We start from the raw sequence: 53,612 nt of genomic DNA, 5'->3' as shown, positions 1-53,612 counted from the left end.
TTGCGCAAGCTAAGCCTAAATAGAAGCATACGCGATCAACAACCATCAATGCAAACGGATCGTCTTCTTGAGCCATTTCAAAGATATCTTTACTTGTTACTTCTTCACCGTTATCTAACATTGCTTTCAGTTTTGAATCTCCTGCGTATTCTTCTGCCAAGTAACGTCCTAGACGTACCACACCAGTAGCGCTAGATACAGTTTCTAAACATCCGCGTTTACCGCAAGTACATTCGAACCCTTCAGGATCCACAGTGATATGGCCGATCTCTCCGCCTGCTCCGCTCACGCCATGGATCAAATTCCCGCCAGCAACGATACCACCGCCAACACCTGTTCCTAGAGTAACGAATACAACGTCTGGATCGTTTTCTCCAGCACCTTTCCATCGTTCACCTAAAGCAGCCACATTCGCATCATTATCGATAGCGAATTTAATTCCTGTCCCTGCTTCAATCAGTTTTTTCACAAATTGTACTTCTGTCCAGTTCAAGTTATATGCACCAATAACTGTTCCAGCGTCACTGTCCACGCTTCCTGGAGTACCCATACCGATTCCAATAAAGTCTTCGGCTTTCATATTATATAAATTCAATCGATGGTTGATTGATTCGATGATTTCAGGAACGATATGTTTGCCATCATCCAAAATATTGGTATCGATGCTCCATTTTTGTTGAATCTCTCCTTCTGGTGTTAAAATTGCAAATTTTGCTGTTGTTCCACCTAAATCAATCCCAATAATTTTCTTGTCCATTACAAATTTCCTTTCTTTCGGCTTTCTTCAATTCGGTGCTCTCTTTTTAATATGCGCCACGCTGTCATGTATGTATCATGATCGATCAAACGGCTATCATACAGATTCCGCAATTCAATAGTCATCAATTCAATATCATAGATGCGTGCACCCACATAGATAAAGATGCCAAATTTTTTGAACAGCTGCTGTACATCATATAAGCTCTCCATCTTTAAGCACTTCCTTCATATTATACAAGTAAACCATATTTTTTTAAACCCAGTAAAATACATATTACAAAAAGAAATACAAAAACTAGTGTAGAAAGAATCTTCTGGTGTATCGAATAGCTTATCTGCTGTTTCGGTAGCCCTAAAATGTTCCCTAATACTAAACCGCCCACCAGTCCGCCGAGATGTCCCCAAACATCTACAGAGGTGTCAAGAAGACCAAAAACAAATGTCATCGCAATAAATAAAAGAAAATGTCTGACTAGTTGTTGGATCGCCGTATTATATTTAAAATGAAATCCTAAAATAAACAACGCACCAAACAATCCGAATATCGAAGTGCTTGCACCACCAGACAAAACATTCGCTTCGTTGAAAGCAAAACTTGCTGTATTTCCCATTATCCCACTGAACATATAGATCAGGAAAAACCGCCAGTGACCGTATATTGCCTCGATTTGTTGCCCCATAAAATACAATATCAGTGAGTTCATGACGAAATGCATCACTCCAAAATGGATGAAGATTGGTGTCACTAAGCGCCACCATTCATTGAAGTGAACAAGATAAGGACCATACATTCCAGTATAATAAGGAATTTCAAGACGCGGAAACAACTCCATTATAATGAAGACTATTGTCTGTATCCCTAAAAAAACATAGGTCCATAACGGTCGCCTCAACCATGCACGCATTTTTATTTGCTGTTGATAATTCATGAAAACCTCCCATTTCATTTTAGTCAATAAATAATTGTTGGATCTTCTGATCAAAACTCTCCGGTTGCCATTGTTCATTCAATTGTTCTCGAAAAACGAGGCTGCATGTTTTTCGATGGAAATTTTTTAAATACCGGTCGTAATAACCACCGCCAAAACCAATACGATAACCGGCTCTATTGTAGATAATCCCTGGTACAATGAGGAGGTCGATCATTTCCGGCAAATAAAGCTTCTCTGATTGTGGCTCAAGAACGCCAAAACTCGAACGTTCAAAAATGGTGTGTTCATCCATTTCATAAAACGCCATCTGTCGTTTTGGTAAAGTTTTAGGAACAACTATTTTCTTTTGTTCTTTTTTCGCCCGTTGGATAATCGGCTGTGTATCCAGCTCAATTTCATTTGACAAAGTCGTCCCTATCACTTGTGCCGACTTCCAGTACTCGCTTGCGAATAGCTGTTCATAGATTCGCTGTTCTTTGCCCTTTTTCTTGCCGCTTTTGGCCAGATTTTTCAGCTTTTCAATTCCTTGCCGGCGTAATTTTTCTTTCATTTGCTCCAAAAAATCACCTTTCCTTCTCTCATAAAATGGTATAGGAAAAAAAGAAAAATAGCAATCGAACTTTCAAATAAATGTATAAATAAAAGAAAAAGAAGACCTAACGATGATTGGCCTTCTTGCCTTTTAATGAACTTCAACTGCTCAGCACGTGTTTTTGTCTGATAAACAATACATACAGAAAATATGGCGCACCAAAAAAGGCGATCAAAATCCCTGTCGGTATTTCCCCACTTGGTAGAATCACTCGTGCAACAATATCTGCGCTAAGTACAAAAACGGAACCGAACAAACTGCTCAAAATAAAGGTCCAATGATTTTCTTTACGTACGACTAGCTTCGCAGCATGAGGAGCCAGTAGTCCTACAAAGGATAAACTCCCTGTCACCGCTACGCTACCGCTTGCTAAAGCAACAGCTAACAACAAAAGGATTTTTTGACTTTTATTCACATTTAGCCCTAATCCTTGCGCGCGTTCTTGGCCAAATGATAGCAAGCCAATCCGTTGCGCATAAAATCCTCCTAGCGGAATCAAGATAATCGCCCATGGAAGAAGCGCCCAAACATAGGACCAGCTCGCACCCCAAATCGATCCCGCCAACCATGCATTGACAAATCCATAATTTTCCTTTGACAATTGGATGGTGCACAACAACGTTAATGCAGAAAGACCAGCATTAACGGCAATACCAGACAATAAGATACGATTCATCCCTAAAAATCCATTTCGATCATAGGCCGCAAGATACACACAGCAAGCAGCGAGAATACCACCTATAAAGGCTACAACTAGCAACAGAAACGGCAGAGAATATTGTGAAAAGAAACCTAAATAAAGCATCACTAGAAATCCAGCTCCCGCATTAATCCCCAATATGCTAGAATCTGCCAATTCATTTCTCGTCACTCCTTGCAAGATATAGCCAGAAACGCCAAGACAAGCTCCTGCTAATAAACTGATCAGTAATCGGGGAACTCGAAACTCTCCAACAATCAGCGCCAAAGCCAAAGAAGAGGAGCCTTTCCCTATGAACGTGTCAAAAAGCTGATCAAGATAAATAAAAGGCGTGCCAATCATCAAACTACCTACAGACAAGACGATAAGTAGAAAAAGCAAGAAATACAACGTCCAATATATTCTTTTCACCGTCGTTCCCTCCTTACTTGTATCAGTAAAAACGGAACGCCAATCAATGCAATGACTAATCCAAAAGGTGTTTCAAAAGGTGGATTGATCATCCTTCCTACAAGATCCGCCAACATGACCAGTCCGCCTCCAACTAAAAAAGAGACAGGTAGGACATAACGATAGTCTGTCCCAACCATTCCGCGAACAATCGGCGGAACCAACAGCCCAATAAATGAAACAGGTCCGACTAACGAAACGGCAATGGCTGCTAACACTGCAACTAGACAGAAAACAATCAACCGTGTTCGTTTAGGACGACCTCCAAGAGCTATTGCATGAGTTTCACTCAAACTAATCAAGGATATCGCTTTTCCTAATGAAAAAGAAACCAAGACAGCAAGCACATATACAGGGAACAACACTGTTAACTGTTTCCATGTGATATTGGCAGCTCCACCTACAAACCAAAAGGCAAGATCCTGCTGTAGATTAAAAAATTGGGTAAGTGCTTGACTGATTGCAGTAAAAAAAGAACTAATAGCTACGCCAGCTAAAATCAGCTGTAAAGGATTCATGCCCATTTTCGAAAACTGCAAAAAGCCAAACACGAGCAAAGTCACAGCAAAAGAACCTGCCAATGACACCAGAAACACAGAAAACCCAGAAGCTTTGGGCCAAAAAGCAAAACTAAGAGCCATTGCCAACGAAGCACCAGCGTTGATTCCTAGTAAACCTGAATCTGCTAACGGATTTCTTGTCACACCTTGCATCAATGCACCGCTCAATGCAAAACAACTCCCTACGAGAAATGCCCCTGCGACCCGAGGCAAGCGAATGTTTCTTATGATCTGATGACTTTGTTTTGATCCATCAAAATCAACCAAAGCCTGCCAAAAGGCTGTTTTTCCCACACTCGCTGCGCCATTTGAAAGAGCAATAAAAAAAATGATCAAAAGAACAAAACAGATCAAAAGCAAGAGTTTGTTTTTTTTCCTAGCCTTCATAATTGATCCTCCTGCTCTTTTGGCAACAGATCATACGTCAGAAAAACTGGTTTATTCGTTTTTGGTAGTGTGACAATCGTTGCATCAATCTCAAATATTTTTTTCATACACTCTTTTGTGATCACTTCTTCAGGTGTACCTTCCGTAATCAATTCACCGTCTTTCATGCCTAGTAAATAATCAGAAAAACGTGAAGCAAGATTAATATCATGGATCGACATCAAGATCGTTGTTTGTTTTATTTGATTGATTTGAGACAATAACTGTAGGATCTCTAATTGGTGTGACGGATCTAAAAACGTCGTCGGCTCGTCCAAGATCAAGATATCTGTTTCCTGAGCAAGTGCCATAGCGATCCAGACACGCTGGGTTTGTCCACCAGACAACGTTGCGATATCTCGCGTGCGATATCCAGACAAACCTGTTGCATCCAAAGCCCACTCGATTGCTTCATGATCTTGTGCATCCATACCACTAAACAGTTTTTGATAGGGATAACGTCCGTAAGATACTACTTCTTCTACTGTCATACCTATAGGATGTTCACTAGTTTGTGCTAATAAAGCAATTTTTTTTGCAAGTTCTTTTGAACTGTATGTAGATATATCAGAGTCATTGACAATGATCTTTCCTGATTTCACAGGTAGTATACGGGTAAAGCTTTTCAATAAAGTAGATTTTCCACTTCCGTTTGGCCCGATCAAGCTCGTGATTTTCCCTTCAGGAATCGTAACAGACATGTTTTCAATAATTTTTTTATTTTCGTAGCCGACTGCAATATCAGCTGCCCTTAGTCTCGTCATTTCACCCACCCTTTCGCTGAAAATCATTCTCAATTATGACGCTGTTTCACTATTTCGTCAAGCGCTACTTTCATATCTATAGCTAAATGAAGCGGTTGACAGCATTCGAAATATCAGGAATAATAACCAATGAGAAAGATTCTCAATTATGTCAGGAGGAAAGAAATGAACTTAAAAACAAAAGTATTCACCTTATCTAGCATGTTGCTGCTGGCTGGAGTATTGAGCGCTTGCTCCCCCTCTTCAGATAAAGAAACAGCTACAACTACCAATTCGACGACTTCATCCACCAGCACGCATACAGTCACAGATACGCTTGGACATAAAGTCGACATTCCAAACGCACCTAAACGAATCATCGGCAGTTACTTAGAAGACTATCTGATTTCCCTAGGAGAAAAACCTATCGCCCAATGGACAGTGGGCAGTGGTTCTATCCAAGATTATCTGCAAGATGATTTGAAAGATGTTCCAACTATTTCTTATGATCTTCCTTACGAGAAAGTATTAAGCTTCGAACCTGACTTGCTGTTGATTTCTTCTTCCGCTACTGTCGAAGGTGGAAAATACGAGCAATATAGTAAAATCGCGCCAACTTATGTCGTAAAAAATGGAACAGACGTCACATGGGAAGAACAACTAAAAGATGTCGGCAAGGCTTTGGCAAAAGAAAAAGAAGCGGAAAAAGTCATTTCCGATTATCAAAAATCCGTCGAGAGCACTCGCGAAGAATTAGCAGATAAAATTGAGAACAAGACAGCTGCAGTGTTATGGGTGACCAATAACTCCGCCTTCATGGTCAGCAAAAATCGGTCAAGCGGTAGAATCGTATATGACGATCTAAAATTTGGTGTGCCTGATTTAGTAGAAGAAGTGTCCAAAGAAGCCACTTCTGACTGGTCTGCTGTTTCTTCGGAAAAACTAGCTGAATTAGATGCTGATTACATCATTCTTGTAAACAGTGATAAAGATGCTGCTATGTTCAATGAACCAAGCTGGAAAAATCTCAAAGCAGTGAAGGACAATCACGTACTGCAATTCGGCCCTGAATCTAGCTGGCTATATAATGGACCTATTGCCAGTCAGGAAATGGTCAATGATATCAAAGAAAAGCTAAACTGATTTTAACTAAAAAAGCATCTTCACGTTCATTCGCGAGATGCTTTTTTATTATTAAAAACTAAATACCCGGATATTATTCTTCTTTTGAAACAACCTTATTTCTTACTCTTTCCCATTTTTGAAAACGATGGGCATATAAATTTTCCTGATCCGTTATTCCCTCGTATTCCTCTATAAGAGCGAAGTCTGAAAAATCGATATCCCCAATATACGTATCTCCTTCAAACGTGCTATCAATCAATGTCCGCCAGATTCGACCGGTGTAAGGAAGAAGTTCTTGAAAAATCCGACTGCCACCCGAAACATAGATATCTTCTGAGATTGTTTGACTATACGCCAAAAGTTCATCGATTGAATGCATCACTTCTGCATTTTCTTTCGTGCGAAAGTTCGGTTGCGTTGTCAACACGATGATATGGCGATAAGGAAGTGAGAGATCGCCCATTCCTTCATAGGTCTTTCTTCCCATCACTAAGATTCGATCCATTGTATGTTCACGAAAAAAACGCATGTCATTTGGCAATCGCCACGGTAGCAATCCATTTTTGCCGATCAGACCATTCCTATCTTGTGCCCACATTGAAATAAACATATCATCCGCTCCTTATGATTTTAGATGGTTTGAGATAAAAAAAGTCTCAATTCTTTGACCAGCAAGGAATTGAGAACTTTAAAAACATTATTTTGTTTCACGGTGCAAAGTAACTTTGCGTTCGCGTGGGCAATATTTTTGTTTTTCCAAACGATCAGGATTGTTACGTTTGTTTTTGCTTGTTAGGTAGTTACGTTCTTTACAAGAAGTACACTCTAAAGTGATGTTTACGCGCATGTTTTTCCCTCCCATTTTTACAAGAATCCTCTAAGATGACTCTCAGACTTGATTATCTTACCATGATTTTTTCTAGATTGCTAGTGTTTTTCACGATTTTGTTAAGTAAAACTACTTGACGATAAATACAACGGTTTTACTTCTCAAACAAAATCTTTTCCTTTTTGTATAAATACCCTTACACTTGTTTATATAGATTATGTTTTTTAATAAAGGGGGATACTAATATGCCATGGAACATGAAGGACTTTCCTGCATCAATGAAAAACTTAGATAAACTGACAAGAAAAAAAGCAATCGACATCGCAAATGCACTGTTGGATGAAGGGTACCCTGATAGCCGTGCGATCCCAATTGCCATTGATCAAGCAAAAAAATGGGATGAAGATGCTAGTGAATCAGAAAAACGAACCTTCGAAAAAGAAAAAAATCCAAGCAAGACGGATGAACACGATACGAATCCTCGTGCCGGAAAACTGCTTGATTCAGATGTGATCGTAGAATATGAGGAAAAACAATGGATCGTGAAATCTAAAGGGGCAAAAAAGGCAAGCAACCATTTTGATACAAAAAAAGAAGCAATCGAAAAAGGAAAGCAAGTAGCTAAAAACAAACAATCAACTTTGATCATTTATAAAAAAGATGGGACAAAAGAAAAAGAAATCAGTTACTAAGCGCTTAAAAAGAAGCATAGAAACAAGGAGATCATCTCACATGCTTCTATGCTTCTTCTCATATTGTTGTTTCTTTTTTTATCAAACAGTCACATAGTCGATTGCTTCTGCTTGCGGAATCGTTTCATCGACAAAGTAAACTTTATACCATGTCAAGAAACTGAAGATCGTCCAGATTTTACGTTGTTCTTCTTTACGTCCTTCGTGATGGTCATCTAGCAACTTCATAATTTTTTCTTGATCAAAAAATTCTTTTGCAAAATCTGCTTCGAATAGTGCTTTGACTTGTTCGTAGCCGTGTTCTTCTTTCAACCAAGCTTTGATTGGCACAGGGAATCCTAATTTCACACGATTCGACCACTCTTCTGGAAGATGTTTGTTCGCAGCTTGTCTGAAAATATCTTTTGTGTTGTTTTGATTCAACAAGAACTTACTTGGTATTTGTTGAGCCAATTTCATGACTTCGATATCCAGTAAAGGTACTCGAACTTCTAGAGAACTAGCCATAGAAAGTTTATCTGCCTTCAACAAAATATCTTTTGGCATCCATTGATGAAGATCGACGTATTGCATCTTATTGACTTCATCTTTGATTCCTTCTGTTTTCTCGTAATGAACAGTCATGATCTCATTCACAGATGGCGCTGTTTGATATTTTGGCGTCAACACTTCTGATGCTTCTGATTCTTCGAACACTCGAGCATGCCCGATAAAATATTCTTTTGCTGGCGCAAGTGATTCATATAAATGGATACGTCCATGGAAATTTTTCATTTTTCCGATTTTACGTCCTAAATTATAGCGTGTCCCTTTTGGCAATTTTTTCAGTCCTTGCGCAATCACACGGATAAATTTTGAATTCGTGTGGAATCCATACGTTTGGTATCCCGCAAATAGTTCATCTGCCCCTTCTCCTGATTGAACCACCCGTACACTTTGTGAAGCGAGATTTGCTAAAAAGTACAACGGCACACAAGAAGGATTTGAGTCTGGTTCATCTAAGTGATACTGGATCAATGGGAATGCTTTAAAAGACATGTCTCCGTCGATTACAGCTGCCGTATTGTCTAAGTCCAACAATTCTGTTAGTTTTCTGGCTTCAATCGCTTCATTATAGGTTTTATCATCAAACCCAATTGAGAAAGAATGATCTGGTTTCAATACAGAGGTTACATAACTGGAATCGACCCCGCTGGATAAGAAAGAACCAACTTCTACATCGCTGATTGTGTGTGCTTCAATAGAAGCTTGAACAGTTTCGTCGATTTTTTCGATCCATTCTTGTCGGGAATGCGTTTCTTTTGTTTCAAAATCTGCATCCCAATATTGTTGAATGTCCAGTTTTCCGTCTTTATACGTATAATAATGACCTTCAGGCAAACGATAGACACCTTTGAAGAAGGTTTCACCGTTCAATGGAGAATATTGGAAAGTCATATAAGGTTTCAATGCTTCTTTATTCAATTCTTTATTAAAATCAGGATGAGGCAAAAAACTTTTGATTTCTGAACCAAACATAAATGTTCCGTTCATTTCTGCATAATAGTATGGTTTGATCCCAAAATGGTCTCTCGCACCGAATAACTCATTTTTTTCATTATCCCAAATAGCAAAAGCAAACATTCCGCGGATTTTTTGCAATAATTCTGTTCCCCATTCTTCGTAACCATGCAAAAGGACTTCTGTATCTGCATGTGTTTGAAAAACGTGACCAGCTGTAATCAATTCTTCTCTCAAAGGCTGATAATTATAGATTTCGCCATTAAAAATAATGATCTTTGTTCGATCTTCATTGTAAATAGGCTGAGTACCGCCCTCTAAGTCAATAATACTTAATCTTCTAAATCCTAAAGCAACGTGTTTATCGATATATTCCCCTGAACTATTAGGTCCACGGTGAACGATTCGATCCATCATTGTATTAATAATTGTTTTTTTGTTGTCCTTGTCGTTAACAAAACCTACAATACCGCACATTTAACTTTCACATCCTAATATAAAATTACTGTTTATTTCATCCATATGCATCTTAACATAGAATAAATAGCGGACGAATATTTTCTCTCTTACAGTTTCGTCACGTGAAAACAAAAGATGAAAGTTTCTGTTTTTACAGAAAATAAAGTCCCGATATCTAATTTACCATGTTTTCTTTTTTGAGGCTATCTTATTCTCTTCGTGTTAAAAAAATATTAGTGGATGCTGTTCAAAAAATAGCCTCCAAACAAAAAGACACGACCGAAATCGTGTCTAAACATGGATATATAAGGAAGGTACGGGATTTGAACCCGTGCACCACATTACTGCGGCTCGCCGGATTTCGAGAATAGGGTTTAAAGCTGATTTTAAGTGTTTTTCGCTTATTATCAGCTTTTTATTATCTAAAAAAACAACTTTTAGAGACATCCATATACTGCCAGGGGGAGTCAAAAGGGGAGTCATTTTTTATAGTTTATTCGCATTTAATCGACGCTGTAATTCTTTCACTGCATTAGATACAGGACTGATTACACCGTCTTGTGTGGTGCCTAAATGTCTTTGTAATGCTTTGATTGTTCCTTGACCACACAATCCGTCTTGAGCAATACCTAAGAAACCTTGTAAAGCTTTGATGACATTCGACCCAGTCAACGTATTGTCAAATTGAGCAGAGTAAATATTTTGGTTAAATGTTTGTTTGAACTGATGACTGATCACACCGTCTTTACCAGCAGTATCAAAGTATTCTTGCAGACGTCTAGCAGTTGCATTTCCAAATTGACCATCAAGGGCTAATTGGATCATCTGTGGTTTATTATCTGTATTAGTAGTTCCTCCATCGATAATACGGTAGAAATTATGTTGCAGTTTTGTACTCATGTATGCATCATTAGTGTCTACTGCGATCCCGTTATGCGTATAAGAGCAATGGATAAATGAGCCGTTACTTAGAAAAATACCTGTATGACCAGCTGATCCATTTGACCCTCCAGGAGTACCTGAAATAAAGATATCTCCTCGTTTTACTTCTGATCGACTTATTTTTTTCAGTTTAGTTCCAACCATACCGAACAGCGTTTCAGTATTTCCCATTGATCCAGAAGGTAGAAAGCCTCCAGCAATCATTGAGAAGAAAACTGCAGAGCTGCAATCGTAAGAATTAGGTCCAAGCCGATGGGTCATTGAATACGTCACTTTACCTAGTCGATCCTGCATCCATTTAATCATTGACTCTTTACTCATTTTTATTGTCCTCCTTCTTTTTTGTTTTTCCCTTGTTTTTCAGTTGAATCTTTTAGCTTGCTGAATCGATCTTTCACAAAATCTGGAATCGGGATCCCTAGCTGACCTAAATTCTCAATCACCGAGATTCCATAAACAGCAATGTACGAAAGCACAAAAGCTGTTGCGACTCCTTCAAAGTTCATGATTTTAAGATAGGGGTAAGCAATCAGTACAAGCGCCACGACCAGCAAATGTTTTACTACCCCCATTAGTCCTTTAGTACTATTTGTTTCTTTTCCAGCAAGTCCCTTACAAACTCCTGTAATGATATCCGCAATGACAATCCAAACAAAAATTTGAATATAAACGTTGCTTACTAGATTTTTAAACTCTGATAACAAAACTAAATTATCAATGATCACCATGTTTCCACCCTTCACTTTCTATTTTTGGCCATACAAAAAGCGCACTCGTTCGAGTACGCTATAGTGACTAACTCACTTGTGGATGTTTACAATTGCTCGTTTTGAAACCTTATTACCATTAAATTTTGTTACAAGATAAATTCTTGTAATTTTTGAATTTTCTTCTGTTTCTAATAACCAACTTGGTTTGAATGCTAACACTTTTATCCCCTCCTTTCTTCTTCGATAGTAATATAGCACAACACGTCTAAAATACGATGCGTATAAAGAAAAAGTTTATTTATATTAACTATGTTGTTATCACAACACTTTAGTTTTATTAATAATTTTTTGTGCTTCTTCGTCCGTAATACATAATGGAACGAATTGTCGAACTTGGTCAGCAGTAAAACAATTCCAGTCATACATCATCTTGATATCATCATAAGAATACATATTATTTTCCTCCGTCAAGTTGTTCTTTGATAGTAGCAATGTCTTTTGTGTTTTGAAGGGATGTCAGCATGGTTTTCGAATTAATTTGTGCTAGTGATTCTGCTTTTGTAGTAAGCTCTTCATTTGCTTTTTTCAATGCAGCATTATCTACCTGTAAACCTATAGATAAATTTTCTAGTAGTTCCAATTTTTTAGAATAATCTTGTGTAACTGCTTCTTCCCACTTATTTTCAGTGAAGTTAAAAAATTGCGACTGTTGTCTTCTTCCGAGACCTTCATCCGTTTCATCTTCCTTCTTTTCAAACAAAATAGGTGGAACTTCGACAAATGGTAAAGATGTTGGAAAGTTATCTTCTACTTGATGTTCTTCATATCCCATTGGATACAATACTTTATAAATTGTTTTCATTTTACTCTTCCTCCAATTAGTAATCTGTTAAGCCGGCCAAGGATCTTGAGTGATCCACATACCTGAAATATATGAACTACCTGAACCTGATTTGGCTTGTATGATGCTACTTTGATCAATGAATGCACGTGCATCCGCTGGCTGACTTGCATTTCTAACTAGTGAAAGCGCGGTTTGCGCTGGATAGCCTTGATCACGTTTGAAACCGTCCGGGATTTTTAAAATCCAACGAGTTTCTGATCCTTCGGGCCATGTGCCACATTTAAAATTAAAAGTAAGAAATACGATGTTTCCGATTCTGATTATTTTTCCATTCACATCAGTTACGTTTGTTGTATCACTTCGATCAGCTAGTGTGATAGCTCGCTCGGTCATACCTGCTTGCACAGGCAATCCATTGAATTGCAATCCGTCTTTAAAATTTTTCGTTCCTAAGACCGTTTCATTACCTGTGGCTTTTACTAAAACACCCTCCACACCATCAATTCCTTTGGCATGAGTTTTCAAATACTTAGCAACTCCGTCTTCTTTTAATTGCACAATATCAGCCATTAAACCGTCCCCACTTTCTCAAATGTAATATTGGCTAATCCATCGAGTTTCACTTTATCTTCTTTGGACATCAAACCATTTGCTGTCGTCGTAGCCACAGCTGTCGTTGTTGCATTGGCTCCAGGATCGCCTTTGTCCCCTTTATCACCTTTTGGCAATACAAAATTAAACTTTGCTGCACTTGCAGTACCAGCATTTGTGACACTAGCTGTTGTACCACTCGTTACTGTCCCTACAGTAATTGTGGCAGCCTGTCCAGGGTCTCCTTTATCTCCCTTGATAGTTTCGGGTTTACCCTCAACAGCATCCCAATGGGTTTGAGGGTAAACCTGAACATCATTCTGTTTTACTTTTACAATATCTGTCATTTGTCTATACCTCCCCTACTTTTTCAAACGATACATTTGGTATTTTGGAATCTGTATAAGCTTGTGCATTTTGATAAGCTTCACTCATTTTTTGATCAACATATTCTTGAGAGACGCCGCCACCTTCTCCACCACCTGTTGCAGAGATTACTCCTGTGTTTGAAATACTGATATTAGCTCCGGCAGTATAGTTGAATTGCTTATCGGCCGATAAAACATCATCAGTCATCGTTAAACCTTCACCGACACGAATACCACCTTTTACAAATTCGGAGGCAGTGGGTAAAACGTAAAAACCAGTCACTTCTGCATTTATTTTTCCATCTTCATCAATAGTGATGTTTTCTCCTGCAGTATAGTTTTTCAGTGAATCGAGTTTTTCTTTTAACTCCAGCGAAAAATTGACATCAGATTGTCTGACTGCAGAGACTTTTCCTGTCTCATCAATCGTCAATAATTCACCAATTTTTATGCCACCCAAACGGTCGATAGTGGCAACTGGCAACACGTAGTCACCTTCTCCACTGTTTAAAATTTTTTGATACATTTCTGCCGTGATAATGCCGTCATCTTCTTCACTTGCATAGGGTAATTCTGTGAGAACATTCTCTAATCCCAAATCTTCTTTAGTAATGACGACGGCTCCAATTTTGCCATTAACAGATAAAACTGTTGCTTCTCCTGCTATTATTTCTTCTAATCCAAGAACTGCGGAAGCATGTGTGATTGGAAAGAATTGTCGTTGTACGCCCGTTTTTTCATCCGTTTCCATCATTCGTTTGGTTTTAGCCATTAGATCACCCCTACTTTCTCAAGAGTGAAAAAATTTTGCTTTGGATCATCAATGGTTGCGATGGTCAATGCTCCTTCTTCAATTGGAAATTCTACTGTTTCAATTGTTTCGACTTCGTGATTATCTGAAAAGAGATCATCCTGTAAAATATCAGTTACTTCAACTTCACCGTATTCAATCGTGAAAAGAGTTGCTCGCAATTTCTGATATAAATAGTCCACATCTGCCAGCAAACGCTCTGAAATAGACGCATGACGAACTCCTTGAATATCAACACGTGCATCCATTAATTCGGCTAACATTACTCCACCTGGATCGATAGACTTCAAAATATCTTTGATTGATTCAAACCATTTTAAATAATCGGTTTCTTGTCCTTCTCTCCATGCCTCAAATGTATTTTGTTGGTCTTGTCGCCATTGTTCAAATTCCTTTTTACGTGCATTCATCCAATCTGTGAAGTCACCTTTGTTTTCATTGATAAAAGCTGACATATCCGCAATTAAATCTTCGACTGTCTGCCAATACGATCCCATTTCACCCTCTGTTTTTGAGACGGCTTTAATCACAAAATAGGAGAAGTCTTGCGTCGTAGCAATTAACTCATCCTCTTTATAAATGATGAAATCTGCTGTTTGGCGATGTAGGCATTGCATCGAATACTGATCAAATGTGTACTGAATTTTTCCTTTTTTTGCATCGATAACTTTAGTACCTAACTGAACTGGGTATTTGTCTCCGACAACTGATTCAAAATAGACTTTACAACCAGTTAGATCATAGGGCATTCCATTTTCAGTGATGGTTGCTTCCATAACTTCTGAATTCTTATTACCTTGCCGTACCTGAATCATACCGACATAGTTATAAGGTTCAGTTGTGCTGAGTACTACGTTCCACTTTGCCATTAATTACCACTCCTTTCTCAAAATCAGGTGGGATACAAATAGAAGCTATCTGACCAGATCCGAAGAATTCACGATCATATTCCGCCACAATTCCACCTGATTCTGCATTTTGTTCATAGGTTTGAATACGCCCATTTTCTAGACCTTTGATTACACCTGTGTGGCCGTAATATTCATGGCTTTCAAATGTATCACTGATTTTTGCGTTTCTTTCCCAATTGATAATTGAGCCAACAACTAGTTGGTCATACTCGGGATGAACAATAACCGTCCATAAATACAATGCCCATGAGTAGGCTCGTCCAATTTCCGCAGCGGAAAACACATTGCCGTGACGTACTTTGATCTCGTATTGTGTACCTGCCCCCATGTCAGGACCAATCATCACACCGGCATATTCCGCAGATAATGCATAACATTGATGGTTTCCGATAGGTTGATTCAACAAACTTTTCAAATGATTTAATCCTTTTTCTTCGATCACAAAATCACCTCTATTTCTTCGCTCTGGCGAGACAAACATCGCCGCCATTTAATAAATACCCGAAGGACCAATCGACGCGACCGATACCAACACCATTGGAATTCATGCCACCCATTTCAACAATAGAAGTGCTATATCCCTTCCAATCCTCTGCTAAAATAGCGGTATGTCCATCATTACCAGCACCAGCACCTAAATTAACAATGATGATATCTCCGGCTTTCGCTTCATTTGGAGATATTTCAGTCAGATACTGACGTGCCCCTCTTGCATCTGCGGCCATTGAACCTGTGTACCACAGAGTCCCACGTGTTGCGGTTTTATATCCTGCTTTTGTCAAAGCCAACCACACAAAAGAAGAACAGTCAGCATACCCATTACGATCAGGATTCTCGACGCTACCAAAATTCCAACGTAACGGTTGCGAGTAATGGAAATAACCCATCAAGCTTTTGGCTGTACTGAGAATACTGCCAGCAGATGGGACTTGAAGATCTTTGAATCTGTTATACCAATTAACTGCCCATCCTTGTCTTTCTGGATGAGTTGTGGCTGGTCTTTCATAGTTTCGTTCAAATGTATAAGCAGCAGCTGCTGGATCAGTCATTGCTTTAAATCCAGAAACACTTGCCGGTTGAACAATTCCTAACCATTGACCGTTATACATTGTCCAATCTAATAACTTTCCTTGAGCTGACATTGTTCGATAATCTTCTGTAATTCCTGCAGCTCTCATCAGGTTTTGAACATAAGTCCTGCCATCCCATGTTGCTGGAGGAACCAAAGGATATGCCGAACCATCCCATTGAACGATTCCATAAGCTGGTCCGCCGACTTGTGCAATATCTGGATTCATTGCAGCGCCGGCTTCTCCTTGAACATTTCCAAGGATCCCAGCAATGGATGCTTTGGAATACCCTCTAGAAAGAAGCATGACCCATAATTCCCAAGCAAATTTGTCTGCTTGACTGGTAACCTCTGGTGGGTATATGCCATTCCAACTACCGCCATCATTATTTCCACTTCCACCTTGTCCAGGGAATACTTCTTGTCCGTTAATTGTGAGTTTCCCCCGAATATTGACATTTTTCATAAATTCCGCATCACCAAAGGCATTTAGCTTTTCCTGTAGATTTAAACTTCCAAATAATATAGAAGTTCCATTACCAAGTATTACCCAACCTTTTCCTTCTTTTGGTGAAATGAGAATATATTTCCCATCGCCATTTGTTCGAATCACTAACGAATTATCTTCTAACGGTGTAGGAGTGGATGCGCCAGGAAAAGGATTGCCTGCAGAATCAGTAGTACCAATTGTGCCGATAGATTCCTTGGTGTTCCAGAACTCCATTCCTTTCTTGGTTAGTTCCATGATTTTTTTATTATCATTCCAAATTTGTAACGTACCTTTGACAATTTTTAGCACATCGCCCAGATCATTAATTGAGCTTTCAAGAACTTCGGCATTAATAATCCCAACTTTAATGAAGTTAGCTACGATTTCACCCTTCGACGTCATTGCGATGCCAAACGGGCCATTTACTCCGTTGTCTGAATAACCTAAGCCATTTAAATTCCAACGCCACACACGCTTCGCATTCGCTACATTGGGAGTATCCATAATAAGAATCTCTGATGGAGCTTTTTCTGGACGAAAAACGACATGCCCACCAGAATTACCAGTGATCCATGCCGTCGCATTCAACACATTTTGAACTAACGTTTCTGTTCGATTGTCGATTTTCTTTTTCAATTCTTGTGCTTGAGTATTTACTGCCGAAGTGTACAGTGATAAATCATTACCTAAAACAATATCCTTATATTTCCCAAGCGTTGGGAAATAAGTGTATTCGACCATGCGCTCTTTTATCTCGATGTCTAGCTCTTTCGCCCTAACATGAGCGACATCACCAAAGTGTAAAGACGCTAGCTCTTGATACATCTCACCGTATTCGAGTGTGTGTTCCAACGCCACCATGCTGACTGTATGAGTAGCTTTTGGCTCGTGAATACGGTCATTGTCAAATAAGGTTTTGCCCCATTTGATCAATTCATCAACTGTTTTACAATCACCATTTTCACGTTTGGCAATACGTCGATTCTCATTGGTCACTCCATCAATTTCTAAATAACCATATTCGATAGGTTCTTTGTCTTCATCATAATCGTTATCAGGAACCCCGCCAACCAAATACAAACTATTGACAATTGATTCTTCATCAATTTCTTCTTCGATTGCTTCTAAATTGATGCCAAAATCGATCCGAAAACCATTATCTGATCCAATCTGTTTTACCAGTTTCAAATCATAGTTATCCATATCAAGTTCCGCGCTAGTCACGCCAGTCAAATTTTGATTACCGTTATTTGAGCCGATAATCGCTTCAACTGGTGCGACTTGTCTTGCTGTAAATTGGTGCGTTGTACCTACATTCGACAGATAGTTGAATTTTTGATCAAATGCCAAACTGTTTTTAAGATTGGTCATGATTTGAGAACCGTTGCCGTTATCCGTGAATGACTTAACGATAAAGTTTTTATTGGCCATAAAACCAATATGTCTGGCTGTCACAGAAACGGATGTCAAATTCTTTTTGATATTGTAAATTTCGAAGTATTGCCAGGAACCATCTGGTACCTTCGCTTTTATAAAATTTCCTTTTTTTAAATAAGAGCGATATTGTCCGCTTCTTGAATAGTTACCATAAAAACGATATTGACCATTTAATACACGATTGATTTCTGGCAAATCTTCCCAGTCAACCAACGACGCTCCGTTAACACTCAAATCATCTGGCATTTTTTTGTAAGCATAAATAAATTCTTGTGTCACAGATACACACTCCTATTCCAAAACCGCACTTCTTTAAATTTTCCGGATATTTTTACCTGATTCCATTCAGGCTGCAATACTGGCCAATCACCACGCGTAAATAAATTCAAACCTTCTTGTATTGCTTTCCCAAGCTGAGTATCAACCACGATTGTTGCAGCTAATGTATTAAGTATTGTTAGGCTTTTATTACCGACGGTGATCGTAATATCTCCTCCGTTTGATTCTATTTCCAAATAGGGATGTGCAATTTCGTCACCATGATCGAAAATATCCATCACACTAGAATGAAAAATTTTAGGCGCTTCACCGATTTTTCTTTTGAGTGGCTGACAACGAAAAGTAACATCGAATGTATAAAAGAAGCCCCACTCGTTTTCGAAAGGAACTTCTTTATCCATGCTGCAGATAGCGTCTAGATACTTGTCTGGATCATTATGCGTGATTAATTGACTTTTACCAGTAAGCCATCGTTTGACTTCCCTCAGTTTGGAATGTGGGATAGTGATCCTTTCTATTTCCAAATCAAAAGGTTCATAATCATCAAACGTCTCCGTCAATTCTCCGCTTCGGCCCTGAATTGTGTAAGTTTCGTATCGCTTGTTCGGCATAATATCTGGAAGCTCTCCCTCAATAATGCAATCCATATCAATTACTGCATTCCGATTTTTCCAAATAAAATTGGGTTCATCTGGTTTCATAAATTGTCGAATCAAATAGGAACACCCCCCAAATCATAAATAGCCTGTTGGTTTGCTTTAGCAAATTTACGATTCATACGATCTAACTCAGATGGATTGTTTGCATCGACTTTGCCAATGTGTATATGCTGCTCAATATTACCACCAGACACTTTTCCGCCAATACCTCTGCGTTTTTCTTCGTCAGATAACGGAGTAACTGTAGTTTTACCATTTTTTGCAGTCAGTAACTCTGGACCAGCTTCACCAACGATTGCTTGACCATTGATTAGATGACCGCCTTGTGCTAAATAAGGCAGTTTTGAAATAGAAAATGATTTTCCACCTACACCAGGAACCCATTTTGGTATCTTTATATTATTCAATCCACCAATAAATCCATTGATCAATCCAATCATGGCATTAATAGGAGCTTTCCCTACAGCAACAATACCATCGAAAATACCTCCAAAAATATCAACTAGACCTTGCCATGCTTTTGACCAATTCCCTGTAAATACTCCAGTGATAAAATCTAGAAAACCACTGAAAATTCGTTTTCCAGCATTATAAAAATTATTGAAATTTGCTATAACACCATCGAAAAATCCACCAAAATAACCACCTAAAAAATTGAATATTTCAACAGCTACATCCGAAACACCTTTGAAGAAAGAATTCACTCCATCATGAAACCATTTAACGTTATTATATGCCCAAATTAGTCCAGTAACTAATGCGCCAATAGCTATAACTGCTAATGCAAACCAGCCTCCCGACATTCCAAATAAACCAGCAAGTCCTTGCCAAACTCCTATAAAACTTTTAACTCCCCCAACGATTTTTGTAACAGATCCCATAAGTGAACCAAGAACGATTAGTACTGGTCCAACTGCTGCCGCTATACCAGCAATTGTTATGATCCAATTCTTTGTATCTTGATCTAGAGACCCCCACCATTTAGAGAATTCCTGTAATAAGGAAGTTGCTTTTTCAAAAAAAGGCAAAAGGCTTACTTGGACTGCTTCACCTACGTCAGCCATTGCTAATTTTGCATTGTTCATAGCTTGATCGGCTTGATCAATTGGGTCGAGAGTAGCATCGAATGTGTCTCCTACAGCTCCCCCACTTTCTCCAGCAGTTTTTGCTAAATCTTCCAGGTTCAAAGTACCTCTACGAATTGCATCGGCCATTCTAGGACCGCCTTTAGTCCCGAATACTTCTGCTGCTGCATTGATGGCTTCTGTTTCAGAACCTGCATTTTTTACCTTGTCTTGTAGTTCTTCTAGTCCTTGACTTAAAGATTTTCCGTCTTTCGCATAAGCCACTGTTGCTTTAGATAAACTACTTAAAGCTGCGCTTGAATCAACACCAGATTGCTCAAATTGTCCAAGTAAAGTGACCCCTTCACCAAAGCTCAACCCTAATTGTTTAATTTGTGGTGCGCCATCAATTGCTTTTTGCATCAAGTCGTCTACAGATTGACCAGTATTCTGCGATGTTTTCGTTGTTACATCAAGGACAGAATTCAAATCATCATATTCTAGTCCATAAGCATCAATAGCTTGTCGAGCAGATATTGCTGATTGCGAAACATCTGTATCATTGATTTCAGCGTACTGTAGGAGATAATTGGTTGAATCTTCCAGTTTTTTATCCATGAATCCAAATTGTGTATTTACCTCACCAATAGCTTCCCCAACCGTTTGTAAAGGTAAATGAGTATTTGAACCAACGTTTTTGAAAGACTGTGAAAGTCTATCAGCTTGATCACCTGTTGCTCCGGTTTTTGTAATGATGGTATCAAGTGCCTCGTCAACTTCACCAAATGCTGCAAGTCCTGCTGCTCCTGCCGCTACAATAGGCGCGGTTACTCCAACAGACATTTTTTCACCAACGCCTTTTACTTTCTCACCTGTTTCTTCGATTTTCTGGAGTTTTTTTGCTGTATCAACAGAAACGTCACCTTGTTCTTTAAGTGCATCGTTCGTCTGTTCTAATGCTGTACGAAGTTTATTTTCTCCGGTTTCAGAATTGAGTAATTGTTTATAAAGTTTTTCTGATTCAGCAGAATATTCACCGGTTTCTTTGACAGATTTTTCATATTCCTCTCTCAGCATTTGAGATCGTTGTTCAGCCAATCCTAATTGTTTTTCTAATTTTTGTTTAGCCGCTCGCAATTTTTCTGTTTGAGTTGCATCCTTGTCCATCGCAGACACTTGGTTTTTGTACTCGGCAGCGGCTAAGTTCATTTCTTTGTTGATTTCTTTGATTGTTTTCGAATAACTGACTTCGCCATTCGTTTTAAAATTAAGAACGACATCAGATTCTTTACCAGCCATTTATCTTAGCGCTCCTTTCTACCACCAAGGCGATTTATCCATAGTTACAGATTGAGGTGGTTCAAAATCGGTGTTTTGTTGTAACCACTGTAAATAAGATTTGAGCCACAAGTTAGGTGTAGACTTCAAAAAGAAACTCTCACTCCAATTCAATAGAGTGAGAGCAACGTAAATATAAAAACTCCAAGGAGTTCCTATCTCTTCCGATTCTTTTTGTTTACCTTTCTTTTTGCTTGCGTTTTTTGAAAGTCTTGTGGCTTCTTGGATTTTTTTAGGTCTTCCACCTGAAATGTCTGGCTAGCAAAAATTTCCATGCAAGTACTATAAGCAGACAACACCTCTCCACTCATTCCCAAAAATTTGAAAATAGTTTCTGGATCTTCCTCTAAACCACCAGTACGCAGCATGGCATAAATCAAGGCACGCATGATTTTTAGATCACTAGGCGATAAGTTAGCAGAAGAAATTTGTCCTTCTTTTTTAGATAGCATGGCATTCATATCAGATTCAAATTGCGAATAATCTCCACCATACACATCTGCTATAAATTCCATCGTTTGCATAGTAAATGAAATAGGGAATTCTGCGCCTTGAATAATGACAACAGCAGAATTCTTTAAATCATCAACATGAATCCCATAATCGGCAAGTCTGGCCATTATTTGCCACCTCCAACTTTAGCCAATGTTTTCCACTGTTCTTCATCGTATACAGGTTGAGCAATGAATTTATTAAATAATTCGAGAGAAGCTCCGTCTCTATTCGAATCAAAACTTGCATACATCACATTATTGTATTTCAGTCCTGTAGAAACAAAGTTTGCAGTTACATCATCGATTTTTGTTTCATCTTCAGCAGTAGCGTATTCTTCATCAATTACATTAGATAGTTGCGTGTTTGGATACCATACAGCTTTTTTACCTCCGCCTTCAATATTTCCAATGAATCCAAATGCAAGGTAAGGAAATTCTCGTGCGGTATTTTTACTAAATGTTACTCCGCTTTTTGCAATCATCCCTTTGATTTCATCCATTACCGCAATTGGAATACCTACATGATCCAACGCAATTTCATGTTTTGTTTCTCGGGACACGCGTCGGAACATTTTGCTTGATGCCCATTTTTCCAATGCTGTACCATTGCCTTTGACTCCAATTTTTGTAGCGATAGGCAACCGGACAACTTCACTATAAGTCGGAGCAGTTCCAACAGAATCTGGCGTTGCCATCATCGCGATTAAAATGTCGTCCAATCCTTCAAAATAAAAAGTATCTTGCTTTCCCAATTAAAATCATCCTTCCCATAAATCAAGTATTTTCTTCGTCATGATCTCTTCGATTTTTTCTTTATTTTGTTCATACGTACCGCTTGCAAAGTGTTGTGCTTTTTGTTTTGTCGTACCATTTTCGGTAAAGCGCCAGTAAAAAGCAGTCTCTTCAAACTGGACTTTCACTCGGTCTTCTTCAACAACAACTTTTATTTGTTCGCTCATATGCTTCTTTTTAAGCAGGGACTTAGGAATATTAGGAAGCAACTGCTCTAGGTAAAACTTTGCAGCTTCTTCTAAAGATTCCAATGATAATTTTTTCGGATCAACTTTTGAAAGGTTTCCTAAATAATCCGATATTTCAGAAAAACCATTCTTATTACTTGGCATTTTCCACACACCTCACATATGTGTAATAGTTGGTCACGGTATCGTCATTCTCATCACCTTGTATACCTGTAAAGTCTGAATATGGAATGCCAGCATTTTGCAGCGCTTGTTCAATAACAACTAAATCCTGTTCTGTTCCAAGTGTAAAAAAAGAGACTTGGTAATAAGGTAATTTTTTATAGACTTTACCGGATGCCATTTTTTTGCTGTTACTCACATTTGAGTACACAATGTATGGATACATCGTCCCTAATCTGGCTTTGTCTCTGAACACTGGTAACTTTGTTGATTTCAGCGCTGTTTTCAATTCATCAAAGCTAATCGACATAAGCTAAACTCAACTCCATTTCTCTTGCATCGGGATTCGTATAAATGCGAGTAATGTTATACGTTACAGAATCAATTTTGAGCGCACTTAATTTCTCTGTGATGGATTTATCCCATCTGACTTTAATTCGTCTGACAACGTCTGTCTTGGCTTGCTGTGATAAATATTTTTCTTGAGAAGTCACACCGAGTTCTTCATAGAATATTAGACGCTTAAATTCGTAAATTGTAGTTGGACGATCGTTTCCGTCTGTTCCTGTTTTGATGTCCAGTAACTCGGCTTTCCATCTGAGATTATTAGTCTGTCTCTTCGGCATTTTGAATCGCTCCTTGCACGATAAATGGCGTCATGGCATTCATAGCTTTGTCTAACTCATCTTCAGATACTCGGTATTCGTAGGCGATGCCAGCAACCATCAAAATAAGATATTCTTGTTGACCGCCAGTTGCTGTTTTGACATAATCTTTTGCCATATTTAAATAAAAAGAGAGCAAAGAATCATCCATGCCCTCTTCAAAATGAATATGTGATTTGAATTTTTCCTCTAAAGACAATTCTTTAGTTTGCTCTTCCATCTTAACCACCAACTGGTTTTGTAATTTCGTAGCGATATACTGCCGGTTCAAATGGAGAATAAACCAATTGACCATCTAGCAAGTTGTAAATTTGGAATCCAATTTGATTTTTACCAGAGAATTTTTCAACAAGTTTTTGAATTTCCAAGGCACCAATAACTTCTTGAATTTTAAATGCAGAAAAATCGCCAAAATATAAAACTGGTGTGTCTGGTTTACCCTTTTTATCTGCTGCATCTGTCCAATCCACAGGATAGCCAACTAATTGGTAACCTATTCCACCTTCTGCTTGTGTAAATGGACGCAACAAAGGAAATCCATCATCTGTTTTCATTTTTTCAATAGCAGTCAAAGCAGCTCGATTAATAATAAAGCGTCCCTTTTTCATCACTTCTGTCACTGGTGTATTTTTAAATTCGATTAATGCATCATATAATTTTTGCCCAGCACCTGCAGCAGTTAGATCTAAAGGTTTTTCAAATGCTACAGCCTTTTTGGCTAATGCACCAGGATTTTCATTTCCAGCGTCATCACCATTGAACATATAATTGATTTCTTTACGCACATAAGCTTTTTTCAATTCTTCCACAACAATATCTTCAACTGGAACACCAGACATTTTTAGTAATTTTTTAGTTACTGTTGCCAAAGCATCGAATTCGGCAGGATCAAGCAAAATTTCATCAAACTGAATAGCTGTTTCAGCAATATCAGTTGAACGCTCTTTCTTGTTTACATTCGCATCTGCTTTCTTCACAAGAATTGGATATTTGACATCTCCTGATGTTCGCACCACTGTTCCGTATTTACGAAGTAAATTTTCTTCTTGAGCATAAGTAATAACTTCAGATGCAATTACTTCTGGGACAGTAACTGAGCCGTTGCCAGCTTCAATCCCTAAAGCTCGAGCTTCTGCTTCAGAAATATTTCCAACTACAAAATTAGCAAATGCTTTTCGTAGTTGTTGATCTTTTTGTTTATTGGTCATTTTTGCACGTGCCTCCAATCCGTTCTTAATTGATCCAAGTAATCCATCTCGTTGCTGTTGAGTAATCATTCCAGAACGATTTTCTGAACTATCTTCACTGTCTGAATCTTCTTCTTGATCGTTGTCTTCACCAGAACGATTTTCATCGCTTCCAGTCGAGCCGTCTGATCCACCTGTTCCTTCGTCAGCATCTGAACCTTCATCTGATCCATCGGCTTCACTTAGTTCACTTTTGATTCCGTTCAATTCATCAACAACGGCATCAATTTCTTTTGTAATAGCTTCTAAATCAGCTTCGCGTAATTCTCCTGATTCAACTTTTTCACGTAATTCAGTCAATCGTTGTTCACGACGTGCCTTCATTTTTTTCAATAATTCTGTATCCATGTATTTTTCCTCCTACGCTTCTAGCGCTTGATTAATTTTTTTGATTAATTTTTTTCTTTCTTCGACGTTTTTTTCTAATTCATCACGACTTCTTAATGCTGCCTCTGTATCTTCATAAGCCGGCAAAGGAACAATAGAAACCTCATATAATTCCACTTCGCTAATTGTTCGAAGCATTGGTTCAGAATTGTAGTCCCACGTTTCTTCTGTCGGCACAAAACCAAAGCTACATTGATTGATGTCTCCGCGTTCCATAGATTTAACTAAGTCCCTTGCTACCGTTGTGTCTGGTAAATCAACTTCGAATTTCAATCCACGTTCATCTTCTTCAAGTCGAAGGGTCCCGCTTTTAGTACGTCCTAGCACATTGGACCAATCGTGGTTAAATAAGCAACGTACATCGGAGTTACTAATCGTTCTAGCAAAAGCGCCTGGTGCAATGACTTCACTCAAATCGTCCCATAATAGTGTTGGGCTATTGAATACAGCAGCATATCCACTAATGGTCCTCGTATGAGTTTCTTCATCAGAACGCGTTGAAAGGTTGGTGATGTCAATCGTGCGAATTTCCTTCTTCTTCATTTCCATCACCTCCTTTCAAGTTTTGATCATTCGTTGGTAAGGAATCATCTGTTGCATTTTTCTGGCCAATCCTAGACAAGTCATTTGAAATATAGATAGCTTGTGTTTCTGGAGTGTTCTGTTTAGGAAAACCAAGCATTTCTGCCACATTATCTGGACTTGTAATCCCTGTACGTACGATGTTGTAGCCAATATTTGTTTTTGTTGAGTAAGGAACAAAATCCAAGATGTTGATTTTCCATTCCACCCGATAGCCAGAATTTGGCATAAAAAAAAGAGCGGTGTAATGTTCGCTCTTGTTCTTCAATATTGGTTTGATTGCTTTGTTATGCAGATACATCATTGCTTTTTCGATGTCTGTTTTCATCAAAGACTGGTAGGTATCTACGTTGATTCCTAAAAATTTCCCTAAGTCTTTTTTATACACGCCCAAATAATTTAAAATAGCTTGATCATCAACTGGACTCTTTAACGTTTCAATTGTGTATCCTTTGCCAAGTGGAATCATTTTAACCGAATGATTGCTATCATCCTGCGTCCCTTCTAACTGATCAAGTATTGCTTTGACAATTTTCGTTTGAGCGCTATTATTTGGATTGATGTGGGCGTCCAGTTTAAGCATGAACGCGAGTAAACCACCTTTAGTATATTTGTCCGTCAAAACTTTTTCGGCGCTCAGAACGCCTTCCAGAGTGTTTCTTGCAAGATCAATTATTCCAGCACCTTTCAATGAATCAGTTCCGATGTTTTTAATGTGTCGAATCATTTGGCCAGGTATTTTTTGACCGTTCATTTCAAATTCTTCTTGAAGTCGTTCATTGATTTTAGTGGTTACACCGTATGCCAAATGAAGCTGGTCCCGATCTGTTAATGGGAATGTCTCGCCATTGATCAGTAGGGTATTTGTTTCCAATTTGGTAAATTCGAATCCGGTCAAATAATCATTGGGATTCTTCAAAATTTTTAGCAAGTGGTGGTCCTTCACTTCATTACCGTCTGGACCTATGACAACAGGTGAGGACAACGCTACCTGGTTTGAGATATCCTGGACCAATTCATAAACATCAGAAGATTCCATGATAGAGGAATCTGTTACATATCTTTGACCGTAACGCGTATAGTGGCCAAACATATCCTCGATGTACCCACGCTTTTCCATAAAGGAATAGACTGCATTCGATAACCGATCACGTAATTTCAATATTTCTCACCGCCTTTCTATTTATCTATAGATGGAACTAAGGTAATCATCTAATTCATCCGAATCAATATCTGTCATCTGATTCATCGTTTCCTTATGACCACACAAAAACGCCACGAAACCATCAATCTTTTTCTTTGATTGACGTTTACTTGGCGCTTTTTGTCCGTTGATGTTAGTGATTGCTACAACGTTCAAGGTGCAATAAAGGAACAATGGATTATCAAATTGAATTCGTTTCTCATAAAACAACCGTTCGACATCATCAAAAGGAGCGTTCAACACTTTAGGATATTGGGCAACCTCAACGCATTCCAATCCTAAGTTCTCCAATTTCTCAACAAGTTTGTCGCTCATCGCTGGATCATAATTCACTTGTTGTATATCGTATAAATCCATGCAGTCTTCGATGTACTGCAAGATTTGATCTTGATCAATCATTTTACCATCGCAAAATTCAACAAAACCTTGTTCAGCTAAATCGCTGTAAGGCACGTTATCTTCTTTTTCTCGAAACTCTAAATCTTCATTGGGAATAAAATAAAGCTGCTTCACTTTAAGGACCGCTTTTCCATCTTCATCCCACGTTGGGAAGTTTAAAGACACACAGGTCAAATCTCGTGTGCGTGATAAATCCAAACCAATGTAACAAGGTTCACCACTTAAATTTCCAAGCTCTTGGGTAGTAACCAAACACGGCTCTACTTGATCCTGTTCAAAGAAATTATCCGCACCGTTTACAAATACATCCAAGTGCTTCGTTAGAAACTCGGCTTTTGAATGTGCTGAACGTTGTGCCGTTTTAAACGCTGACTCCAAGGCGGAAAGATCAACTGATATCCCCCAGTTAGGATTGCACATTTCCCAAACTTTTCTATCAGTCCAATCATATCCTTTATTTGGCTCATAGATTAAAACAAACGATGAGTCATTGTCATCACGTTTTAACACTTCTTTCGCTTCACGATAAACACGCATGCCAACCGAGCTGCTACCTTTACCCGCTGTTGAAATATTAAACATTAATGGTTGTGGTAATGATATCTGTGCAGACTTAAAATTATCGTATTGTTCCATTTTTTCCTGTTTGTGCAACTCATCATTACAGACAAAATATGGATTCGACCCCTCAATATTTTCAATATTTTTCGTTTGAACAATAAATTTGTTTTTCAGTGCTAAATCTCCATCTAAGTATTCATAAGTAATACTTGATACAGTACCTTTTGGGCCTTTAAATATTTTGGTGCCATCAAGCAAAACAGGATTATTTAAAATGGAGTCAGCAAACGGTTGTGCAGCATATTGCGCCTGAGCAAAATCAGAAGCACATGCATAACAGTTAACAGATAAAGCACCTTCACCATACATCGCATATCCTAAAGCACCCACTGCAATAAGTGTTTTACCATTCTTTTTGGGAATTTGGACATATGCCTCACGAGTTACACGGACAATCTGACCTTTTTCGTTTTCTCGTACCCAACCATAAATCCATGAATAAATAAACTTTTCCCAAGGCTCCAGAATAAACGGTTTTCCAACCATGTCACCTTTTGTATGAACGATAAAAGATTCAACCCAATCCATCATTTCATTTGCACGATCAACATCAAACCAGATATCTTTACGCTTTTTCCAACGATACCAGCGGTCAATTGCTAATCGAACTGTCTTAGGATACTTCTTAGGCCGTTTTCTTACTTCCTTAGCAAATAAATCAGCATAATTTACACCAGGTTCGATCATTTTTCAGTACCTGCCTTCTTACGCCATTTGTTTCTGTGCGCTGCTAGTTCATCTACTGGCTTTTCTTCTGGACGTGTAATTTCTTCATCTTTTCTTGCAGTCGATCCGCCAGTTATTTGTCTACCAGTTTTAGCCTTATTCGTTAGCCCCAACAAATCTAGAGCTTTCATTTTCTTATCTGACCAAGTTTCTACTTGCTGCGCCAATGGATGCTTCGATTGATTAGTGGCACCTGATTTATTCGTGAATTTTTGCGTCTCCGGAAAGCCTTTTTCCTTCCACAAAAGATATTTGTGTTGGTAAATTTCAAAAATATCCAAATATGATTCGATTAATGGATCAAGAGTGATGGTGTACAAATCAGACAAATTCATTATTTTTAAAATACGAGCTTTTTCAGCACTTACTTTTTCATCAACAATCGCTTTACGTTGCGCTTTAGTCGTCATACTTGTATACACCCCCCTTTGTTTTTTGAAAAATTTGACCTAACGATGCGCGTGACTCCCCGCTACCCTATCTCCCCACGCGAAAAAATTTTGAAAATGGATAGGGGGGGTTAATTAAAATACGAAGGAAAAACTTTTTTGTCTTCTGTTTCGTTTTCAACAATTGGATGACATTTTGAACATAAAAGCATGAGATTGTTTGGATCAAGCTTAAGCAGTTCATTGTCTTTGATTGGTACAATGTGATGGACGTGTGCCCTCTTTCCAAAGATGAACTGACCACATCGCTGACAGTGGCCACCTTCTCTTTCGTAAATAAATTGGCGCATATCTTTCCATGCTTGCGTTCGATAGAATGGTTTGTTCTCATGATGATAAACAGACTTTGCTTGCTGCTTCTTCTTGCGTGATCTGCTTGATCTCTTGTGTTCAGTACAGTAGATACCCTTTGCTATCTTGTTCGTGCATCCGTCAAACTGACAGTACTTCATTCTGCTTCACGAATAAGATGGATGATGTCTCCTTTTGCACGGACAGCACCAGGAATATCAATGCCATGTTTCTTAGCATATGCACGTAATTCTTTTGCAGTCATATCTTCTAACTCATCTGTGTCTCCATAGGACTGATCATCGGTAAGTTTTTCTCCATCAAAGTCAGCAGCGGTGTTTCCATCGCTATCTAATTCTTCTCCCGATAAATGAATTTCTTCACCACTCTTGAACAAGACACCATCACCAACGATTGCCTTGGCAACTACAGTCATATCAGTCTGTTCACTTGTATCAAATTTAGGTTCTTGACCTTTCGGAACTGCAACAGTCTTTTTCTTTTCTGAATCCCAATACTCTGTTCCTGTGATGGATGTTCTAATTTTGATCATTGACATTTTGATTCTCTCCTTTGTAATTTGTGCTAATTACTTTTGCACCCATTCGCTCATACCATTCAACCTGTTCTTTTAAGTTAGGTAAGGTCCTAGAGATCAATGCTATGGTCAGCTGAATTTTCCGTTCTGTTCGATCAACTATTGCTCCAGAATATTTTTCAATAGTCAGGCTATTATCAATACTGACACTACAGTGGTTGCCATTCCAGCTTGGCTTGATATCGCTAATCACAATATTTCCATCGGCATCTTTTATTTCATTTTTAATCCAATGCCTACTGTTGTCATCTTCAATCGCTTTTTTATATGCAGTGGCCAGACTTGGTTCTACCTCGATGCTAAGTACCGCTTCATGAAAATCATTCATAGATAAAACTCCTTTCAAAATAAAAAGACCACTCAAAGAGTGATCTAATATGTAAAAACTACATCTCAACAATGAGATGCAGTTATACCTCTGTACGGTTTTACTGACAGGCAGTTATGGATCACCGTAAACCAAAAGTCACTGGCAAGGAGTCGAACCTTGCAGGGGTTACTCTATAGCTTCTGCTATTCACCCTTTATTGCGTCTACCCTTTCCGCCACAGCGACAAATTAATATTGTGAAAATAAATACTAAGTGTATAATTTTATTTATCAGCGAGTGGTCCGCTGAAATAAATTAACGGAAGTGTAAACAATGAATATCTCTGATTTACAAACAATGGATTTTATCATCAAGAACACCGTTTTAACAAAAGAGTCTTATGAAGACTCAAACTTGAAAATACTTTTAAAATGTGACGATATTTTAATGTATGGGGATTTAGTCCGTGTAGAAGACGATTACGTCTGTGAACCTGAGTTTGATATGTTTCATCGTTCAGTTAGACCTCATTATATCGGCACTTCACTTCGTTCAGATGAAACTAAACAAATTGATTTATTCAAAAAAGCTAGACACCCCTTTAAAACAGATTTAGACAAACAATTTTTTATGTTTATTAACAGTGAAAAAAACTTGGAGATCCTTAATAAACTTGTAATCTCTTTAATAAAAGAATTTCCAGAACAAAATGTTTTACCTCATAATTTGTATGATGCAACATTTATAAATGTTTCTGATTCACCTAAAATTCCTGTTGTTAATTTAGACTCTTTTAATTCGGTACAATTTATTTCTATCATTGAGGCTCCCAAAAATTAAAACATACTTCACTCAATATATTGAATTTTTTATTTATCCATAAAAACTGAAAGAGCCACAGATACCAATTAATAAAACGGTTGGGATATCTTGGCTCTTTCATATTTTTTTGACACTAATAGAATATCATGCTGCTAACAATGTTTACATAGCTACAATGACCTAACATTTAGTGAACATTGTAATTTTAGAATAAAGAGAGTTGTTCTTTGTACTTCTCGCTATTGTAAAAATCAATTTCGTTTTCTTTTTTCAATCGGTCAGCTTGTCTGTGTTCATACTCATCTAAAAAGTTCAATGTCTTTCTGATTTCTGCATGTCGCTGTCTGATATACGATGAGCTGTATCCAACGAATTCAGCAATATCTTCTAAGCTCATTTGATCAACATATTTCATCTTAACAATTTGATTATCAATACCAGAAAAGCTATCTATCAGCAATAACATTTCTTCTTTTTGCTCGATCAACAATTCCAATTCATTTTCTATCTTTTGAATATTCTCTTCTAAAGAAGAAGTTCTCGAATTCTTTTCGATGCGGACGTTTGCTAAATCACCACAGACCCATCGATTCAATTCAAGCTTACTTTTATTAAGATTCCACTTTAAGTAAAGAATCTGCTCATCTAGTTCTTGGTAATCTTTTAACCATTGAAATCTCACAAACGCCACCCCTTATATGATAAAATAGTATTGCGCTGCTATCTCGAAAGAGGTGGCTTTTTTTATTTTTTCTTAGCCGTTCCATTCTGGATTGCCTTTTGTTCCAAACGATGTTTTTTCTTCTTGATTTTCGATTTTGTTTTTCCCATACAAACATCCTTTCTGGAATATATATCGTTCGATTTTTACTGTTTAACAAGAGATGACCAAATTTTATTGTTCGCTTTGAATCATCTCTTTGAAAAAATTTTAGTATTTTTGTAAGACCCCCTAAATCAGCTTTTTTTATTTGATATAATATCTTCACAAGGTATTTTACTTGTAAATTAAATCGAGGTGATAATAATGGAAATTGAAAATTTTGAACAAAAAAAACAGATTTTATCAAATTTATTAATTGATGGTTTTGATAACGCAAACTATTCACATAAACTTTTATTTAAAAGCGAGCTAGATGATGAAAAAGAATTTGATAAGCAAAAAGACTTAATGTGCGCCTTAACGTATTTAAATCAGGCTCACGCCAGCTTCACAAATGCCTACACCTTTATTGCTCTTAACGATGAACTTCTTGGTGGTCGTCAAGAATTTGACAACATATTACATCAGTTCACTGAATTTAATACAGAATTCTTAAATAATGTACGAACCAACCACAGCCATCAATGGAGTGATATAGAATTTAAGCGTTTAGTAGATTTCTTTGAAGCAGCAAGCGGTTTATTAAATGGCCACGAAAGAATTCAAGGTCTGATTAATGAGGCTAGAAAATAGACAATAATTGTTTCCCAGCCGACCTTACACGTCGGCTTTTTTGCTTTTTTTAACATTTCTAACTATTTAGCCGAGCAACTATTATTCGTTACGCGATATTCTTTTTTTATTTATCCCATTTGGTAAAAATCATTGGTTCCGGCATAATCTGATCATCCTTTAGCAACGCATCAGGATATTTTTTTCTTAGCTTCTTATTATTCGTATATGTTTTAAGCAACCATTGACTTGCTTCACTTTTGCTTTCACCGGAAAAATAAATTTTCCCTGTTTGGATGCCTGCAAGTTGAATCATCATTTCCACCTCAAATTAGATTTTTTTCTGCTAAATGGAGCAAAAGTAATCCGACATCAAGAATCTTTTGATCCATTATTTCAGCTACTTTGCTCGGCTTAACTCCTTGAGAAAAGAGCAAGCGTGCTTGCTCTATCTCTTCGTGAGTCCAAATAAATTTGGCTTCCTCAAGGATAATTACTGGATCAGTTGCTCTCATTGTTCCTCTGGAAAAATGATGTCTTCCTTATGTTTGGACCAGCTATCTGCATATGGAGCAAAGTATTGTCTAGCTAGTTCGATTTGATCAATTAAAGCAGTCTCTGATAATTCATGATCTGCAGCAATTTCACTCATACTATCGCCTTCATCTAAACGGATAAGAACGTCTCGAATATTTACGGTGACATTTTCTGGTAGTTGTAATGTCGTTGCTGTTTTAATAAAATCATCAACAGTTTCTTTCGATACTAAGATTGTTACATTTTCAACTTCTTCTACACCATCGCCGACATCAAGTGAAGTCTGTTCTTCTTTGAGCATTTCGATTGTGCCATCTGAATTCACAACGTATTCAATATTTGGTTTCTTCGTTTGTTTGTTTACTGGCACTGTGTATTCGATTGTTTCTGGTTGAATTACTACAGTCACTGTTGATCCAAGAAACTCAGTTAGATTTTCAGTGCTACCTCTCAATGATCCGTTGCTAACAACTAGTAATACTTCTGTGTTCCCATTTGATTTTGATGTTACTTTCTTTAATTCTGGTCTGAAATTCACTTGTTTTGTCATTTTATTTTCCCTCCATTAATTTCTTTTTTCTTCGTTCCGTTTGTCTTTTCCGCTGCTGTCTTGCTGATTCAAAACAATCCATTTCAATGAATTTATTGATTTTTGAATCGAACTTAGCAAATGTCACTGGAAAGCCGTATCGATGAGCAAACATCTTCATTTTCAGCATAGAGATCGCATCTTGATAACCTTTGACATCAATCACTTTTTTCACTTGGCCATTCTCATAAATCACAAAATCAGCTCGGTAATAAATCGGTGCAATCTTACGATCGTTGCATAGATACCCTTCTTGCAGCAGAACATTTTCTTGCATGGCACAGTAGGTTTCAGATAAAGGCATAAAACTCATACCGTTTCGTTTTAACTTCATGTAATAACGAGCTTCTGCTTTAGAATCAAAAGTGATGCCGTCTACTTCGTGCTTTTTGTTTCCGTATTTGCTTCTTGTTGCCATTTGCTATACTCCTTCTTTAGTCTTTCGAGTCGTTCTTTCGAACGTCGTCCATTTTCATTGCATATTGGACAAGGTTCACAAGTTGACCATCCAAGCGATGTCTTATACCAAATAACTGTTTCATCGTTGCATTTTAAACAAGTCATTTTGCACCTCTCATCCATGCTTGGTTACTTTTCGGACAACAACACTCTTTTTTCACTGGCTTTGTCTTAGGTTTTGAAAATCGTCTTTTGGGTTTAATAACTTCGACTACTTCGCCGCCACAAACACTTGCAACAAGGTCAGCCTCTTCTTTAGTCGTGTGGTGTTTAGCAAACTCGACACTGGCTTCTCCTCGCCCTCGGCTATCTAAGTAGCACATTTTTTTCACTACAAAGGTCAAACTGGATTCCTCCTTTTGTCTGTCGTTGTTTTGAATACGGCTATGTTTCCTTTTGTCCCATTCATTACACGAGAAAACACTCGCTCGCCGTATGCGTGTTTTAATTGCTTTGATGATAAATTGGTCGTGAATATCGTAGCTTTGTTTAGACGAGCTTCTGTGAGTGATGTGAGAACATCGACATCGTATGGCGTTGCTTGATTGTTTTCTTCCATTCTTCCTAGCTCCGCACCTAGATCGTCGATTACCACGAAATCAGATTTCTTTATCTCAGCCATAAGTGAACCTGTCACAGCTTTTCTTGCTTCTGGATCATTCATTGCAAATTTCAACTGTTCTAAAAGTTCTCGATAACTGATAAATGAACAAGCAATTTTATAATTAGATGCCCTCATGACTTCTTTAATCACTGCAGCGCCTAGATGAGTTTTTCCGGCTCCTGTTCTACCGGTTATCACTGCATGAATCGTGCTACCATTTACAATTTTTTTAGCCCATTCTTGAGCCATCGCTTTTATTTGCGCTGTTTCCTGATCAACTACTTTGTATCCATCAAAATCGAAGGCCCATATTGCATCATCTGTAATCATTGAGCTATTAAGCATTCGATTAATCGCGTCTTTCTTTCTAGCTTCATTCGCTTTTTTGATAGCTTCTTTTTGATTTTTAGTCACCATTTCTCGATAACCACAAATCTTATTGATGCATGTGGGACCACAGCGATCAGTACCATCTTTATTTTTTGTTTTCCAGATATACAATGGATCACCGCATTTCGGGCAATTATGATCTGCTGTTTTTAATCCGCCGTAAGGTGCAGCCATTGCACTTAGTTTTTTATTCATTACCAATCCTCACCTGTTTCTGGTAACTCATCATTAGAAATATTTTGTTGTTTTCTTTTGTTTTTTTGGACAGCCATCTTATCAAAATGTTTTCTCAAACTCGTTGGAGATAAGATCACACCTGACCAGAAGTCATTACTAGTAGCCCAAACGATCATGTCTTGTACTTCTTTTCCAGTTCGTTTGTCAGACTCGATTGTTAAACGAATCGTATTCGCCCATTTATCCAAATCAGGTTCCTTGATGTTTTGATTTTTTCGAATGAGTTTTAATAAAAGAATGGCCAATTTTTTATTTGGATCATCATCTGCATACTCTCGCGTTTTTCGAGAGTTGCGAGGATTATTATTATTCTTTTCATTCTTATCATTCTTATCATTCTTGTTTGTGGACAAGTGCTGGACAGGTGCTGGACGATCGCTGGACAAGTGTTGGTCACTGGATTGATAGTCTTCCCATTTATTTATTGATATGACGCTATATTTAGGAGTTGATGAGATGGACAACATTTCTTCTTTTTCAAATTTTTTTATCCATCTCCATAACGTACGGCTGACAATGACCTGGTCACTCGAAGCCCCTTGGTTGTATTCTTTTGCTAATGCGTCGCGCCCTGTGACAAATTGTCCGCTGGACAGCGACACTTCATTTCCATTAAATAAAAATCGTCTTCCTTCGTGACTAGCTTTCATCAAACACAATAACCAAAGCTTTAACATGCTCGGATTCGTCCAAACGAATGAACTAGTCACTTTACGGTATAACTTGATGTATCCTAGATTCATTCGCAAAGCACCTCCGTTTAAAGATCGTCCATGCTAGTGAATCCAGTAATTGGAAGATTACCTCGACAGTACTCGCACAAACCGCAATGGTTCGGCTTCTCTTCGCCGTTCTTCACTCTGACAATTCTTTCAATTTTTTCTTTTAACATAACCAGCTCATAATCCATATTGTCCTGATCAATCGTGATCAGTCTTGCTTCGCTTGGTGTCTGCTTGGACACTGCGGCGATGATCGGCATAAAACTTTTTCCATATTGTTGGAAAAGTAATTTCTGGTAAATCGCCATCTGAAGCACGTAACCAAAATTGACAATGAACGTTTCTCTTGATCCATAGTTTTCGTTCCATTTCCGCTCGTGCATGTCTTTGGTTGTTTTGATATCAACAAAATACTCATCCTCAACATTCAAGCAATCAATCTTGCCTTTCCATGTCGTTCCGAATAGTTCCCCAGTCACAATCGTTTCTTTCTCACCTTGATAGATGTTCATGAACACTTCTTCTTGTTTAAGTCGTTCAATCATTTGTTCAGCAATTTGGAAATCTTTCAACAATCCATACGGCTTCCGACTAGAAAACATTTTTGATTTATTTTCTTCTTTGAACGCTTCATGTACTTCTTTTGATTCAAAATAAGAATGTACGTAGTTTCCTACGAGTAAGGCTTTGGGATCCGACGTCGGTGCCCAATCGCCTTTCAACTTTGCTAAGGCTGCGGCTTCACATTTTAAAAAGGATTTATATTGTGATGTTGACATGTACTGCCAGTCAGCTTCGTTGGAGTAATAATTTTCATCAGAAAGGGTACTCATCGTCTTCAAATTCTGAGACATCATCTACACCTTCCTCACGTCCAAAATCTGGAATATCGATCAGTTCTTCTTGCACTGGCTCGATATCTTCTTTATCAATAAAATGAGCTTGTTCAATTTCTGGATGACCAGGAACATCAGCAACACGCGTTGTTCCTTCTTGTACATCATCAGGAATCACGATTGGTTCAGCTTCTGTTTGAATTGGTTCAGCAATATTTTTGTTTGAAAAGAATTTTTGTTCGAGAGTAGCCACTTTTTCTGTTTGTGGCGTTACATCTTTCCGATCATTGTCAAATTCATTTTCTAACGTATCTTTTGCAGCTTGAACTAACAAACCGTTATCGTTGCTTGTGTTGATTAATGCTTTAGCTGCTCGATTAATCACTGTCCGTTTAGCCATTTCTTCTGGAAATTCCTTTTGTGGTCCAGAACCCTTCATTTTTGACTTCGCCCAACTTTGATCGATTTGCTTTTTCGTCATGACTGTTGTGGTTTCTTTACCATTTGCTAACTTGATGACTACATAGGCTGCAATGATTTCGTTGTCTAAATTCTCAAATTTTGTTTCATGTTTTTTGACAACCATGTTTGGTCCATCCATTGCAACTTCAAACTCATCGCCTTGTCGAACGACTACAGGCGTAATATCTGCCCCTCCAGTTACACGATCAAGGACCGCCATTGTTCCAAAATATGAACGCATTAGCTGAACCTTGTTTCCGTATTTAATGAAATAGCATTGTTTTTTTGCTGGAGATAACCCTTGAATAACCATGTCTAAAAGTGCATTAGAAATGGAGGTTTTCATTTCTTGATTGTTTGCAGCCATTTGTAGCAAATTTCCACCTGTGTTGTTAGTAAGTTCGAAAAAAGCACTTTTTAACGCATTTTGTGGACTATATCCTGGTGGCATTTCTAAGCCTTGTTCTTGTAACCGTCCAAGATTACTGATTACCTGCTCATCTAATGAACGTTGTGTTGTTTGTGTTAAATCATTTGCCATTCCTAAATTCCTCCTAATTCAATCTTTGGATAATGTTGCTGGACGTACTCTAGAATTGCGTCTACTGGTACATAGCCTTCTTCTGTTAGATAGCAAGTATCACCTGGATACAAAGAATTTCCTTGCCAATCAACACCGACAGGACTAACTTCTTTTGGTGGTTGCTGTCTTGCGCCTAAAGAATCAAAATTATTCATCGTGATCACCACGATAATAAATCATTGCTCTCAACTCGCTTTCAAGTGCTTCAATCCTTTTTTGAACTGATTTGGAAACAAGATTACGAATTTCTTCTTGAATCTCTGTGATACCAAGATCACGTTCAAGTTGGACCTTATGCCACCTGCTTTGTTCTTCTTGGAAAAAACCTCTCCCTAAAAATTGAGTAGACACACCGATGGAAATATCAGTCGTAAGCTCATTAAGATTATTCAGTGCTGGTGATTTCAAGCTGATAAGTAAATCTTCCGCCTCGTTGATTTGATCAATGATATGTTCCATTTTTAAAATTTGCTTTTTAGCTACATCCTTTACACTCATCATTTACCTCCTAAAATTCCCAAAATAATTTAACACTTCCATCTTCACGTTGAATGTTTGAAATACCTTCACTTTCTAGTGCTGCTAGAAATGATGGTGTAAATCCTTTTGAACAAACAGTGCAACTCGTTTTTCCATAGCCTGCTGCAGTCAAGATTTTTTCTTGGATATCTTGTTGCGCTTTATTCATCATTACTTCGAATATTTCATCGCCTAGTCCTTTAACTGAAATCATCAGAATTTGATACCACCTTTCTTGCGATCCATTTTTTCGGCAAACCGTAGAAAGTCCTGATACCATTCCTCAAACTCTGGATCTTCATATTCAATACCAAACAATTGTTTTAAAGTACCGTGAGTTTCACAATTGCATTTATTATTCTGCAAATCACGTTTTGTTTTCTCATACTGTTGGTAAACACTCCACGCAACCAAGCTATCGTTTCCAGCTTGTCCAAGAGCGACTTCCCCTTTTTCATCGACTACACTAACTGACATTCCTAGATCATCATTCGCACATTCAGCTGCTAACTCTTTAATTAAATTTTGGATTTTTTCATTCATTGTGATAAACTCTCCTTGTAATTAGTATTTTTCATGACACGATTTTGCTTGCCGGCGGTCGTGTCTTTTTTTGATAGCTATATCGAGCAGCTATCAGTTTGTGATGATTATCAATTTGTTTTTTCATTACGTCATACCAGTTCTGACTAGCCTTTGTACGATCGGGTTTTATAGTTATTTCTCCTTGTTTCCTTAATAGACAAATTTTTCTGAAAAGCTCGTGCTTTGGTCTATGCAGTAGTCTAGTTAAATAATCAATATTTAATACGTAACCATTTTTATCGAATTTAATTTCTGATATTAATAACTCAACTTCTCTTTTTGTGTACCTGCGTTTTCGATTGCTTTCTAATTGTCCATTTTTCTTCATGATATTAAGACGACAGCGAATCGCGTTCTCAGTTCTATTCAATTCCTGCGCTATTATTGTTACTGGACAACCTGACTGATACATAGAAATTATTTTTTTATCTTCTTGCTGACTGTAACGTTTGTTAGGCGGTTCGATTGGATCATCCCAATAAACTTCATCGATCAAATCTTTTTTACGCATTTGATGGATTTTGGGCCAAATACGCTTTTTATCTATCCCAAGTAACTCAGCTAATTCATTACAATTACAAACAAATCCGCGATGGTCGTATCTGACATTTTGAATAAGAAGTTGCTCCTCTTCTCTTGTCCATTTGTTGTACGACAATTTTCTAACCTCCTTTTTTTATAAAACGGCAAAGACAACAGACAATAAAATGACGTTTAGAACTAAGCTGATATAGCAAAGTGCTTGCAGCTGACGAGCTTTGTATACTGGCTTTTTGTGTTCGGCAAGTGTTGCGAGCAGCATTTTGCTACTCGAGCGCTCAACGATTGGTTTTCTTATTTGCATAGTTGACTCCCCTTCCGGAAAATATCGATCAATAATACGTTGTGCCTCTTCTTTTGTTTTCACGGTATGAGACATATGTCCGTCTGTGATGGTGATCTCTGTCATGTATGTCCTCCTTTTAGATTTTGTATTTAGCCATCAGTTCATCGATGTCTTTTTTGTCATACCTTAAAAAGCCATCTATACGAATTTCTTTTAACCCATGATCTACTAGCTTCTCAAAGCCTTGATCATTTACACCTCCCACATACTTTCTAGCTTCGATTTTTTTCAAATATCGTGTTTCTGAAAGATTCTTTTTTGAAAGCTGATTAAGTGCGTCCTTCACAACTTCAACAATTGCAATTCTCAAACGAGTCAGAAACTCTTCGCTTAGAATATTCATGACTTGCCTCCTATCGAATTTTATTTTTCTTTCCAAACTCCATACTTAATAGCGAAATCCTTGACTACAGATAGATAAATTTCTTTTAACCTTTTATCGCTTTCGATTACATCTAACTTATTTGTCTTATCTCGCTTGGATTTTGGAACACCTTCGCCAGCCATACGGTTACGTAAATTGGTTAATCTAGTTTTGAGAGAGGAGCCAGCTCTACGATCAACTTCTTCATATATCGCTGTTTGAATTTCTTGATAAGCACCGTATCCGCCTTGGGTTTCCGCCATTTTATTTACGAGCTTTCGACATTCTCTACGCCAGTCAGTTGTATTCAATGCCACAATTTCAGTAATATTCTCCATTTGTGTTGCTAGACGTTTTGTCTCTAACTCTTGCTTAGCTACTGCGTTAAATATTCCTTGGAACATTTGAAGTTCTGGACTTAGCTTTGAAGTATCAAGTAATTGTTGTTTGTATTCTTTTTCTACTTCAATAAAATATTGACGCGCTTGTTTTCCTTTTTCTGTTCGTTGAATCATTGAGATTTCTTTTGCCATGTCCAATTTCATTGCATGGTCGGTAATATTCTGAATTCCTCCAGGGGTCGGACATTTTTGGGTCACCCTTACGAAATCTATATTTTCAACAAAACCATATTCCGCCATACGACTAAACCATTTTTTGTATTCTGTTGCCACCTCCAAAAACTCATGCAATTCTCTGCCGTTTACTAACTGCTCATTCTCCTCATTTGTTGTTACTTTGATTAGTTCTTTCATGGATTACACTCCTTAAAAATGAATAAATATGTTTTTCATAAGTTATTTTATTAAAAATGAATCGTTATGAAGTTTATATCGTATAAACTCGTCTTTGCTTCCAAAAAAAATATTTGCTGTTGGAAAATGGTATATTTCTGGTATTAATTGCACATATTTTTGCTTCATTTTATTCGGATCTTGTTCCCAATTTGCTAAGGTTTGATGGTGAACATCAAAGAGTTTTGCTGCTTCTTTTAAAGAATATCCCATCATAACTCTAGCTGCCTCCAAAGTAATTTGTAATTCCATTTTTATTCCTCCTTCGTTTATGTAAATTATTTTATACTAGTTTATACTACCAGTCAACGATTTTTGACGTTTTTTAAATTAAAAAACACTGTTATAAAACTACTTTATACTTGTTTATATTGATTTAATTCGATATTATTAATAAAAAAGGAGGAGAAAATAACATGCCAAGAAAACCATTATCAGAAGAAGATAAAAAAGCTCGCTCCATTATCGCTAACAATTTAAAAAAAATTACGCATGGCTACACAAGAGCACAATTGTCAGATATGACAGGTATTCCTGTTACGACGCTATCGGGATATTTTACTGAAAAATCAACTATCAGTATGGAAAACGCTGAATTAATAGCTAAAGCTTTTAATGTTGATAAATCTGATATAGATCCAAGATATTCCAGAGAATACAATTATTATGATTTAAAGAAAGAAGTTTTAGATGAATTACAGGAAAACAATAAAAGTTTCGTTGCTGATAAATTTGTAGAGTTAGCAGAAAAAGCAAATGCAGCAGGGATGACTTTGAACAGAACTAAAACTGATAGAGGAAACATTATGACAGTTCTATCAAGTGATATTCAAGAATATAACTTTTTTGACACTTCTGTTGCTGCCGGCATACCTTCTTCAGTCGAAGCTTTTGATCAAGACCATATTGAGCAAATTGCTATTCCTGATTATGCCATGGGAAAATATGCAGGATATCAAGATGTATTTTTTACTAAAATAAATGGAGATTCCATGAATAACGTTATTCCTGATGGATCATTAATTGCTGTAAAGAAAATAGAGAGCTGTGATGAGTTAAAAGATGGAGATATAGTAGTCTTTAGCAACGATAACGAATTTTCTGTAAAAAGATATATAAATGATCAACAAAATAATCGCATCATTTTTAGACCTGATTCTTCTAACATTTCTTTCACTGATATTGTGGTTAATTATGATGATACTAAATACGTTCAAATTTATGGGAAAGTCGTTGTATATATTGTCCAACTATAATTAATTTGAGAGGGTATAAAATGAAAATTGGAATGAGAAAACCGAGCATAAAGAAATCTATCGGCGCTAGAACTACTGGAAAGGCAAAAAGAGCTGTGAAAAAAGCAGTGATTCCTGGTTACGGTAAAAAGGGGTCTGGATGGATTAAAGACCCAAAAAAGGCTGCTTACAATAAAGTATACAAGAAAACTACATTCAGTTTTTGGGATTTATTTAAATAAAAAAAGCCCGTGCAGCAACACGGACTCGAAACCTTATTTCTAAGATTCCCCAATAAAAATCATATCATAGAAATGAGGAATAAAAAATGAAAAAAATGATAGGAAGTCTGTTAGTTCTTGCTTCCCTACTACTCTTCACTGCTTGTGGGAAAAAAGTAACCACAGATGATTTAAAAGCTAATGATTGGTTGATTGAAGCAACCAAAGATGACGAACCAAATATGATAGCATCATTTTCTGATCATATCGTTTCTTTTAGTGTTGACACAAGCAAAATGAAATCTACAGCTAGCGATGAGTGGGAAGCCATGGGAGAAGAATTTGCTAAAAGCCTAGTTGATCAAATGAATTATAAATTTGAATACACTCTTGAAGGTAATGTTATGACTTGGAAAGACGACAAAGACAAGGATAACGATGCCAAGTATACCGTTAGCAAAGAAGACAAAAACATTATTTTGACTCCAGAAAAATCTAATAAATCTGATGATAAAGAGAAATTAGTTTTAAAACCCTACAAAAAGGAAAAAACTAAAGACTCTAGAACAACTACTAGCTCAACAAGTAGCAACGAACAATCATCTTCGACTACAACAGAAAGTACTATTACATCTTCTAGTACAGTAGAACAAGCTGCTATTGCGCAGAACACGCCTCCTGAAACTAGTAGTACTTACTCAGCGGAAAGTGTAGAAAACTACGCAGAAGCTACTCCAAGTTCAAACATGGAACAAGTAGTGACACCGCCTAGCACGACTGAACAATCAGTTCCGCAAGATTATGTACCTGCCGGTCAGCCACCACAACCAGCTCCACCGGCTTCTTCGTCTACGGAAACATCTGCCGGCTCGACGACTACTGTACAATCAGGAGAAAGTCCAAAACAAGTAGCAGAACGTGTAGGCATAACGGTGGATCAATTGTTTGCATTAAATGGAATCGACCCAAATAATTACTTCCTATATCCAGGACAAGAATTAAGAATCAAATAAAAAAGCACATTTGCCGCCCGACCAAGAACGCAAATGTGCAAAGAGCTACGGTAAAGTAGGTCTATTTGTTGTACCCTATTTTACCATCTCGAAATCCGCTGTACAACCGAACAAACGTACGAAAGGAAAGATAAAAGATGGCAAAAAAAGAAATTGATAAACGAATTAAAAAGCACTTAACAAAAAAAGGAGAAGAAAAATATCAGTTTAGTCTGTACTTAGGAGTTGATCCGCTAACAGGAAAAAAAAGAAAAACAACGAGACGAGGTTTTAGTACGCCATTAGCCGCTGAGAGAGCTTTAAAAAGATTGGAGACAGATATACAGGAAAAAGGACTGCAAGCTTCTACAGCTCAAAAGAGCAAGAAATTCGAATATGTTTACGGCTTATGGTTTGAAAATTATAAAAAGACAGTTAAAGAAAGCACTTGGTCCTCCACCAAACAAATTTTTGACACACACATCTTAAAAGTGTTTGGAGATAAGTTCATTGACAAAATAGACGTTTTTTTCTGTCAAGAAGCAGTAAACACTTGGTCCGATAGCCATCCTAAAATTTTTAAGAAAATAAAAAATTACACATCTAATGTTTTTGATTACGCTGCTTCTTTACAAATTATAACTAGCAATCCTATGAAATTAGTTTCTATTCCACGTGGAGAAGCTCTAGATATCGAAGATAAAAATATCGAATTTTATACTAAAGAAGAATTAATCGAATTTTTAGAAGCAATAAGAAACGATGATGATGAAAGATATTTATTCTTTTCCCTATTGGCTTTTACAGGTATAAGAAAAGGAGAAGCTTTTGCACTGACCTGGTCGGATATTGATTTTAAGAGCAAAACACTCAATATTAATAAAACTGTAACAAGAGGTTATCAAGGGAGATTGATCGTAAATACTCCTAAATCAAAATCTGGAAAAAGAAAAATTTATCTGGACAATGATTTGATCAGTTTATTGAGAAAGTATTATACAAAAAACAAAACGATCGTTACAATCCAAAGCGAAAACTTAATTTTTCACCATGATGGTCTTCTCTATAACCCTACAGTTTCACGTTCGTGGCTTAATGTCATATATAAGCATCATCCAGAATTGACTAAAAGAATCACTACTCATGGTTTTCGACATACTCATGCCTCTCTCCTTTTTGAATCAGGAGCTTCTTTAAAAGATGTTCAGGAACGTTTAGGGCATGCAGACATTCAAACTACTTCAAATATTTACACTCATGTAACTGAAACTCAAAACAAAAAAGTCATCAATAATTTTGTAGCATTTATGAAGAATAGTACTCAGGGGGAGTCAAAAGGGGAGTCAAAAAACATTTTAGGCTAAATTACAACAAAAAAAGACACGATCGAAATCGCGTCTAATCGTTGATATATAAGGAAGGTACAGGATTTGAACCTGCGCGCCGGTATTAGCCGGTTCGCCGGATTTCGAGTCCGGTGCATTACCACTCTGCCAACCTTCCGCAAGTACTATTTTTAAACTTTTCCCACGAAATGTCAAGCCTATTTCTAACAGATAAATAACAGAAACCGTTTTTTTACAAAAAAAGTCCATTGACAGTTTACAGCCAACGGACTTACCGATCAAATTCATCATGATAGAACACTATCTGATTGTTTCAGGATTATCTAGTGCTAAAATCGAGTCAATTGTCCGTTTGATCAGTGCGATGATTTGTTCTTCTGTTGGATGCATGATGTTTGATGACATCAATGATGCTAAGCCAGTCACCGCTACCCATGTACCAGTATGCAAGGCATCGATATAATCATCCGATAATTGATTGTATCTTTCATCTTCTTTGACTATTTCACGGAAATAGTTGTAAGAAAAATCATGAATTTTCTTTCCGTCCCCATGTTCATCAATGTACAATGCCATGTAAAGACTATGATGTTTCTTTGCAAAGTAGATATAGTTCAAACCGAGATCAATGATTTTATCACCCGTACGCTCAATAGGGAAAACATCTTCTTTTAGTTGTTCAAAGATCGAATCCAATAACGTATTTTTCAAATCTTCCATGTTTTTGAATTCCAGATAAATTGGCTGAGTCGAAATCCCCATCTTTTTCGCAATGTTTCTCGCAGTAAATCCTTTAAACCCTTCCTTTGCAACAACATCATAAGCAGCTTTTAGAATTTGATCCTTGGTATAGACTTTTCTTCTCATTAAAACTCCCCCACTTCTTTACTGCAGTATATGTTGTTTTATTGTACCCTATTTTTAGTATTTTTTGCAAACATTTTACTCAAAACGTTATATTTTAAATTTTTTTCTCAGTCTTCTTTAACTTTTTTTGCAAAATTAAAAAAATTTGGTTAAATTCACTGGGTTCCCTTACATTTTTAGTTTTAACCTAAATGATAGTTGACCAAATCTTTCATTTCAAGTTATAGTTAAAGAAAACGAAAAAGAAGGTGTGTAATGGAAAACGAAACTGACGTTATTTATATTCATCCTCAAAAAAGAATCGTTTCACAGAAAAGAAAATATTTTTATCTTAGTTTTACAGGTGCTTTTTTTCTTTTTATTGGCTTAGTTTCTGGTACACCTGCCGCTAATTGGAGTGGTCTACTGACTATTCTTACCTCGCCAAGCAATCTTCTGACAGATTATTTTGCTTTGGGTGGTTTTGGAAGCGCATTTATAAACGTTGGGATCTTGACCTTACTTTCTGTGCTTGTGGCTTACCGGCAAAAGGTGATTTTAAATGGCCCCTTATTCGCTTCGATTTTAACAGTTACCGGTTTTTCTTTTTTTGGCAAAAACCTTTATAATTCAATCTCGATCATTTTAGGTGTATACCTGTATGCTGTATTTGTCAATAAACCTTTTTCTCAGTATATTATGATAGGACTGTTCGGCAGCGCATTGTCGCCGGTCGTTAGTTACATTACTTTTGGTATGCGCTTTCCTTTGCTAGTAGGAATTCTACTGGGAAATTTGGCTGGTATAGCAATTGGTCTTCTTCTTCCGCCGTTAGCTGCTCAAACTTTAGTTTTCCATCGCGGGTTCACGCTTTATAATATTGGATTTACCTCAGGCTTGATTGCCATGGCTTTTACTGCTGTTTTGCGATTGTTCAGCTACTCAATCGTCGAGAATACATTGGTTTCCAATGAATACCATTCCCCTCTCGTCTGGATCATTTTCGGCTTTTTTTTGCTGACAGTCGGTTTTGGTTTCTATTATAATTCCTTTCGACTTTCGGGTATTCGAGAGATTTTCGATTCATCTGGTAAACTGACAACTGATTTCATTGCTAATTCTGGTATCGGTGCTACTTTGATCAACGTGGGGCTAGTTGGTCTAATGCTTTCTTCTTATGTTTTGCTGGTTGGTGGTAAGTTAAATGGTCCTGTCATCGGTGCTATTTTATCTGCGGTTGGTTTCAGTGCTTTTGGTTGTCATTTAAAAAACAGTTTTCCGATACTAGTCGGAATTTTTCTTGCTTCTTTGTTTGGGACGTTTCATGAGATCACCAGCACCGGCATGCTCGTTGCCGCTGTGTTTGGAACAGGCCTCGCGCCCATAAGCGGTTTTTACGGCAGTTTTTACGGTGTAATAGCTGGTATGTTACATATTGCTCTTGTTGCTCTTGTCCATAACGTCAGCACTTTGCACGGAGGACTCAATTTATATAACAGTGGTTTTTCAACTGGATTCGTTGCAGGTATCCTTGTACCGATACTAGATAACTTTACTGCTGTCAGAAAGGAAAAAAAGACACTTGGAAAAAGAATTATCAAAAAGAATCATCGATGAGCTTCTTACTTATCTATATTCCCACGAAATAACTGAAATACGTATTGGCGTAGAATTTGCTGAGGAGGGACTTTTCATAGAAATACAGGGCACAACAGAATCTCAGCCAGAAGATCTAGATGTACTTGCTGATTTGCTGAACAATCCTCGAGACCCTAGCATGGAAATCTACTATCAGGAGCTATTAGGTAATCCTCGACATGATCGGGAAGATTATCATCTGCTAGGTAGTTTGATTGACGATGTGGAAATCATGTATGTCCAGCCGATTATCAATATCAAAATTTTTCGGCGTGCTTCTCCTCGCCCTTATTATTAGCCTATTCTACAAAACAGCTTCATCCACCTAAAACAGCTCCTGAAAGTTCGATTAAAAATCTACTTTTAGGAGCTGTTCTAAGCTTGATATTATTGATTTTCCAATCCTTCGTATAATTCATCTGTTACAGGTTCTAAAAACTCTGAATTACCAGCAGTGATCGCCAAATGTTCAAACCAACTGTCTTTTGTCGCACCATGCCAATGTTTGATCCCTTTGTGCGTTACGACGACATCTCCAGCCATTAATCGTCTTGCTGGCTTTCCTTCTTCCTGATACCAGCCTTCTCCTCCGGTCACAAGTAAGATTTGATAACCGTCTGTATGGACATGCCAGTGATTGCGACAGCCTGGTTCAAAAGTTACATTACCTACACCAACAGAAATTTCGGGATCGTTTACTAACATATTCAGATAGCTTTGCCCGGTAAATACTTGAGCGTAAGCTTCGTTTTTTTCACCTGCTGGAAAAATCACGCCTTTTTGTATTTCTTCGTGTTTTGTCATCATTTATGCCTCTTTCTTATCTTCACTATTTTCTTCTAGATAGATTTCTTTTGCTAAATAAACTAAAAGCCGACCAAGCTTTTGGCCACCCTACATAAAAAGCTAAATGGGTAATGATTTCTGCTATTTCTTCACTAGTAATGCCATTTTGCTTGCCAATTTTCAGATGAGCCGGCAATTGTTCAAAATTCCCTTCTGAGATCAAAGCAGATAGGGTGATGATACTACGCTGATGAGGAGATAATTCTTCTCTTGACCATACTTCTCCAAATAAAACATCGTCATTCAATTCTGCAAATTTTGGTGCAAACTCCCCCAATTGATCTCTTCCTGCGGTTTGTTTTTCTGCCATTTTTTTACTTCCTCCGTTCGTGATTGCTAGGTGATTCAAACACTGTTCTTAAGTAACATCATTATCTATTGTTTCTTCGCATTTTATTTTAAGCCCTATTTTTTAACCTGTCCAATGCTTAGTTTACTCCATCAGTATGCTTTCCAAGCATAATTGTTAACGTTTTCTATCTTTTTTCTATTTTTGAAAAAACAAGATATTAAATAAGTCTTTAGTTGGATGTTTTTTTGAGATTATTCTTTTATACTTACAATGAACGTATGATGAACTTACAAAATTGTTTGTTTTCTGTCATCTTAAAAAGTGGCGCAGACAGTTGCTTTTCTAGTAAAGTATAGATACCAAAGAACCTCTAAGGAGTTGATGAATAATGAATATTGCTGCCTCTCGAAAACTGATAAACTTCATTTCCATTATTGGATTAGGTCTATCGATCGCGCTGACGATTTATTTTATTAATTTAGGTGTTTTCAAAGATTTGAATGCTTTAAGAGGATTAGTAGGTGATTCGATCATTTTAGGTCCGGTCATTTTTATCTTCATCCAAATCTTGCAAGTGGTTATTCCAATCATTCCTGGAGGAATCAGCACTGCAGCGGGTGTTCTGATATTTGGTCCTTATGCTGGCTTTATTTACAATTATGTTGGAATCTGTATTGGTTCGATTATTATCTTTCTTCTAGGACGACGTTACGGAAAACCATTCATTCTTTCCATGATCAGCGATAAGACCTATAACAAATATATTGGCTGGTTAGACAATCAAAACCGCTTTGAGAAGCTGTTTGCTCTAGCTATTTTTCTTCCTGTTGCTCCGGACGATGCGTTATGTTTGATGGCTGGATTGACAAACATTTCAATGAAACGATATACACTGATTATTTTGATAGCTAAACCACTATCGATTTTCTTATACAGTATGGCTTTGATTTATGGAGGACAATATCTAAGTGGTCTTCTTGGTTAATATTTATTTTGCAAAATCAGTTATTGATTGATTACCAATGTTAATTCTGGGAAAGGATCTGCAAGATACATTGCACCCTTTCCTTTTTCATTGGATTTGCGCTACAATGTGAAAGTAGGTGATAGGATGAATTATTTGAAACGTAGCTTAGGCAACGCGTGGGATTTTTTGAAAGGAACACAAGCTTATTTCCGTGATGTCTTGCTGATGCATGGCTTTATTTTATTTATTTGTTTACCCTTATTGAGCAGTACGACTCGTTTTATTTTGCACCGAGGAGCAATTGACTATTTGTCTTATGACAATATTCCTTTGATTTTCTCTCAGCATCCTGGAGTTCTGCTGTCGTTAATCGCCGTTTTATTGACGATTTTACTATTGGTTTATTTCGAATTTGCATTTCTTTTGATGAGTGTCTTCTTTATTAAAAAGAAAGAACCCGTTTCTTTAAAGCAGCTCTTGCACTTGACGATACTTCAACTGAAGAAAGTGAGACCTATTACTTTTCTGTTTTTTCTTGCTTATTTTTTATTGATTCTACCGATCAGCGGGTTAAGTTTCAATTCTGATCTACTGTCAAAAATAAAAATCCCTGCTTTTATCATGGATTTTATTTTTGCTAACCGTTGGATCGTCGTCAGTTCCTTTTTACTCGTTTACATTTTTCTTGGCTATATTGGGATTCGGCTGATTTTCGCTTTACCTGAAATGATTTTACGAGATCGACCTTTTCGAGCATCCATTCGAGAAAGCTGGTTGCTGACCAAATCACGTCTTTTTGCTATCACGGGGCAATTTATCGTGATTGGCGGTACGATTTTACTTCTTTCTTCTTTGGGATATATCGTTGTTATTTTGGCACAAAGTGTTGTTGAAGAATTTTTCCCGAATTACGCATTGATCAGCGCTGTATTTGCGATGACGCTTTTACAAGGAATTTTATTATTCAATATCGTGATGTCTACTGTAGGAATTTTTTATATCATCGTTGATTTCATGGATGACGAAGGTTTCTTACCAGAGATTCCCAAGTGGTTTACGCCTCAAACGTCCAACGTGCATTTATCTGCGCTGAAAAACACTGGTTTGACCCTTTTTGCAGTTTTTTTCGGTATTGGCGTTTGTCTTTACAATATGGATTATCTGACTTCGGCAGTTCAGACAAAACCAGTGACTGTATCTCACAGAGGTGTAAGTACGCAAAATGGGGCGCAAAATACTTTAGAAGCACTTGAAAAAACAAGCAGAGACTATCATCCTGATTATATAGAGATGGATGTGCAGGAAACAAAAGATGGCCGTTTCGTAGTGATGCATGATGCAAATCTTCGTCACTTAACTGGGGTAAATCGAACACCACAGGATTTGACGTTGAAAGAATTGACAAATCTTACGGTTACTGAAAATGGGTTCCAAGCCCCTGTGTGTTCTTTTGATTCTTATTTAGAAAAAGCGCATGAATTGAACCAAAAATTACTTATTGAGATTAAGACCTCTAAAAAAGATTCAGATGACCTGGTCGAACGATTTGTTCAGAAATACCGCAAAGCGATTTTAGAGAATCATCATATTTTGCAAAGTTTGACGTACCAAACTGTTTCTGATTTAAAAGAAGCAGAACCAAACTTTTATGTGGGCTATATCTTGCCTTTCAATATCGTTGGGCCTCCCGTAACGCCTGCTGATTTTTTGACAATGGAGTATAGTACGATCAATCGTAACTTCATTAATTCTGCCCATCAAGATGGAAAAAAAGTATATGTATGGACGATCAACGATTCAGATGCTATGAGTCGCATGATGTTTTATGGTGTGGATGGTATCATAACCGATGAGATGGGACTACTAAATGAAAGTGTGAAACAAACAGATGAAGAAATCACTTATTCAGACAAGCTACTAAATTTTGTTTTGGGTGTTGGCTAATCAAAAATCGTTAATGAAATAAGTTTTTATACAACAAAAAACGCATAACCTGTTACCGCAGGTATATGCGTTTTTTGTTTGACATTCATAACGTGTCCTTAATTATCTCTTGATTCCTTCATCGCACGAACAATAGCTAAAATAGCAGGAATTGCAGAGATCACTGCAAGAATAATTCCCATTTTCCCTGAACTTTTTCTTTTAGGCATATCTTCTCGCTCCCTTCTGTCTTTATTTATATTATAAGGGAGTTCTTGCGAATTCTCAAAAATACTGTTTAAGAAACCAATTCAGCAGGTGCACTAATATCACAGAATTTTACGAGCATGCGGTACTTGCTTTCATAAATGATTGGATAGTCTCGTTGGTCATAACTTTCAACATACACGACAGCCGTGTTGTTATATGTACGTTCAATACAGCCAATTAGTTCGTGAGATACGCCAATCGGTTTACATATATAAGATCTTCCTACTTCTGCTTTTACCATTTCATTCCCTCTTTTCTTTGTTTTTCTTTATTTTATAATAACAAATCTCCCTTCAATTGAAAACGTTTTATTTAATTTTTTTATTTTTATTTGATTTATTTTTTACTTTTTAGATAACTATTTTCTTATCATAATTCTAGATGTTGTGACAAAAACGTTTGTTTATATTCCTATGTTGTTCGTGTGTTCTTTTCATTATCCTGCTAAATTATTTACAAGGGGTGAGTATATGATTTATATCCAAGCAATAGTCTTTGTAACGTTGATGGTTGGGCTACTTATTGGCTTGAAAGAAAACAGCTGATTGATTTAAGAAAAAATAAATAAGAAAAGTGATAAATGCTTTTTAATTGCATGAAAAAACGGACGATGCTAAACTTGTTATAGGTTCGAAAGTTTAAAGGAAACTTTCAAGAACTGAATTACATTACAAAGGAGATGAATTTTATGACGTTTACAAAAACAAATATGCAATACCGCGTAGCCTTTGATACAACTTCTAACCGTTTTATGGCGATTGATGCACAAAACGAAAATAACGTTGCGTTTGGTATTACAATTGAACAAGCAGTCCGAGCATTAAATGAATCTAGATAGGGAGTGACCCATTCCAAATGGCGACTGATGAGATCTCGGAAAATCAATAGAAGACGTTTGTAACGGTGATCCGCGACAGACGTCTTTTTATATTTTTTACATACATTTGGTCATTATATCTGTCATTTGTTCTTGACCTAAACAAAAATATAGTTTTAATATCAATTATCGTCGCTTTTTATGACAATTTTGTTAGCTGTTTCGATGATGATATTTTGTTATGATTTGTATAATATTCTATAGAATAAAAATAAAAAAGGAGAATTTTCATGAAAAAAATTTTAGGGTTAATCGTTATCGTATTGATTGCTTTTATAGGTTGGAAAGGCTGGGACTACTATCAGTCTACTTATGTTGGAAAAGATTATTATGCAGTAATCAAAGCACCGATGCCTGCAGAAACTGATATTAAAGCAGATAATGGAGAAGTAATTGGAAAAGGGTTTAAATATAACGTAGATGCGTACGCTGAAAACGGTGAAAAAAGACAATTGGATTTTGATGTCATTACTTCTGGCGACTCTGCTAATGGTTCTGCTTATCCCGAAGGAACAATCTTGCAGTTGAAAGCAAGCGAAAAGCGAATTATAGAGAAAAAAGTAATCACTAGCGATAAAGTACCTTCATCTGTAAAAGACAAATTAGGGCTATCTTAACACTAAGAAAATATCGCAAAAAAGCACTCGAAGTGAGTGCTTTTTTACTTACTGATTTTAGAAAAAAATAGAATTGGTCTTCGAAGTCACTTTCCTGTTCTTCAAGTCCTTAACTAAAGAACAAGGCAATGAATCGATTCCCATACAAACAAGAGGCTGGGACAAAATTCTTGTCACAGCCCCCTTTTTCCGAATAAATGGTGCCGATATGTGTTAAGTACCTAAATGGGTACCAGCTTTCATTTTAAAGTCAGCATGTTTCTATCACTAATTATTTAAATCTAGTGAAAAACCCTTATCTTACAGGCGTTCGTTCAATTCTT

At 37.3% G+C, this 53,612-nt stretch carries 74 protein-coding genes and 1 tRNA gene (1 of these 75 only partly in view); 14 read left to right on the top strand and 61 right to left on the bottom strand.

What is annotated here, in order from left to right; all coding sequences use genetic code 11:
• The 7 genes from HMPREF2961_RS12895 to HMPREF2961_RS12865 form a co-directional block, all read right to left on the bottom strand.
• Positions 1 to 757 carry the 5' portion of an ROK family glucokinase gene (locus HMPREF2961_RS12895; RefSeq protein WP_002308870.1) on the bottom strand. The gene continues 206 nt to the left of window position 1, outside the view, so the window shows 757 of its 963 coding nt (coding positions 1-757); the start codon lies at positions 755 to 757; its stop codon lies beyond the left edge, outside the window.
• On the bottom strand, positions 757 to 969 hold the full coding sequence (locus tag HMPREF2961_RS12890; RefSeq protein ID WP_002293902.1) for a YqgQ family protein: 213 nt from the start codon (positions 967 to 969) through the stop codon (positions 757 to 759). Before HMPREF2961_RS12890 ends, HMPREF2961_RS12895 begins: the two co-directional genes overlap by 1 nt.
• A gap of 20 nt (positions 970 to 989) precedes the next feature.
• On the bottom strand, positions 990 to 1,688 hold the full coding sequence (locus tag HMPREF2961_RS12885; RefSeq protein ID WP_070704978.1) for a rhomboid family intramembrane serine protease: 699 nt from the start codon (positions 1,686 to 1,688) through the stop codon (positions 990 to 992).
• A gap of 19 nt (positions 1,689 to 1,707) precedes the next feature.
• Complete coding sequence (locus HMPREF2961_RS12880; RefSeq protein ID WP_002320135.1) at positions 1,708 to 2,241, bottom strand: 5-formyltetrahydrofolate cyclo-ligase; 534 nt, start codon at positions 2,239 to 2,241, stop codon at positions 1,708 to 1,710.
• A 142-nt stretch (positions 2,242 to 2,383) separates the two neighbouring features.
• Positions 2,384 to 3,394, bottom strand: a complete 1,011-nt coding sequence (locus tag HMPREF2961_RS12875; protein ID WP_070704975.1) for a FecCD family ABC transporter permease — start codon at positions 3,392 to 3,394, stop codon at positions 2,384 to 2,386.
• Positions 3,391 to 4,380 (bottom strand): FecCD family ABC transporter permease, encoded by a 990-nt coding sequence (locus tag HMPREF2961_RS12870; RefSeq protein WP_070704972.1) that lies wholly within the window; start codon positions 4,378 to 4,380, stop codon positions 3,391 to 3,393. The genes HMPREF2961_RS12875 and HMPREF2961_RS12870 overlap by 4 nt, the downstream gene beginning before the upstream one ends.
• Entirely contained in the window at positions 4,377 to 5,183 is an 807-nt protein-coding gene (locus HMPREF2961_RS12865) for an ABC transporter ATP-binding protein (protein ID WP_070704969.1), read from the bottom strand. Before HMPREF2961_RS12865 ends, HMPREF2961_RS12870 begins: the two co-directional genes overlap by 4 nt.
• A gap of 165 nt (positions 5,184 to 5,348) precedes the next feature.
• Here HMPREF2961_RS12865 and HMPREF2961_RS12860 point away from each other — a divergent pair, with 165 nt between their 5' ends.
• Positions 5,349 to 6,305, top strand: coding sequence for an ABC transporter substrate-binding protein (locus HMPREF2961_RS12860; RefSeq protein WP_002344363.1), 957 nt, complete (start codon positions 5,349 to 5,351; stop codon positions 6,303 to 6,305).
• Positions 6,306 to 6,378: 73 nt separating this feature from the next.
• On the opposite strand, the gene HMPREF2961_RS12855 is transcribed toward HMPREF2961_RS12860, so the two are convergent.
• Positions 6,379 to 6,897 carry a dihydrofolate reductase gene (locus tag HMPREF2961_RS12855; RefSeq protein ID WP_002308859.1) on the bottom strand — a complete coding sequence of 173 codons (519 nt, stop codon included), beginning with the start codon at positions 6,895 to 6,897 and terminating at the stop codon, positions 6,379 to 6,381.
• 87 nt (positions 6,898 to 6,984) lie between these two features.
• Positions 6,985 to 7,149, bottom strand: a complete 165-nt coding sequence (rpmG, locus tag HMPREF2961_RS12850) for a 50S ribosomal protein L33 (RefSeq protein ID WP_002320810.1) — start codon at positions 7,147 to 7,149, stop codon at positions 6,985 to 6,987.
• 212 nt (positions 7,150 to 7,361) lie between these two features.
• On the opposite strand from rpmG, the gene HMPREF2961_RS12845 reads away from it, so the two are divergent.
• Complete coding sequence (locus tag HMPREF2961_RS12845; protein ID WP_070704966.1) at positions 7,362 to 7,808, top strand: DUF2188 domain-containing protein; 447 nt, start codon at positions 7,362 to 7,364, stop codon at positions 7,806 to 7,808.
• An 81-nt stretch (positions 7,809 to 7,889) separates the two neighbouring features.
• Here HMPREF2961_RS12845 and asnB read toward each other — a convergent pair whose 3' ends face one another.
• From asnB to HMPREF2961_RS12715, 28 genes are all read right to left on the bottom strand, one after another.
• A complete protein-coding gene (gene asnB / locus HMPREF2961_RS12840) occupies positions 7,890 to 9,785 on the bottom strand; it encodes an asparagine synthase (glutamine-hydrolyzing) (RefSeq protein ID WP_002308857.1) in 1,896 nt (631 codons plus the stop codon).
• A 468-nt stretch (positions 9,786 to 10,253) separates the two neighbouring features.
• On the bottom strand, positions 10,254 to 11,030 hold the full coding sequence (locus HMPREF2961_RS12835; protein WP_070704963.1) for a peptidoglycan amidohydrolase family protein: 777 nt from the start codon (positions 11,028 to 11,030) through the stop codon (positions 10,254 to 10,256).
• 2 nt (positions 11,031 to 11,032) lie between these two features.
• Positions 11,033 to 11,437: a phage holin family protein gene (locus HMPREF2961_RS12830; protein WP_070704960.1), complete on the bottom strand. Its 405-nt coding sequence runs from the start codon at positions 11,435 to 11,437 to the stop codon at positions 11,033 to 11,035.
• Positions 11,438 to 11,509: 72 nt separating this feature from the next.
• Positions 11,510 to 11,638 (bottom strand): hypothetical protein, encoded by a 129-nt coding sequence (locus HMPREF2961_RS15840; protein ID WP_256277993.1) that lies wholly within the window; start codon positions 11,636 to 11,638, stop codon positions 11,510 to 11,512.
• 99 nt (positions 11,639 to 11,737) lie between these two features.
• Positions 11,738 to 11,872, bottom strand: a complete 135-nt coding sequence (locus HMPREF2961_RS14990) for an XkdX family protein (protein ID WP_083314232.1) — start codon at positions 11,870 to 11,872, stop codon at positions 11,738 to 11,740.
• 1 nt (position 11,873) lies between these two features.
• The gene (locus HMPREF2961_RS12825; protein WP_070704958.1) at positions 11,874 to 12,281 is read right to left on the bottom strand and encodes a hypothetical protein; all 408 of its coding nucleotides are present in this window, start codon (positions 12,279 to 12,281) and stop codon (positions 11,874 to 11,876) included.
• Between the two features lie 27 nt (positions 12,282 to 12,308).
• Positions 12,309 to 12,833: a hypothetical protein gene (locus tag HMPREF2961_RS12820; RefSeq protein WP_070704955.1), complete on the bottom strand. Its 525-nt coding sequence runs from the start codon at positions 12,831 to 12,833 to the stop codon at positions 12,309 to 12,311.
• Entirely contained in the window at positions 12,833 to 13,201 is a 369-nt protein-coding gene (locus HMPREF2961_RS12815) for a hypothetical protein (RefSeq protein ID WP_002293029.1), read from the bottom strand. Before HMPREF2961_RS12815 ends, HMPREF2961_RS12820 begins: the two co-directional genes overlap by 1 nt.
• A gap of 4 nt (positions 13,202 to 13,205) precedes the next feature.
• Positions 13,206 to 13,994, bottom strand: a complete 789-nt coding sequence (locus HMPREF2961_RS12810) for a hypothetical protein (RefSeq protein ID WP_016852989.1) — start codon at positions 13,992 to 13,994, stop codon at positions 13,206 to 13,208.
• Positions 13,994 to 14,902 (bottom strand): phage baseplate upper protein, encoded by a 909-nt coding sequence (locus tag HMPREF2961_RS12805; RefSeq protein ID WP_070704952.1) that lies wholly within the window; start codon positions 14,900 to 14,902, stop codon positions 13,994 to 13,996. The genes HMPREF2961_RS12810 and HMPREF2961_RS12805 overlap by 1 nt, the downstream gene beginning before the upstream one ends.
• Positions 14,868 to 15,386 (bottom strand): CHAP domain-containing protein, encoded by a 519-nt coding sequence (locus HMPREF2961_RS12800; RefSeq protein WP_002342970.1) that lies wholly within the window; start codon positions 15,384 to 15,386, stop codon positions 14,868 to 14,870. Before HMPREF2961_RS12800 ends, HMPREF2961_RS12805 begins: the two co-directional genes overlap by 35 nt.
• 10 nt (positions 15,387 to 15,396) lie before the next feature.
• Positions 15,397 to 18,219: a phage tail tip lysozyme gene (locus tag HMPREF2961_RS12795; protein WP_070704949.1), complete on the bottom strand. Its 2,823-nt coding sequence runs from the start codon at positions 18,217 to 18,219 to the stop codon at positions 15,397 to 15,399.
• Positions 18,216 to 18,920 (bottom strand): phage tail protein, encoded by a 705-nt coding sequence (locus tag HMPREF2961_RS12790; RefSeq protein ID WP_070705056.1) that lies wholly within the window; start codon positions 18,918 to 18,920, stop codon positions 18,216 to 18,218. Before HMPREF2961_RS12790 ends, HMPREF2961_RS12795 begins: the two co-directional genes overlap by 4 nt.
• Before the next feature lie 11 nt (positions 18,921 to 18,931).
• A complete protein-coding gene (locus tag HMPREF2961_RS12785) occupies positions 18,932 to 21,241 on the bottom strand; it encodes a phage tail tape measure protein (RefSeq protein ID WP_070704946.1) in 2,310 nt (769 codons plus the stop codon).
• A 194-nt stretch (positions 21,242 to 21,435) separates the two neighbouring features.
• Positions 21,436 to 21,900, bottom strand: a complete 465-nt coding sequence (locus tag HMPREF2961_RS12780; RefSeq protein WP_010725762.1) for a hypothetical protein — start codon at positions 21,898 to 21,900, stop codon at positions 21,436 to 21,438.
• Entirely contained in the window at positions 21,900 to 22,526 is a 627-nt protein-coding gene (locus tag HMPREF2961_RS12775) for a major tail protein (RefSeq protein ID WP_070704943.1), read from the bottom strand. Before HMPREF2961_RS12775 ends, HMPREF2961_RS12780 begins: the two co-directional genes overlap by 1 nt.
• 6 nt (positions 22,527 to 22,532) lie before the next feature.
• Complete coding sequence (locus HMPREF2961_RS12770) at positions 22,533 to 22,898, bottom strand: HK97-gp10 family putative phage morphogenesis protein (protein ID WP_070704940.1); 366 nt, start codon at positions 22,896 to 22,898, stop codon at positions 22,533 to 22,535.
• Positions 22,888 to 23,226: a hypothetical protein gene (locus tag HMPREF2961_RS12765; protein WP_002353261.1), complete on the bottom strand. Its 339-nt coding sequence runs from the start codon at positions 23,224 to 23,226 to the stop codon at positions 22,888 to 22,890. Before HMPREF2961_RS12765 ends, HMPREF2961_RS12770 begins: the two co-directional genes overlap by 11 nt.
• Entirely contained in the window at positions 23,216 to 23,542 is a 327-nt protein-coding gene (locus tag HMPREF2961_RS12760; RefSeq protein WP_002303041.1) for a phage head closure protein, read from the bottom strand. The genes HMPREF2961_RS12765 and HMPREF2961_RS12760 overlap by 11 nt, the downstream gene beginning before the upstream one ends.
• Complete coding sequence (locus tag HMPREF2961_RS12755; RefSeq protein ID WP_002301326.1) at positions 23,523 to 23,801, bottom strand: head-tail connector protein; 279 nt, start codon at positions 23,799 to 23,801, stop codon at positions 23,523 to 23,525. Before HMPREF2961_RS12755 ends, HMPREF2961_RS12760 begins: the two co-directional genes overlap by 20 nt.
• 1 nt (position 23,802) lies before the next feature.
• Positions 23,803 to 25,176 (bottom strand): phage major capsid protein, encoded by a 1,374-nt coding sequence (locus tag HMPREF2961_RS12750; RefSeq protein ID WP_070704937.1) that lies wholly within the window; start codon positions 25,174 to 25,176, stop codon positions 23,803 to 23,805.
• A 12-nt stretch (positions 25,177 to 25,188) separates the two neighbouring features.
• Positions 25,189 to 25,758: an HK97 family phage prohead protease gene (locus HMPREF2961_RS12745; RefSeq protein ID WP_070704934.1), complete on the bottom strand. Its 570-nt coding sequence runs from the start codon at positions 25,756 to 25,758 to the stop codon at positions 25,189 to 25,191.
• Positions 25,730 to 26,917: a phage portal protein gene (locus tag HMPREF2961_RS12740; RefSeq protein ID WP_070705053.1), complete on the bottom strand. Its 1,188-nt coding sequence runs from the start codon at positions 26,915 to 26,917 to the stop codon at positions 25,730 to 25,732. Before HMPREF2961_RS12740 ends, HMPREF2961_RS12745 begins: the two co-directional genes overlap by 29 nt.
• A 63-nt stretch (positions 26,918 to 26,980) precedes the next feature.
• Entirely contained in the window at positions 26,981 to 28,708 is a 1,728-nt protein-coding gene (locus HMPREF2961_RS12735; protein ID WP_070704931.1) for a terminase large subunit, read from the bottom strand.
• Positions 28,705 to 29,157 carry a P27 family phage terminase small subunit gene (locus HMPREF2961_RS12730; protein ID WP_002301332.1) on the bottom strand — a complete coding sequence of 151 codons (453 nt, stop codon included), beginning with the start codon at positions 29,155 to 29,157 and terminating at the stop codon, positions 28,705 to 28,707. The genes HMPREF2961_RS12735 and HMPREF2961_RS12730 overlap by 4 nt, the downstream gene beginning before the upstream one ends.
• A gap of 110 nt (positions 29,158 to 29,267) precedes the next feature.
• Positions 29,268 to 29,648 (bottom strand): HNH endonuclease, encoded by a 381-nt coding sequence (locus tag HMPREF2961_RS12725; protein ID WP_002304435.1) that lies wholly within the window; start codon positions 29,646 to 29,648, stop codon positions 29,268 to 29,270.
• Complete coding sequence (locus HMPREF2961_RS12720) at positions 29,645 to 30,046, bottom strand: Rho termination factor N-terminal domain-containing protein (RefSeq protein WP_070704926.1); 402 nt, start codon at positions 30,044 to 30,046, stop codon at positions 29,645 to 29,647. The genes HMPREF2961_RS12725 and HMPREF2961_RS12720 overlap by 4 nt, the downstream gene beginning before the upstream one ends.
• Complete coding sequence (locus HMPREF2961_RS12715; RefSeq protein ID WP_070704923.1) at positions 30,027 to 30,413, bottom strand: hypothetical protein; 387 nt, start codon at positions 30,411 to 30,413, stop codon at positions 30,027 to 30,029. The genes HMPREF2961_RS12720 and HMPREF2961_RS12715 overlap by 20 nt, the downstream gene beginning before the upstream one ends.
• A 339-nt stretch (positions 30,414 to 30,752) precedes the next feature.
• Between HMPREF2961_RS12715 and HMPREF2961_RS12710 the strand changes: the two genes are divergently transcribed.
• On the top strand, positions 30,753 to 31,235 hold the full coding sequence (locus HMPREF2961_RS12710) for a hypothetical protein (RefSeq protein ID WP_218083195.1): 483 nt from the start codon (positions 30,753 to 30,755) through the stop codon (positions 31,233 to 31,235).
• Positions 31,236 to 31,422: 187 nt separating this feature from the next.
• Here the strand turns inward: HMPREF2961_RS12710 and HMPREF2961_RS12705 are convergent, their stop codons facing one another.
• Positions 31,423 to 31,899 (bottom strand): DUF1492 domain-containing protein, encoded by a 477-nt coding sequence (locus tag HMPREF2961_RS12705; RefSeq protein WP_070704920.1) that lies wholly within the window; start codon positions 31,897 to 31,899, stop codon positions 31,423 to 31,425.
• A 345-nt stretch (positions 31,900 to 32,244) separates the two neighbouring features.
• Between HMPREF2961_RS12705 and HMPREF2961_RS12700 the strand changes: the two genes are divergently transcribed.
• On the top strand, positions 32,245 to 32,673 hold the full coding sequence (locus HMPREF2961_RS12700; RefSeq protein WP_002301747.1) for a hypothetical protein: 429 nt from the start codon (positions 32,245 to 32,247) through the stop codon (positions 32,671 to 32,673).
• Positions 32,674 to 32,779: 106 nt separating this feature from the next.
• Here HMPREF2961_RS12700 and HMPREF2961_RS12695 read toward each other — a convergent pair whose 3' ends face one another.
• The 18 genes from HMPREF2961_RS12695 to HMPREF2961_RS12610 form a co-directional block, all read right to left on the bottom strand.
• A complete protein-coding gene (locus HMPREF2961_RS12695; RefSeq protein ID WP_002335802.1) occupies positions 32,780 to 32,971 on the bottom strand; it encodes a hypothetical protein in 192 nt (63 codons plus the stop codon).
• 7 nt (positions 32,972 to 32,978) lie between these two features.
• Entirely contained in the window at positions 32,979 to 33,167 is a 189-nt protein-coding gene (locus HMPREF2961_RS12690; protein ID WP_002317594.1) for a hypothetical protein, read from the bottom strand.
• Positions 33,164 to 33,739 carry a hypothetical protein gene (locus HMPREF2961_RS12685; protein WP_002301752.1) on the bottom strand — a complete coding sequence of 192 codons (576 nt, stop codon included), beginning with the start codon at positions 33,737 to 33,739 and terminating at the stop codon, positions 33,164 to 33,166. Before HMPREF2961_RS12685 ends, HMPREF2961_RS12690 begins: the two co-directional genes overlap by 4 nt.
• A gap of 1 nt (position 33,740) precedes the next feature.
• Positions 33,741 to 34,196 carry a DUF1064 domain-containing protein gene (locus tag HMPREF2961_RS12680; protein WP_002301753.1) on the bottom strand — a complete coding sequence of 152 codons (456 nt, stop codon included), beginning with the start codon at positions 34,194 to 34,196 and terminating at the stop codon, positions 33,741 to 33,743.
• Between the two features lie 142 nt (positions 34,197 to 34,338).
• The gene (locus HMPREF2961_RS12675; RefSeq protein WP_002301754.1) at positions 34,339 to 34,581 is read right to left on the bottom strand and encodes a hypothetical protein; all 243 of its coding nucleotides are present in this window, start codon (positions 34,579 to 34,581) and stop codon (positions 34,339 to 34,341) included.
• Positions 34,578 to 35,426: an ATP-binding protein gene (locus HMPREF2961_RS12670; RefSeq protein WP_002301755.1), complete on the bottom strand. Its 849-nt coding sequence runs from the start codon at positions 35,424 to 35,426 to the stop codon at positions 34,578 to 34,580. The genes HMPREF2961_RS12675 and HMPREF2961_RS12670 overlap by 4 nt, the downstream gene beginning before the upstream one ends.
• Positions 35,426 to 36,211, bottom strand: a complete 786-nt coding sequence (locus tag HMPREF2961_RS12665) for a hypothetical protein (RefSeq protein WP_070704917.1) — start codon at positions 36,209 to 36,211, stop codon at positions 35,426 to 35,428. Before HMPREF2961_RS12665 ends, HMPREF2961_RS12670 begins: the two co-directional genes overlap by 1 nt.
• A 17-nt stretch (positions 36,212 to 36,228) precedes the next feature.
• Positions 36,229 to 37,044 carry a PD-(D/E)XK nuclease-like domain-containing protein gene (locus HMPREF2961_RS12660; RefSeq protein WP_176747399.1) on the bottom strand — a complete coding sequence of 272 codons (816 nt, stop codon included), beginning with the start codon at positions 37,042 to 37,044 and terminating at the stop codon, positions 36,229 to 36,231.
• A complete protein-coding gene (locus HMPREF2961_RS12655) occupies positions 37,007 to 38,029 on the bottom strand; it encodes a recombinase RecT (RefSeq protein ID WP_070704911.1) in 1,023 nt (340 codons plus the stop codon). Before HMPREF2961_RS12655 ends, HMPREF2961_RS12660 begins: the two co-directional genes overlap by 38 nt.
• A gap of 2 nt (positions 38,030 to 38,031) precedes the next feature.
• Positions 38,032 to 38,226, bottom strand: a complete 195-nt coding sequence (locus HMPREF2961_RS12650; RefSeq protein WP_070704908.1) for a hypothetical protein — start codon at positions 38,224 to 38,226, stop codon at positions 38,032 to 38,034.
• On the bottom strand, positions 38,219 to 38,569 hold the full coding sequence (locus HMPREF2961_RS12645; protein ID WP_060789863.1) for a hypothetical protein: 351 nt from the start codon (positions 38,567 to 38,569) through the stop codon (positions 38,219 to 38,221). Before HMPREF2961_RS12645 ends, HMPREF2961_RS12650 begins: the two co-directional genes overlap by 8 nt.
• Positions 38,570 to 38,579: 10 nt before the next feature.
• Complete coding sequence (locus tag HMPREF2961_RS12640) at positions 38,580 to 38,804, bottom strand: hypothetical protein (RefSeq protein ID WP_070704905.1); 225 nt, start codon at positions 38,802 to 38,804, stop codon at positions 38,580 to 38,582.
• Positions 38,804 to 39,133 (bottom strand): hypothetical protein, encoded by a 330-nt coding sequence (locus HMPREF2961_RS12635; protein ID WP_070704902.1) that lies wholly within the window; start codon positions 39,131 to 39,133, stop codon positions 38,804 to 38,806. The genes HMPREF2961_RS12640 and HMPREF2961_RS12635 overlap by 1 nt, the downstream gene beginning before the upstream one ends.
• 31 nt (positions 39,134 to 39,164) lie before the next feature.
• Complete coding sequence (locus tag HMPREF2961_RS12630) at positions 39,165 to 39,833, bottom strand: hypothetical protein (protein ID WP_002301763.1); 669 nt, start codon at positions 39,831 to 39,833, stop codon at positions 39,165 to 39,167.
• 18 nt (positions 39,834 to 39,851) lie between these two features.
• Entirely contained in the window at positions 39,852 to 40,124 is a 273-nt protein-coding gene (locus HMPREF2961_RS12625; RefSeq protein ID WP_002301765.1) for a hypothetical protein, read from the bottom strand.
• 13 nt (positions 40,125 to 40,137) lie between these two features.
• A complete protein-coding gene (locus HMPREF2961_RS12620) occupies positions 40,138 to 40,404 on the bottom strand; it encodes a hypothetical protein (RefSeq protein ID WP_002301767.1) in 267 nt (88 codons plus the stop codon).
• Between the two features lie 20 nt (positions 40,405 to 40,424).
• Positions 40,425 to 41,180 (bottom strand): antA/AntB antirepressor family protein, encoded by a 756-nt coding sequence (locus tag HMPREF2961_RS12615; RefSeq protein ID WP_002301769.1) that lies wholly within the window; start codon positions 41,178 to 41,180, stop codon positions 40,425 to 40,427.
• Between the two features lie 42 nt (positions 41,181 to 41,222).
• On the bottom strand, positions 41,223 to 41,471 hold the full coding sequence (locus HMPREF2961_RS12610) for a helix-turn-helix domain-containing protein (protein WP_002301771.1): 249 nt from the start codon (positions 41,469 to 41,471) through the stop codon (positions 41,223 to 41,225).
• 164 nt (positions 41,472 to 41,635) lie between these two features.
• On the opposite strand from HMPREF2961_RS12610, the gene HMPREF2961_RS12605 reads away from it, so the two are divergent.
• The 4 genes from HMPREF2961_RS12605 to HMPREF2961_RS12590 all read left to right on the top strand — a co-directional run bounded on the left by HMPREF2961_RS12605 (position 41,636) and on the right by HMPREF2961_RS12590 (position 45,031).
• A complete protein-coding gene (locus HMPREF2961_RS12605; protein ID WP_002301773.1) occupies positions 41,636 to 42,475 on the top strand; it encodes a LexA family transcriptional regulator in 840 nt (279 codons plus the stop codon).
• A gap of 20 nt (positions 42,476 to 42,495) precedes the next feature.
• Positions 42,496 to 42,696: a hypothetical protein gene (locus HMPREF2961_RS12600; RefSeq protein ID WP_002301774.1), complete on the top strand. Its 201-nt coding sequence runs from the start codon at positions 42,496 to 42,498 to the stop codon at positions 42,694 to 42,696.
• 95 nt (positions 42,697 to 42,791) lie between these two features.
• Positions 42,792 to 43,688 carry a LysM peptidoglycan-binding domain-containing protein gene (locus HMPREF2961_RS12595; RefSeq protein WP_256277992.1) on the top strand — a complete coding sequence of 299 codons (897 nt, stop codon included), beginning with the start codon at positions 42,792 to 42,794 and terminating at the stop codon, positions 43,686 to 43,688.
• Positions 43,689 to 43,825: 137 nt separating this feature from the next.
• Entirely contained in the window at positions 43,826 to 45,031 is a 1,206-nt protein-coding gene (locus HMPREF2961_RS12590; RefSeq protein ID WP_070704897.1) for a site-specific integrase, read from the top strand.
• Between the two features lie 51 nt (positions 45,032 to 45,082).
• Here HMPREF2961_RS12590 and HMPREF2961_RS12585 read toward each other — a convergent pair.
• Positions 45,083 to 45,170: transfer RNA gene (locus tag HMPREF2961_RS12585), tRNA-Ser, on the bottom strand.
• A 143-nt stretch (positions 45,171 to 45,313) separates the two neighbouring features.
• Positions 45,314 to 45,880, bottom strand: coding sequence for a TetR/AcrR family transcriptional regulator (locus HMPREF2961_RS12580; protein ID WP_010727129.1), 567 nt, complete (start codon positions 45,878 to 45,880; stop codon positions 45,314 to 45,316).
• Positions 45,881 to 46,135: 255 nt separating this feature from the next.
• Here HMPREF2961_RS12580 and HMPREF2961_RS12575 point away from each other — a divergent pair, with 255 nt between their 5' ends.
• A complete protein-coding gene (locus tag HMPREF2961_RS12575; protein WP_070704891.1) occupies positions 46,136 to 47,476 on the top strand; it encodes a DUF1576 domain-containing protein in 1,341 nt (446 codons plus the stop codon).
• Complete coding sequence (locus tag HMPREF2961_RS12570; protein ID WP_070704888.1) at positions 47,442 to 47,795, top strand: hypothetical protein; 354 nt, start codon at positions 47,442 to 47,444, stop codon at positions 47,793 to 47,795. Before HMPREF2961_RS12575 ends, HMPREF2961_RS12570 begins: the two co-directional genes overlap by 35 nt.
• Before the next feature lie 89 nt (positions 47,796 to 47,884).
• On the opposite strand, the gene HMPREF2961_RS12565 is transcribed toward HMPREF2961_RS12570, so the two are convergent.
• The gene (locus HMPREF2961_RS12565) at positions 47,885 to 48,304 is read right to left on the bottom strand and encodes a cupin domain-containing protein (RefSeq protein WP_002308853.1); all 420 of its coding nucleotides are present in this window, start codon (positions 48,302 to 48,304) and stop codon (positions 47,885 to 47,887) included.
• Between the two features lie 22 nt (positions 48,305 to 48,326).
• Positions 48,327 to 48,653 (bottom strand): carboxymuconolactone decarboxylase family protein, encoded by a 327-nt coding sequence (locus HMPREF2961_RS12560; protein WP_070704884.1) that lies wholly within the window; start codon positions 48,651 to 48,653, stop codon positions 48,327 to 48,329.
• Positions 48,654 to 49,023: 370 nt separating this feature from the next.
• Here HMPREF2961_RS12560 and HMPREF2961_RS12555 point away from each other — a divergent pair, with 370 nt between their 5' ends.
• Both HMPREF2961_RS12555 and HMPREF2961_RS12550 read left to right on the top strand, forming a co-directional pair.
• A complete protein-coding gene (locus HMPREF2961_RS12555) occupies positions 49,024 to 49,620 on the top strand; it encodes a TVP38/TMEM64 family protein (protein WP_002308851.1) in 597 nt (198 codons plus the stop codon).
• 126 nt (positions 49,621 to 49,746) lie between these two features.
• Positions 49,747 to 51,546, top strand: a complete 1,800-nt coding sequence (locus HMPREF2961_RS12550) for a glycerophosphoryl diester phosphodiesterase membrane domain-containing protein (RefSeq protein WP_002313630.1) — start codon at positions 49,747 to 49,749, stop codon at positions 51,544 to 51,546.
• 277 nt (positions 51,547 to 51,823) lie between these two features.
• On the opposite strand, the gene HMPREF2961_RS12545 is transcribed toward HMPREF2961_RS12550, so the two are convergent.
• Positions 51,824 to 52,036, bottom strand: a complete 213-nt coding sequence (locus tag HMPREF2961_RS12545) for a hypothetical protein (RefSeq protein ID WP_002314783.1) — start codon at positions 52,034 to 52,036, stop codon at positions 51,824 to 51,826.
• Positions 52,037 to 52,483: 447 nt separating this feature from the next.
• Here HMPREF2961_RS12545 and HMPREF2961_RS15465 point away from each other — a divergent pair, with 447 nt between their 5' ends.
• Both HMPREF2961_RS15465 and HMPREF2961_RS12535 read left to right on the top strand, forming a co-directional pair.
• On the top strand, positions 52,484 to 52,633 hold the full coding sequence (locus HMPREF2961_RS15465; protein ID WP_002293931.1) for a hypothetical protein: 150 nt from the start codon (positions 52,484 to 52,486) through the stop codon (positions 52,631 to 52,633).
• Between the two features lie 269 nt (positions 52,634 to 52,902).
• Positions 52,903 to 53,289, top strand: coding sequence for a YxeA family protein (locus HMPREF2961_RS12535; protein WP_002308846.1), 387 nt, complete (start codon positions 52,903 to 52,905; stop codon positions 53,287 to 53,289).
• Positions 53,290 to 53,612: the final 323 nt, after the last annotated feature.

Origin of the sequence: Enterococcus sp. HMSC076E04 (assembly GCF_001814285.1) — a bacterium.
Lineage (GTDB): Bacteria > Bacillota > Bacilli > Lactobacillales > Enterococcaceae > Enterococcus_B > Enterococcus_B lactis.
Note: the sequence above shows the minus strand (reverse complement) of the source record. Positions and strands in the feature narration are given on the sequence as shown.

Excerpts from the sequence above, each read along its gene's own strand:
- HMPREF2961_RS12595 (WP_256277992.1), top strand. The coding sequence starts at position 42,792 with ATGATAGGAAGTCTGTTAGTTCTTGCTTCCCTACTACTCTTCACTGCT.
- asnB (WP_002308857.1), bottom strand. The coding sequence starts at position 9,785 with ATGTGCGGTATTGTAGGTTTTGTTAACGACAAGGACAACAAAAAAACA.
- HMPREF2961_RS14990 (WP_083314232.1), bottom strand. The coding sequence starts at position 11,872 with ATGTATTCTTATGATGATATCAAGATGATGTATGACTGGAATTGTTTT.
- HMPREF2961_RS12685 (WP_002301752.1), bottom strand. The coding sequence starts at position 33,739 with ATGACAAAACAAGTGAATTTCAGACCAGAATTAAAGAAAGTAACATCA.
- HMPREF2961_RS12700 (WP_002301747.1), top strand. The coding sequence starts at position 32,245 with ATGGAAATTGAAAATTTTGAACAAAAAAAACAGATTTTATCAAATTTA.
- HMPREF2961_RS12885 (WP_070704978.1), bottom strand. The coding sequence starts at position 1,688 with ATGAATTATCAACAGCAAATAAAAATGCGTGCATGGTTGAGGCGACCG.
- HMPREF2961_RS12670 (WP_002301755.1), bottom strand. The coding sequence starts at position 35,426 with ATGAATAAAAAACTAAGTGCAATGGCTGCACCTTACGGCGGATTAAAA.
- HMPREF2961_RS12825 (WP_070704958.1), bottom strand. The coding sequence starts at position 12,281 with ATGAAAACAATTTATAAAGTATTGTATCCAATGGGATATGAAGAACAT.
- HMPREF2961_RS12760 (WP_002303041.1), bottom strand. The coding sequence starts at position 23,542 with ATGCCGAAGAGACAGACTAATAATCTCAGATGGAAAGCCGAGTTACTG.
- HMPREF2961_RS15465 (WP_002293931.1), top strand. The coding sequence starts at position 52,484 with ATGACGTTTACAAAAACAAATATGCAATACCGCGTAGCCTTTGATACA.
- HMPREF2961_RS12870 (WP_070704972.1), bottom strand. The coding sequence starts at position 4,380 with ATGAAGGCTAGGAAAAAAAACAAACTCTTGCTTTTGATCTGTTTTGTT.
- HMPREF2961_RS12635 (WP_070704902.1), bottom strand. The coding sequence starts at position 39,133 with ATGAATGAAAAAATCCAAAATTTAATTAAAGAGTTAGCAGCTGAATGT.
- HMPREF2961_RS12835 (WP_070704963.1), bottom strand. The coding sequence starts at position 11,030 with ATGAGTAAAGAGTCAATGATTAAATGGATGCAGGATCGACTAGGTAAA.
- HMPREF2961_RS12625 (WP_002301765.1), bottom strand. The coding sequence starts at position 40,124 with ATGACAGAGATCACCATCACAGACGGACATATGTCTCATACCGTGAAA.
- HMPREF2961_RS12815 (WP_002293029.1), bottom strand. The coding sequence starts at position 13,201 with ATGACAGATATTGTAAAAGTAAAACAGAATGATGTTCAGGTTTACCCT.
- HMPREF2961_RS12695 (WP_002335802.1), bottom strand. The coding sequence starts at position 32,971 with ATGATGATTCAACTTGCAGGCATCCAAACAGGGAAAATTTATTTTTCC.
- HMPREF2961_RS12620 (WP_002301767.1), bottom strand. The coding sequence starts at position 40,404 with ATGAATATTCTAAGCGAAGAGTTTCTGACTCGTTTGAGAATTGCAATT.
- HMPREF2961_RS12745 (WP_070704934.1), bottom strand. The coding sequence starts at position 25,758 with ATGAAGAAGAAGGAAATTCGCACGATTGACATCACCAACCTTTCAACG.
- HMPREF2961_RS12575 (WP_070704891.1), top strand. The coding sequence starts at position 46,136 with ATGGAAAACGAAACTGACGTTATTTATATTCATCCTCAAAAAAGAATC.
- HMPREF2961_RS12580 (WP_010727129.1), bottom strand. The coding sequence starts at position 45,880 with ATGAGAAGAAAAGTCTATACCAAGGATCAAATTCTAAAAGCTGCTTAT.
- HMPREF2961_RS12855 (WP_002308859.1), bottom strand. The coding sequence starts at position 6,897 with ATGTTTATTTCAATGTGGGCACAAGATAGGAATGGTCTGATCGGCAAA.
- HMPREF2961_RS12790 (WP_070705056.1), bottom strand. The coding sequence starts at position 18,920 with ATGAAACCAGATGAACCCAATTTTATTTGGAAAAATCGGAATGCAGTA.
- HMPREF2961_RS12740 (WP_070705053.1), bottom strand. The coding sequence starts at position 26,917 with ATGGAAAAGCGTGGGTACATCGAGGATATGTTTGGCCACTATACGCGT.
- HMPREF2961_RS12640 (WP_070704905.1), bottom strand. The coding sequence starts at position 38,804 with ATGATTTCAGTTAAAGGACTAGGCGATGAAATATTCGAAGTAATGATG.
- HMPREF2961_RS12770 (WP_070704940.1), bottom strand. The coding sequence starts at position 22,898 with ATGCCAAGTAATAAGAATGGTTTTTCTGAAATATCGGATTATTTAGGA.
- HMPREF2961_RS12690 (WP_002317594.1), bottom strand. The coding sequence starts at position 33,167 with ATGAGAGCAACTGATCCAGTAATTATCCTTGAGGAAGCCAAATTTATT.
- HMPREF2961_RS12865 (WP_070704969.1), bottom strand. The coding sequence starts at position 5,183 with ATGACGAGACTAAGGGCAGCTGATATTGCAGTCGGCTACGAAAATAAA.
- HMPREF2961_RS12680 (WP_002301753.1), bottom strand. The coding sequence starts at position 34,196 with ATGGCAACAAGAAGCAAATACGGAAACAAAAAGCACGAAGTAGACGGC.
- HMPREF2961_RS12545 (WP_002314783.1), bottom strand. The coding sequence starts at position 52,036 with ATGGTAAAAGCAGAAGTAGGAAGATCTTATATATGTAAACCGATTGGC.
- HMPREF2961_RS12845 (WP_070704966.1), top strand. The coding sequence starts at position 7,362 with ATGCCATGGAACATGAAGGACTTTCCTGCATCAATGAAAAACTTAGAT.
- HMPREF2961_RS12600 (WP_002301774.1), top strand. The coding sequence starts at position 42,496 with ATGAAAATTGGAATGAGAAAACCGAGCATAAAGAAATCTATCGGCGCT.
- HMPREF2961_RS12805 (WP_070704952.1), bottom strand. The coding sequence starts at position 14,902 with ATGGCAAAGTGGAACGTAGTACTCAGCACAACTGAACCTTATAACTAT.
- HMPREF2961_RS12590 (WP_070704897.1), top strand. The coding sequence starts at position 43,826 with ATGGCAAAAAAAGAAATTGATAAACGAATTAAAAAGCACTTAACAAAA.
- HMPREF2961_RS12655 (WP_070704911.1), bottom strand. The coding sequence starts at position 38,029 with ATGGCAAATGATTTAACACAAACAACACAACGTTCATTAGATGAGCAG.
- HMPREF2961_RS12555 (WP_002308851.1), top strand. The coding sequence starts at position 49,024 with ATGAATATTGCTGCCTCTCGAAAACTGATAAACTTCATTTCCATTATT.
- HMPREF2961_RS12535 (WP_002308846.1), top strand. The coding sequence starts at position 52,903 with ATGAAAAAAATTTTAGGGTTAATCGTTATCGTATTGATTGCTTTTATA.
- HMPREF2961_RS12610 (WP_002301771.1), bottom strand. The coding sequence starts at position 41,471 with ATGGAATTACAAATTACTTTGGAGGCAGCTAGAGTTATGATGGGATAT.
- HMPREF2961_RS12735 (WP_070704931.1), bottom strand. The coding sequence starts at position 28,708 with ATGATCGAACCTGGTGTAAATTATGCTGATTTATTTGCTAAGGAAGTA.
- HMPREF2961_RS12605 (WP_002301773.1), top strand. The coding sequence starts at position 41,636 with ATGCCAAGAAAACCATTATCAGAAGAAGATAAAAAAGCTCGCTCCATT.
- HMPREF2961_RS12660 (WP_176747399.1), bottom strand. The coding sequence starts at position 37,044 with ATGTCTCAGAATTTGAAGACGATGAGTACCCTTTCTGATGAAAATTAT.
- HMPREF2961_RS12650 (WP_070704908.1), bottom strand. The coding sequence starts at position 38,226 with ATGAATAATTTTGATTCTTTAGGCGCAAGACAGCAACCACCAAAAGAA.
- rpmG (WP_002320810.1), bottom strand. The coding sequence starts at position 7,149 with ATGGGAGGGAAAAACATGCGCGTAAACATCACTTTAGAGTGTACTTCT.
- HMPREF2961_RS12565 (WP_002308853.1), bottom strand. The coding sequence starts at position 48,304 with ATGATGACAAAACACGAAGAAATACAAAAAGGCGTGATTTTTCCAGCA.
- HMPREF2961_RS12560 (WP_070704884.1), bottom strand. The coding sequence starts at position 48,653 with ATGGCAGAAAAACAAACCGCAGGAAGAGATCAATTGGGGGAGTTTGCA.
- HMPREF2961_RS12890 (WP_002293902.1), bottom strand. The coding sequence starts at position 969 with ATGGAGAGCTTATATGATGTACAGCAGCTGTTCAAAAAATTTGGCATC.
- HMPREF2961_RS12645 (WP_060789863.1), bottom strand. The coding sequence starts at position 38,569 with ATGAGTGTAAAGGATGTAGCTAAAAAGCAAATTTTAAAAATGGAACAT.
- HMPREF2961_RS12730 (WP_002301332.1), bottom strand. The coding sequence starts at position 29,157 with ATGACGACTAAAGCGCAACGTAAAGCGATTGTTGATGAAAAAGTAAGT.
- HMPREF2961_RS12820 (WP_070704955.1), bottom strand. The coding sequence starts at position 12,833 with ATGGCTGATATTGTGCAATTAAAAGAAGACGGAGTTGCTAAGTATTTG.
- HMPREF2961_RS12715 (WP_070704923.1), bottom strand. The coding sequence starts at position 30,413 with ATGAATGATTTTCATGAAGCGGTACTTAGCATCGAGGTAGAACCAAGT.
- HMPREF2961_RS12755 (WP_002301326.1), bottom strand. The coding sequence starts at position 23,801 with ATGGAAGAGCAAACTAAAGAATTGTCTTTAGAGGAAAAATTCAAATCA.
- HMPREF2961_RS12665 (WP_070704917.1), bottom strand. The coding sequence starts at position 36,211 with ATGAATCTAGGATACATCAAGTTATACCGTAAAGTGACTAGTTCATTC.
- HMPREF2961_RS12765 (WP_002353261.1), bottom strand. The coding sequence starts at position 23,226 with ATGTCGATTAGCTTTGATGAATTGAAAACAGCGCTGAAATCAACAAAG.
- HMPREF2961_RS12785 (WP_070704946.1), bottom strand. The coding sequence starts at position 21,241 with ATGGCTGGTAAAGAATCTGATGTCGTTCTTAATTTTAAAACGAATGGC.
- HMPREF2961_RS12615 (WP_002301769.1), bottom strand. The coding sequence starts at position 41,180 with ATGAAAGAACTAATCAAAGTAACAACAAATGAGGAGAATGAGCAGTTA.
- HMPREF2961_RS12880 (WP_002320135.1), bottom strand. The coding sequence starts at position 2,241 with ATGAAAGAAAAATTACGCCGGCAAGGAATTGAAAAGCTGAAAAATCTG.
- HMPREF2961_RS12810 (WP_016852989.1), bottom strand. The coding sequence starts at position 13,994 with ATGGCTAAAACCAAACGAATGATGGAAACGGATGAAAAAACGGGCGTA.
- HMPREF2961_RS12780 (WP_010725762.1), bottom strand. The coding sequence starts at position 21,900 with ATGGCCAGACTTGCCGATTATGGGATTCATGTTGATGATTTAAAGAAT.
- HMPREF2961_RS12720 (WP_070704926.1), bottom strand. The coding sequence starts at position 30,046 with ATGTCAATGATCAAAATTAGAACATCCATCACAGGAACAGAGTATTGG.
- HMPREF2961_RS12550 (WP_002313630.1), top strand. The coding sequence starts at position 49,747 with ATGAATTATTTGAAACGTAGCTTAGGCAACGCGTGGGATTTTTTGAAA.
- HMPREF2961_RS12725 (WP_002304435.1), bottom strand. The coding sequence starts at position 29,648 with ATGAAGTACTGTCAGTTTGACGGATGCACGAACAAGATAGCAAAGGGT.
- HMPREF2961_RS12860 (WP_002344363.1), top strand. The coding sequence starts at position 5,349 with ATGAACTTAAAAACAAAAGTATTCACCTTATCTAGCATGTTGCTGCTG.
- HMPREF2961_RS12750 (WP_070704937.1), bottom strand. The coding sequence starts at position 25,176 with ATGGATACAGAATTATTGAAAAAAATGAAGGCACGTCGTGAACAACGA.
- HMPREF2961_RS12710 (WP_218083195.1), top strand. The coding sequence starts at position 30,753 with ATGGATTTTATCATCAAGAACACCGTTTTAACAAAAGAGTCTTATGAA.
- HMPREF2961_RS12830 (WP_070704960.1), bottom strand. The coding sequence starts at position 11,437 with ATGGTGATCATTGATAATTTAGTTTTGTTATCAGAGTTTAAAAATCTA.